Genomic DNA, 57,671 nt, shown 5'->3' on the forward strand with positions numbered 1-57,671 from the left:
GAAGGACCGAGGTCCGCTCCGGACCCTTTGAGGCACCGGGCTCCCGTGGGACCGCCCCGGCCACGCGCGGGGGGGGGGCGGGGGGGGGGGGGGTTGGGCCCGGGGTCGGCCCCCAGCCCCGTCAGCTCTTTCTCTCCGGGTGGAGGAGGGTCGTGATGTGGGTCGCCGCCGTCGACAAGTGGTGGCGGGTTTCCCTGAGTTGGTCCTCCGTCACGCCGTGGTCGCGGGCCGCGTCCCGGATCTCGTCGCGGAAGCGGTCGAGGAGGCGGTCCAGGTCGCGGGCCGGGTCTCCCGAGCCCGTCGTGTCCCGCGCCCATTCCGGCGCCTCGCCGGCCGTGGTCTTCGTGAACCGCGGATCCGGCGCCGCGTCGGCCGTGGTCTTCGTGAACTGCGGATCCGGCGCCGCGTCGGCCGAGGGTGTCGCGGCCTTCGGGTGGGTCGTGCCCGCCACCAGGTCGCCGAGCTGGGCCGTGATGCCCGAGATCCCCTCCCAGACCCCCTTCGGCCAGTCGCCCCGCGCGAACCGGTCCTGGACCTCGTCCTGCACCTGCTGGGCGATCCGCTGGAACTCCTTCGCCTGGCGGCGCGCCGACCGGGCCTCCTCGCGGGCCTCGCGGGCCTGCCGCTTCCACTCCTGCTTGAAGCGGCGCATCTCCTCCTTCGCCTCGGCGAAGGACGGGGGATCCACCGTGCGGTTCTGTCCGGCGGCGGCGCGCATCTCGCTGCGCACCCGGCCGGCGGCGCCCCGCACGTCGTCGCGGATCTCCGCCGCCAGCTCCGAGACCGACTCGCGGATCTCCCGCTCCAGGTCGTCCAGTTCGGTGCCGCGCCCGGCCAGCTCGGCGCGGCCGGCGTCGGTGATCGAGTAGACCTTGCGGCCCCCCTCGCTGGCGTGGGTGACGAGGCCTTCGGCCTCCAGCTTGGCGAGGCGCGGGTACACCGTGCCCGCCGAGGGCGCGTACAGCCCCTGGAAGCGCTCCTCCAGGAGGCGGATCACCTCGTACCCGTGGCGCGGGGCCTCGTCGAGCAGCTTGAGCAGGTAGAGGCGGAGGCGTCCGTGGGCGAAGACGGGCGGCATGTCAGAGCACCTTTCCGGTCGCGGAGGGGTCGGGCGAGGGGGCGGCGTCGCCGCTCTCCTCGGGCTCGGGGCGGCGGAGCAGGGCGATGGAGCCGGAGACGGTGGTCGCCTTGAGCGTGCCCCGGCCCGAACCGAGCGTGCCCGTGATGGACTTGGCGCCCCACTGGCCTCCCACCCGCAGGTCCTCGAAGGCGTTCGACACGGCGCCGCTCGTGGTGCTCGCCTCGACCCGGGCGTCGGCCGGGTGCGGGAGCCGGATCGCGACCTCGCCGGAGACGCTGGTGAGCCGGATGTCGGCGGGCGGTCCGTCGAGCCGGGCCGGATCGAGGTCGATGACCATGTCGCCGCTGACCGTGTCGGCCTTCACGGAGGAGCCCGAGCCCTCGATCACCGTCACGTCGCCGGTCACGGAGTTGACCCGCAGCGCCCCGGTGACCGATTGGGCCTCCAGGCTCCCCGAGACGCTCTCGGCGCGGACCGGGCCCGAGAGTCCGAGGAGGGTGGTGTCGCCCGTGACGCCGCGCACCTCCGTACGCCCTCTGATGCCCGTGACGACCGCCTCGGCGCCGACCACGCCCACCTCGACGTCGACGCCCGCGGGGACGGCGACGGAGACGACCGCCCGGCGGCGGTACTCCCTGCGCTCGAAGAACTTGAGGATGCTCTTCCAGTGCAGGTCCTCGTAGGTCACGGTCAGCGTGGAGCCGTCCTGCGTCACGATCAGCGGCGGGCCCTCGATCTCGGAGATCTCCACGCGGGCGGAACTCTCGTCCGTCCCCACCACGTTCACCGTGCCGTTGACGATGCGGACCTGCAGCAGCGTCACGGGGTCGGCCGGAGCCAGCTTCGTCGGCTCGGTGACGGACCACTCTGTCATGGTGCTGACCTCCCGTATCGGCAACGCAACATATCGCGTTTCTCGATAGACACGATATATCGCGGACTCGTGGAGTCAACCCTGAGTCGACCCCGACTCATCCCTGACAGGGGCGGGGCAATCACGCTCTTATGCGGACGAATTGGCCTAGCGTGGGGCCATGAACGCGACACCCGGACCGCCGCACCCCGCCGGAGCCCTGCTGTTCTGCCGCGCCGAGCTCCCGGAGGTCCGGCCGTCGGCCCAACTCCTCCGGGAACGGCTGCTCCTCGCCCCCGCGGGCGCCGAGTGGACCGTGCTCGTACCGGAGGGGAAGCCCTGGCTGCACGGCGGGGAGCCCGTCGAGCAGGTCGTCACCGGCTGGGCCACCGCCCTCGCCGTCCCGGCCGCCGGCCGGCCGGTCGTCGCGCTCTGGTGGGACCGCGACCGCGCCGGCCTCACGCTCGCCGCCGGCTTCCGCCGCGCGGTCGGCTACACCTGGCTCGCGGACGGCACCCCCGTCGGCGAGGACGAGGCCATGCGCACCTTCGCCGCCCGCCTCGCCCTCGATCCCGTCCTGGACGTGCAGGCCCTCGAACCGCTCACCGAGCCCGACCCGGACGCCGACGCCCACGCCCGGCTCATCGGCGTCGTCGCGGTCCTCGCCCGCGCCGGCCTCGCCCTGCCCGCCAGGCTCGTCCCCGGCGAGAGCGCCGGCCGGCTCCGGACCGCCGCCCTCGCCGAGGGCGCCGAACAGCTCGAACCGGCCGGATGGCTCGACGCCGTGCGCGCCGAGCTGGACGTGGTGGAGGGCGGTCCCCTCGGCCCGTACCTGCGCGGCCCCAAGGCGCGCGTACTGAGCGGGGCGCAGCTCCTCGTGGGGGTGCCGCTGCTGCTCTGGGGCGCGGGTCGCCGCAGCGGCGGCTGGGCGACGGCCGGCGCGCTGCTCGTCGTGCACGGCGCGCTCGGACTCGCCTACGACCGGCTGCGGGAGCGGTGAGCCGCGGCCGGGAGGAATCTCCTACTCGTCCTCGTCCTCGTCGTCGTCCAGACGGGCCAGCCAGGTCGCGAGGCGCTCGACCGGCACCTCGAAGTCGGGGTTGAGGTCGACGAACGTGCGCAGCTGCTCGGCGAGCCACTCGAAGGTGACCTCCTCCTCGCCGCGCCGCTTCTCCAGTTCCTCGATGCCACGGTCGGTGAAGTACATGCGATCAGGATAGGCCGTACCCCTCACGTCCCCTGTCGCCCGTCAGTCCCACCGATTAGCCTTCTGGATCCAACATCGCTTCGGGGAGCGGGGGCCGCTGTGGCACACGGGATCGCTCGGATTCGACTGGACGACGGCACGCCCGTGTGGGCGCGCGTCAGCGACGCGGAGGAGCTCGGCCGGGGCGGCGGGTTCCAGGACACCGGTGTCAGGGACCGGGTGGTCTCGATGGCCGGCGGGCTCACGGACGTCGTGCGCGGGGTCGTCGGCTCCCTGCGCGCCGGTCTCGACCCGCAGGGGTCCGTGGAGGTCGCCGTCAGCTTCGGCATCGAACTGTCGGCGCAGTCCGGCAAGGTGATCGGCGTCCTCGCGGACGGCTCGGGCAAGGCCTCGGTGAACGTGTCCCTCACCTGGACCGAACAGGGCCCGCAGGCCGCGCCGACCTCCGAACAGGGCCCGCAGACCGCGCAGACCGCGCAGACCGCGCAGACCGCGCCGACCGAGTCGGCGGCGGTGTCCGCGCCGACCTCCGCACAGGGCCCGCCGACCGCGCCGACCTCGCCCGCGGCGGAGTCCGCGCCCGCCTCCGCCGAGCCGGAGGCGGTGCAGCAGCCGTCGGGGATAGCCCGGCAGCGGCGTCCGGCGGCCGATGGCACCGTATGAGCGCCTTCGACGCTCTCGTGCGCCCCGCACTCGTACGCATCGGCGCTCCCGACGGCGGGTATGACCCGCACGGCGGCCAGTTCTGGGGGACCGGCTTCTTCATCGCCCCCGGCTGGGTGCTGACCTGCGCCCATGTCGTGGCCGAAGGGGGTGGCGAGGTGTGGAGGAAGAAGCCTGCCGTCGGCATCACCTGGCAGGACGGCAAGAGGACGCGCCAGTCCATCGGCACGGTGGTGCTCGCCCTGCCCCGGCCCGAGGACCCCGGTGTGCGGCCCGAACCCTGGGGCTTCCCCGACGTCGCCCTCGTGCGCGTGCCCGGCACGCTCAAGGCCTCCTGCGTCCAGCTCGCCGACCGTGCGCCGGCCCGCACCACCGAGGTCGGTCTGCACGGCTGGTCCCGGGAGACCGGGGAGCTGGGCATCCGCCAGGTGCACGGCCGGCTGACCGGCGTCGACGCCCGCGCCCTCGTGACCGAGGGGGTGCTGCCCGTCGAGGGCTGCTCCGGCGGCCCCGTCGTCGACGACCTCCAGGGCGCCGTGATCGGCTTCAACAAGGGACGCTGGTCCGACCAGGGCGCCCTCGTCCCCCTCGCCGCCCTGCGCTGCCTGCACGACGCGCCCGGGGGCAGGCTCTGGGCCGAGGCGCTGCGTGACCACGACCGTCATCACCTCGACCACTACCTCCAGTCCCTCGACTACGGATCCGACTGGACGCGCGCGCAGCAGCAACTCGGCGGCCCGCACCAGCTGAGCCCGCAACTCCGCACCCGGCTGCGGGGACAGCTCTCCGCGCTGCCCGCCCCGATCAACGCCGGCGAGATCATGGACCTCGTCGACCGGGTCAGGGCCTGGATCAGGAACAGCGCCACCCCGGACGCCTTCGAGGACGACCCGCGCACCTGGAGCGAGGGCGCCGCCCTGCTGTACGGGCTGCGCGCGCCCGACCGCACCGACCCCGGCGACCCCGGCCTCGACGCCGTGCTCCTGTACGCCGCCCATGTCGTCCGGCGGGTCTCCGGCCGCCCCGGCGGTCTCGGCGACGTGACCGCCTTCCGGGACTGGATCATCGACCTGGCCGCCGACGCGGGCCCGTACCTCCGCCGCGAGATCGACGACCTGATCGGCTCCAGCAGCTCGGCCGCCCGCGCCAACGCCCGCGAGCGCCGCGCACGCGCGGACGTGCTCCTGGAGATCGACACGCCGCGCTGGGACCGGCGTTACCCCTGGCGCGTGAAGCTGCTCCGCGACGGGCACATGGTCACCCCGCTCAAGGGAGACGACCGGGGTGTCGAGCGGGCCCAGCTCAAGGAGACCCTGCGCGGGCCGCTCGCCGAGGCGCTCCGCCTCGGCGACAACGGGCCGCACCTGGCCTCCGTGGAGGCCGTGCTGCCGCGCGAGCTCTTCGACGAGCCGCTCGACACCTGGCGGCTCGAACCCCCGCAGGGATCCGACGAGGAGCAGGGGCCCCTCACCCTCGGGCAGCGCCGCATCGTGGTCATCAGGGACGCCCGGCGCCACGGCAAGGAGGCGTCGGCCGAGTGGCGGGAGCGCTGGGAGGCCGGGGAGCGGGGGCCGCTCCGCGCGGCCCCGCTGCGCGCCGAGGTGCCCGGCGCGGGCCCGGACGCCCACACCGCGCGCGTGCGCCGGGAGACGTGGCAGGAGACGCACGATCGGCTCAGCCGGGCCGAGGGCGGCACCGTTCCCGTCTACTGCGGCCCGGTGGGCAGCGGCGACGGGCTCATGGCGATGAACGCCGCCCTGGCCGCCGGCCACCCCCTGGCCCTCTGGCGGACCGGCGCCCACGACCACACCGACTGCGCGGCGTTCCACGTGGAGGCGGACTGGATGCTCGCGGACGCGCTCACGGCCCAGGGGCTCGGCAAGCCGGTCCGTTCCCTGCGCGCCCTGGCGCCGGAGCGGGCCGACCTCGCCTGGGCCGAGAGCATCGCCGTCCTGTACGACCCACCCGACCGCCCGCCGCCCAGCGGCCGCCTGGAACCCCCGCCGCTGCTCGGCGAGGAGGACCCGTGACGGCGGCGGCGCCCGCCCGGGCCCGCCCCGGGCAGGCCTGCGCGGCGCCCGCCCGGGCCCGCCCCGGGCAGACCTGCGGGGCGCCCGCGCGCGCCCGCCCCGGGCAGGCCTGGGCGGCGCCCGCCCGGGCCCACCTCGGGCAGGCCTCGTGAGGACGTCGGAGCCCGCCGCGGGGCCTGGGCCGTTACGAGAACCCTCCGGCCCGGCGCCAAAGCGCCCCGCGCGTCCCGCAGTTGCCGGACCCGCCCGGAACGACCGGTTTGGGGGTCGGCAAGCACGCACCCGGGGCAGTACGTTCGGAAAGCCCGGCCGGCACACCACAGCCAGGAGGAGTTCATCGTGAACGATTGGCGGATCTACCGTGGGGCCGGGCATCCGCATGACGAGATACGGCGCCTGCCCGCCCCGCCGCCCTGGCGCGACTTCTCCGCCGGCGGCGCCGACGACACCCTCGCCGGCTCCGACCGCCGGCTCGGCGTCAAACGCAGGCTCGTCCAGAACCACCACCCCCGGCCCGCCGAGACCGACGCGGTCAACGCCGCCCTGTACCTGCGGCGTCCGCTCCTCGTCACCGGCAACCCCGGCACCGGCAAGTCCACGCTCGCGCACGCCGTCGCCCACGAGCTGCGCCTCGGCCGTGTGCTCCGCTGGCCCATCGTCAGCCGCTCCACCCTCCAGGACGGCCTCTACCGGTACGACGCCATCGGCCGCCTCCAGGACGTCCAGCTGGAGCGCGCCCAGGCCGGTGCGTCCGGTTCCGCCGCCGCGGCCCCGGCCGGCATCGGCTCGTACATCCGGCTCGGACCGCTCGGCACCGCGCTGCTCCCCTCCGAGCAGCCCCGGGTGCTGCTCATCGACGAGCTAGACAAGAGCGACCTCGACCTGCCCAACGACCTCCTGAACGCCCTGGAGGAGGGCGAGTTCGCCATCCCCGAGCTGGAGCGGCTCGCCGACCGGGAGCCGGTCGTCGAGGTGCTCAGCGACGACGGCCGCAAGGTGCCGGTGTACGGCGGCCGGATCCGCTGCAGCACCTTCCCGTTCATCGTGCTCACCTCCAACGGCGAACGGGACTTCCCCGCCGCCCTGTTGCGCCGCTGCATCCGCCTGGAGCTCGAACCGCCCGGCGAGGAGCAGCTCGGCGCGATGATCGAGGCCCACCTCGGGACCGAAGCCGTCGCGGGCGACGGCGAACAGGGCCTCGTCCAGCGCTTCCTGAACCGCGAGCCCGGCGAGGTGATCGCCACCGACCAGCTCCTCAACGCCCTCTATCTGACCCAGCACGCCTCCCGCGCCGAGCGGGTGACCAGGGAACGCATCGCGGACATGCTCATGCAGCCGCTCGATCAGCCGAGGTGATGACCGGATGCACCGGACGCACCGGATGCCTCTGGAGGAGCTGACCCGCAGACTCCGGGCGGGCGGGGCGGACCCGACCGCCGAGGCGGTCGCGGACGCGCTCTGGCTGTCCCAGTGGCTGCCGGAACCGGAGACTCCCGATCCGGAGCCGCCGTCGCGCCCGGGGAGGGGAAGCGCGGAGACCGCCCGGCCCGTCGACGAGGGGCGAGATCCGGCCAATCGCGAGGAGGCGCCCGCCCGCACGTCCACGCTCCCACCCGAGCGCACCGCGGGCCGCGAGTCCGTCGCCCTCCACACGCGCGCCGGAGCCGCCCCGGCGGACGGAGTGCGCCGCGGCGGGGGCGGGGGTACGGGGCGGGGCGCGGCCCTGTCCGTACGCGCGCCCGGCGCCAACGCCCTGCCCGGACTCCTAGGCCTCCAGAAGGCCCTGCGCCCGCTGCGGGGGTACGCGCCCGCCCCGCCGCGCCCCGACGAGGGCGTCCTCGACGAGGAGGCCACCGCCGAACGCAGCGCCGCCGCGGGCATCCTGACGCCCGTCCTGCGCCCCGCCGCCGGCCGCCGCCCCGACATCCAGCTCCTCATGGACACCGGCCCGGCCATGGTCGTCTGGGACCGCATGGTCGAGGAGCTCCGCCAGGCCTGCCAGCAGTCCGGCGCCTTCCGCGACGTCCAGGTGCACCGCCTGTACGACACGGGCGAAGGGCCCCCGCTCGTCACCACCACCTCCGGCGCCGACGGCCGGCCCCGGCTCCGCCCCGTCGACCAGCTCCACGACCCCACCGGGCGCCGGCTCACCCTCGTGGTCAGCGACTGCGTCGGGCCCCTCTGGCAGCGCGGCGCCGCCCAGCGCTTCCTGCGCCAGTGGCCCCGCCACTCCCCGCTCGCCCTCGTCCAGCCGCTGCCGCCGCGCCTGTGGCCGCGCACCGCGCTCCCCGCCGAACCGGGCACCTTCCAGCGCTCCACGCGCCCCGGGGGCCCCGCCGCCTTCCGCTCCGACGACGAGCCCTGGGCGGTCCCCGACCCGGCCCGGCGGGCGGTTCCCGTGCTCACCCCCACCCCCGAGGCCTTCGCCTCCTGGGCCCGGCTCCACACCGGCCACGGCGGCGACACCATCCGCGGCTGGGCCGCCTGGCTCGTCCCCGGGCCGGTGCGGCCGCCGGAGCCCCGGACACCCCGCGTCCCGCGCGGCGACGAGGAGCTCCTGCGCGCGTTCCGGGCGGGCGCATCGCCGGGGGCGCTCCGGCTCGCGGTCCAGCTCGCCGCGGCCCCGCTGACCCTGCCCGTCATGCAGCTCGTCCAGCGCGCGATGCTGCCCGACACCGGGCCCATGGAGCTGGCCGAGGTGCTGCTCAGCGGACTCCTGCGGAGACTGCCAGGACCCACCCCGTACCCCTGCTTCAGCTATCCGCCCGGCATCCAGCAGCTCCTCCTCGGCTCGCTCGACCCCGGCGCCGCCGCTCTCGTCCTCAAACACTGCTCCGCCTACGTGGAGCGCAATTTCGGCCAGGGCATGCGGAACTTCCCGGCGCTCGCCGCCGCCCGGCTCGCCGGCCACGGCCCCGCCGCCGACGGCGAGGGCGGCCCCGTCCTGGCGCCCGACGACACCGACGAACCCGCCGGGCCCGAGGGCGCCGAGGCGGAACTCTTCGCCCGCATCCCCGCGCGCGTGCTCCGCTTCTACCACCCCGACCTCGTCACCCCCGACCCCCTCACCGAAGCCCGCCGCCTCCTCGAACAGGGGCGCGCCCAGTCCGACCCCGCCCTCCTCTCCGCCGCCCGCGAGCGCGCCGAGGAGGCGCTCCCCACCGCGCCTGCCGAGGCCCGGGTCGTCCTCGGCCGTGTCATGTACGCGGAGGCGGGCACGGGGGCCGTACGGCGCGCCGGACGCCGCCGCGAGCTCCTCGACCGGGCCGCCGACATCCTCGTCCACGCCGCCGAGCTGGCCCGGGCCGGAGACGAGCACTGGGCCGAGGCCCGCCTCGAACGGGCCGTCGTCCACCACGCCCTGTGGCAGGAGACCGGGGATGCCCGGCAGCTCGACGCCGCCCTCGCCGCGCTCGCCGGGGACGCGGACCAGTGGCCGCCGACCGCACGGCCCACCCTGCACCTGCGCCGGGGACGGCTGCTCCTGGCGCGCGGCGACGGCGCCGCGGCGGCCGCGGAGCTCACCGCGGCCCTCGCCCTCGGGGAGAGCGCCGCGGCCCTGCTCGACCTCGCCGACGCCCTGCACCTCGCCGAGGCCGGACCCGACCGCATCGGGCCCGTCCTCGACCGCGCGGAGGCCCTCATCGGCGACGGCCGGGCACTGAGGCTGCGTCACACCGCCGCGCGTGCCCGCCTGTACGAGACCGCGGGCGACGGGCCGGCCGCCGACGCGGCCTACGAGCGGGCCACCCTGCTCACCCCCGCCGAGGGCGAGCAGCGCGGGCGGCTCCTGCTCACCTGGGGCGAGTCCCTGCTGCGCCGCGCCGCCGCCGGCACCGGGACCCGGCCGGTCGACCGCGCGGAGTCCGTGCTGCGCGAGGCCCTCACCTGCCTTCCCGCCGGATCCGCCGCCCGCGAGCGGGCCCGGATCCTCATCGGCAACGTCCTCGCCCTGCGCTACGACCGCGCGGGATTCCTGCCGGACCTGTACGAGAGCCGCCATCTCCTCGACGAGGCCCTCCGTACCACCCGCGACCAGGCGACCCGGGCCGAGGTCGGCCTGCAGCTGGGATGGGTGCAGCTCCAGCTGAGCGAGGCCGCGAGGGACGGGCAGCTCGTCGGCGCCCTCACCGCCTTCCGGCGCGCCGCCGACGACACCCGCGCCGCCCGCGGCGACGCCCCCGGCACGGTCACCCTGGCGCGGGCGCTCCACGCCCAGGGCGCGGTGCTGTACCTGATGGGCCGCGTGGGCCACGCCGCGACGGTTCTGGCGGAGGCCGCCGAGCAGTGGCGGCGGCTCGACGGCGTGCTCGTGGCGGTGGACTGGGCGGACGTGGAGCGGACCCGGAGCCTGCTCGCCGAGGTCAGGGCCGAGCCCCGCCCGCGGCCGGACCGCTTCTCCCGCGAGGAACGGCGCCGGATCGCGCCGCCTTGGTGGGCCTGGCGCGAGGAGGACGCGGAACGGCTGGATAACGGGGGCGCACATGGGCGCAGTTGAGTCGAACGGGTTTCTGCCTTTCGGGCGTCGGGAAGAACCGCTCCGCCGCTACGACCGTGGGGGACAAGGGTCGGTGAGGAGGAGCCGAGGGTGTTGGAGCACACGAAGCGGGTCGCAGGCGTCGACCGGGGCGATGAACGGCCATGGCGCCTTCCCGACCTCACCGGCGTGGACCTGCGGACCCTGCGCTTCATGGACGATCCCGAGCTGGCCGCCGCCGTCGAGCGGGTCCTCTGGCATCCCCAGGAGCTGGCCGATTCCTGGCAGGAGGGCGCCGGGGACAAGGTCCACGGCTGACCTCCCGTGGAGTGGCCGCGCCGACCGGCCGTTTTCGGTCAGATGCGCACCGTCCGCCGGGGGCCCATGGAGGCGGGAGTGAACCTCGCGCCCCTGCCCGCGCCCGTCTTCGCCCGACTGGCCCGGCTCAGCCCCGCCCCGGACGGGCTCACGCTGCTGCGCTCCGCCCTGCACGCCCGGCGGCTGCTGCTGCTCAAGGCACTCCTGGTGCGCGTCCACCGGCACCGGGAGTCCATCGAACCGGGCACGCTCGGCCGGTTCGAGCGCGCCTGGGAACTGCTCGAACGGGTCGAGCGGCGCCATCCCGCCGTGGTCCGGGACGTCCTCGACTACCCGACGACCGGAGCCTGGCTGGCCGGCGCGCTCGCCGAGCCCCCCGGGCCGGCCTTCGACCGGCTGCTCCGCCACCTCGACAACCTCGCGGTCACCGCCGCCCTGCGCGCCGGTGGCCCGCTCGACCTGACCGTGGAGACCCCGGACGGCCTGCTCCCGCTGCCCGGCGTGGGCCGGCTGGCGGTGGCCGCGGACCGCGTCCGGGTCAGCGCCGGCGAGCGGACCGTACGGTTCCACCCGGACGGCACCCGCCGCGCCCTGCCTGCCCTGCTGATCCGGACCGGCCGCCGCGACGGCGTCCTCGCGGGCCACGGGCCCGGCTGGCGCGCCGTCCGCCCGCTGCCCGGCGGCACCGCGCTCCTGGACGATCTCGACCCGTACCGGGTGCCGCCCGGCGCGGGCGGCGGCACGGTGGTCGCCGCGGCCGATCCCGCCGACACCGACCACGCCGCCTGGTCCGCCACCTGGCGCGAAGCCCAGGACCTCCTCGCCCGCACCGACCCCGGCCGGGCCGCCGAGGTGGCGCGCGGCGTCCGCGCGGTCGTCCCGGTCGTGCCGCGCGGACCCCGGCACCTGGGCGCCACCCTGAGCGCCGCCCCCGGAGCCGTACTGACCTCACTGCCCGCCGAGGGACAGGGGATGGCCGAGACGCTCGTGCACGAGCTGCACCACAGCAAGCTCGCGACACTCCATGAACTCATGCCGCTGTACGGCCCCGGGCGGGGCGCCGTGCACCGGGTCGGCTGGCGGTCGGACCCGCGGCCCGTCGCCGGTGTGCTGCACGGCGCCTACGCGCATCTGGCCCTGGCCGATCTGTGGTGGCGCGCGGTCACCGCCTGCGGAGTGCCGGCGGCCTGGCGGTCCGCCGCCGGGCAACAGTTCGACGACATCCACGATCAGGTGGGCGCGGCACTGCCGATCCTGCTTGAATCCGATGAACTGACCGCGAACGGGCGGGAGTTCGTTCGTCAAATGAGACTGCACCACGCGAGCCTCGGCGCGACCCCCCTGGTCGCTGGGTAACACTGTGCTCACGGCACACGACACTGCGTTGCGCGGGAGCGGGACGGGAGACACGACAGATGGCGGAACAGCGACCGGGCGGTGCGGCGGATCACGGAGCGGGGAGCGCGCCGGAGCATGTCCTCGTGGTCTTCCCCGGCTATCACCGCCCGTGGGCCACCTGGATCAACCAACGGCTCGACGCGTACGGGGTGCGCGCGAGCCAGCAGCGCTGGGACCCGCCGCGCGACGTGCCCCTGGAGGACTCGCTCGGCGACCTGCTGCTCGCCCGCGGCCAGGTGCTGCTCGTCCTGGACGACTGGTTCTTCCAGCTCGGACCCCGCGCGGCCGGCGAGTGGAACGACGTGCTGCGCGGCTTCGTCGCCGCCCACGCCGAGCGGTTCGCCGCGGTCAACCTCACCAACCGGACCCTGCTCCCGGCCACCGCCGTCCTCGAACCCGTCAGCCTGTGGGGCGTCGGCGAGGAAGAGGCCGAAGCCCGCCTGCTCAGCCGGCTCGGCGTCGAACCCCGCCGGGCCACCGGCCGCCGGCTGCCGCCCGGATCACTCGTCCGCTTCCCCGACACCCCTCCCGAGATCTGGGGCGAGATCCCGCGCCGCAACCCGCGCTTCACCGGCCGGGACGACCTGCTCAGCGAGCTCCAGGAACGGCTCATGGACGCCGAGCGCGGCAACGCCGCGTGCACCCTGCTCGGCATGTCCGGCATCGGGAAGACCCAGATCGCCGCCGAATACGCCCACCGCTTCAGCTCCGACTACGACGTCGTGTGGTGGGTCAGCTCCGACGACCGCAACGTGCAGCGCGACCGCTTCGGCGAGCTCGCCGCCGAACTCGGCCTCTCCACCGGCAACGAACCGGGCGAACGCATCCGCGCCGTCCGCGAGGCCCTGCGCCGGGGCGACCCGCACACCCGCTGGCTCATCGTCTTCGACGGCTGGGACGACACGGACGGCGCGAACGTCATCCTGCCGCACGGCCCCGGCCACGTCCTCGTCACCTCGCGCAACCGCGGCTGGGGCGACTACACCGACATCCTCGAGATCCCCGGCTTCGACCGCGCCGAGTCCACCGCCTATCTGATGCGTCGCGCCCCGCACATCACGGCGCCCGAGGCCGACGAGGTCGCCGCCGAGTTCGGGGACGTACCGCTGCCCCTGGTCCAGGCCGCGGCCTGGCTCGGCGAGTCCCGCATGGAGGTCCCCGAGTACCTCCACATGGTCCGCGAAGGACGGATCTCCGCCGTAGAGCCGTCCGGCGACGGCTTCCCCCAGGCCTCCCTCACCTCCTGGTCGATACTGATCAACCGGCTCCGACGCGCCCAGCCGCAGGCCATCGACGTGCTCAGCCTGTGCGCGTCCTTCGCCCCCGGCCGCATCCCGCTCGGTCTCATCCGCGCCTATCCGCAGGCGGACCTCCCCGAGGACCTGCGCTGGATGGTCACGGACCTCGCCGCCTGGTCCCGGGCCCTGGACACCCTGGTCAACTACTCGGTGCTCACCCGCGAGACCCGGGGCCCCGTCAACAACGCCGAGGTGGGCCCCCACCAGGAGTCCGTGCACATGCACCGGCTCGTCCACGACATCGTCTCCCGGCTCACCGAGGGCGACCACCGCGCCGCCCATCGCCAGGCCGTCCGCACCCTGCTCGCCGAGGCCGACCCCGGCAACCCCATGGACAGCCGGCACTGGCCCCGCTACGCCGAACTCCTGCCCCACCTGGAACCCTCGGGCGCGCTCCTCAGCCACAACCCGCGCACCCAGACCGCGGTGCTCAACTGCCTGCGCTACTGCTTCCGCAGCGGCGAGTACCGGGCCGGCATCCAGCTCGCCGAGAAGATCCGGAACAACTGGTCCACCTTCATGGACCCGCTGGACCAGCCCATGCTGGACCTCACCACCCAGCAGGGAAACATCCTGCGCTCCTTCGGCCGCTTCCGCGAGGCCTACGAGCTCGACCTCGCCCAGCGGGAACGCCTCGCCGCCGCCCAGCCCCCCAACGAGCTCGGCACCCTGCTCTCCAGCAGCGCCATCTCCAGCGACCTGCGCTTCCTCGGACAGTACAAGGAGTCGGAACGACTCCAGCGCGACGTCCTCGCCGGCGCCGAACGCCTCCTCGGCGACAGCGAGTTCTCCACCCTCGTCGCCCGGCACAACCTCGGCGTCACCCTGCGGCAGCTCGGCCGCTTCCAGGAGGCGTACGAGGCCGACGCCGAGACCCTCGCCCAGAGCGAGCGCGTACTCGGCAAACGCCACTCCCACACGCTCAACTCCAGCAACGCCCTCGCGCACGACCTGCGGCTGCTCGGCCGGTACCGCGAAGCCCTCGCCCGCCAGGAGGCCAACGTCGTGCGGCACGTGCAGGTGCTGGGCCCGCAGCACCTGCAGACCCTGTACGCCCGCACCCAGCTGGCCCTGTGCAGGCGCCGCGAGGGCGGCTTCCAGCAGGACCTCGGCGCCACCATGGCCAGCCTGCTCGAACAGCTGGAGCAGGTGCACGGCCGCGCCCACTACGGGACGCTCTCCTCCCTCAACAACTACGCCAACTTCCTCCGCGAGCACGGCAACCTCGACCAGGCCCGTGAACTCAGCCAGGAGGCCGAGGCCGGCTACCGCGTCCTCCTCGGGCCCGCCCACCCGGTCGCCACCGGCGTCCTCGCCAACACCGCCCTCGTCCTCCAGGCCTCCGGCGAACGCGCGAACGCCCTGGCCATCCTGGAGGCCGCGCTCGCCGGACTGACCTCCTCGCTCGGCTCCGACCACCCCTGGGTCCTCGGCTGCGCCCTCAACACCTGCGCCGCCCGCAACTTCAACGGCCGGGTGCACGACGCCGCCGAGCTCAGCAGGGACACCCTGCGCCGCGCCCGGCACACCCTGGGCAACGAGCACCCGCTCACCCTGTCGTCCCAGGTGGCCCTCGCCACCGACCTGCGCGGGCTCAGGGAGAACGAGGAGGCGAGCAAGCTGGAGGAGGACGCCCTGCTCACCCTCACCCGCACCCTGGGGGCCCAGCACCCGCACACCCTGTCGGCGCGCCAGCGCAACCGGCCCTACTGGGACTTCGAGGCCAACCTGGGCTGACAGCCCGTACGAGCGCGGGAAACGCCGGAGGCCCGGCACCCCACCGGGGGTCCCGGGCCTCCTCACGCGGTACGACGATCAGGCGTCGAAGACCTCGTTGACCAGCTGCTGCTGCTCCGCCTGGTGGCGCTTGGCCGAGCCGACCGCCGGGGAGGAGGAGTGCGGACGCGAGATCCGGCGCAGGCGCTCGCCCGCCGGGATGTCCGCGCCGACCGCCAGGTCCAGGTGGTCGATCAGGTTGAGCGCGATGAACGGCCAGGCACCCTGGTTCGCCGGCTCCTCCTGCGCCCAGATGTACTTCGCGGCGTTCGGGTACTTGGCGATCTCGGCCTGCAGCTCGGCACCCGGCAGCGGGTACAGGCGCTCCAGACGGATGATCGCGGTCTCCGTGTCACCGCGCTTCTGACGCTCGGCCTCCAGGTCGTAGTAGACCTTGCCGGCGCAGAAGACGACCTTGCGGACGTCGGCCGGGTTGACCGTGCTGTCGCCGATCACCGGGCGGAAGCCGCCGGTGGTGAACTCCTCCACCTTGGACGCCGCGGCCTTCAGACGCAGCATCGACTTCGGGGTGAAGACGATGAGCGGCTTGTGGTGCGGGTTGTGCACCTGCCAGCGCAAGAGGTGGAAGTAGTTCGACGGCAGCGTCGGCATGGCGACCGTCATGTTGTCCTGGGCGCACATCTGGAGGAAGCGCTCCGGGCGCGCGGACGAGTGGTCCGGGCCCTGGCCCTCGTAGCCGTGCGGCAGGAGCAGCGTGACGCCGGAGGTCTGGCCCCACTTCTGCTCGGCCGAGGAGATGAACTCGTCGACGACGGTCTGCGCGCCGTTGACGAAGTCACCGAACTGGGCCTCCCAGACGACCAGGGCGTCCGGGCGCTCCAGCGAGTAGCCGTACTCGAAGCCCATCGCCGCGTACTCGCTGAGCAGCGAGTCGTAGACGTTGTAGTGGGCCTGGTCCTCGGTCAGGTAGAGCAGCGGGGTGTAGTCCTCGCCGGTCTCCTGGTCGACCAGGACCGCGTGGCGCTGGCCGAAGGTGCCGCGGCGGGAGTCCTGGCCCGACAGGCGGACCGGGGTGCCCTCCATCAGCAGGGAGCCGATGGCGAGGGTCTCGCCGAAGCCCCAGTCGATGGTGCCGTCGTCGATGGAGGCGGCGCGGCGCTGCATCTGCGGCATCAGACGCGGGTGGACCGTGATCCGCTCCGGGACGTTGACCTGCGACTCGGCGATCCGCTTCACGACCTCCTGGGAGACCGCGGTGGTGACGGCGACCGGGAACTCGGCCTGGGCGTCCGGGACGGTCGTCGCCGCCGGGGCGGCGGTGGCCTCGCGGACCTCCGCGAACACCTTCTCCAGCTGGCCCTGGAAGTCCTGGAGCGCCTGCTCCGCCTCTTCGAGGGTGATGTCGCCGCGACCGATGAGCGACTCGGTGTACAGCTTGCGCACCGAACGCTTCTTGTCGATCAGGTTGTACATCTGCGGGTTGGTGAACTGCGGGTTGTCGCCCTCGTTGTGACCGCGGCGGCGGTAGCAGATGAGGTCGATCACGACGTCCTTGTTGAACGTCTGGCGGAACTCGAAGGCGAGCCGCGCGACGCGGACCACGGCCTCCGGGTCGTCGCCGTTCACGTGGAAGATCGGCGCCTCGATCATGCGGGCCACGTCGGTCGCGTACATCGAGGAACGCGAGGACTCCGGGGCGGCGGTGAAGCCGACCTGGTTGTTGATGACGATGTGGACCGTGCCGCCGGTGCGGTAGCCCCGCAGCTGCGACATGTTCAGCGTCTCGGCGACGACGCCCTGGCCGGCGAAGGCCGCGTCGCCGTGGAGGGCGACGGGCAGGACGGTGAAGTCCGTGCCGCCCTTGTTGATGACGTCCTGCTTGGCGCGGACGATGCCTTCCAGGACCGGGTCGACCGCCTCCAGGTGCGAGGGGTTGGCGGCCAGGGAGACCTTGATCTGCTCGCCGTCGAGGCCCGTGAAGGTGCCCTCGGCGCCCAGGTGGTACTTGACGTCGCCGGAGCCGTGCATCGACTTCGGGTCGAGGTTGCCCTCGAACTCGCGGAAGATCTGCGCGTACGACTTGCCGACGATGTTCGCCAGGACGTTCAGGCGGCCGCGGTGGGCCATGCCGATGACGACCTCGTCGAGGCGCGACTCGGCGGCCGAGTCGATGACCGCGTCGAGCAGCGGGATGACGGACTCGCCGCCCTCCAGGGAGAAGCGCTTCTGGCCGACGTACTTCGTCTGCAGGAAGGTCTCGAAGGCCTCGGCGGCGTTCAGCCGGCGCAGGATCCGCAGCTGCTCCTCGCGCTCCACGCGGGAGTGCTGGCGCTCGACGCGGTCCTGGATCCACTTGCGCTGCTTCGGGTCCTGGATGTGCATGAACTCGACGCCGGTGGTGCGGCAGTACGAGTCGCGGAGCACGCCGAGGATGTCGCGGAGCTTCATCATCGACTTGCCGGCGAAGCCGCCGACCGCGAACTCGCGCTCCAGGTCCCACAGGGTGAGGCCGTGCTCGGTGATGTCCAGGTCGGGGTGCTTGCGCTGCTTGTACTCCAGCGGGTCGGTGTCGGCCATGACGTGGCCGCGGACCCGGTAGGAGTGGATCAGCTCGAAGACGCGCGCGGCCTTGGTGACGTCGTCGTCGTGCGAGGCGTCGATGTCCTTGAGCCAGCGGACCGGCTCGTAGGGGATGCGCAGGGCCTTGAAGATCTCGTCGTAGAAGCCCTCGTCGCCGAGGAGGAGGTTCGCCACGATCCGCAGGAACTCGCCGGAGGCGGCGCCCTGGATGACGCGGTGGTCGTACGTCGAGGTCAGGGTCATGACCTTGGAGATGCCCAGCTTGTTCAGGGTGTCCTGGGAGGTGCCCTGGAACTCGGCCGGGTAGTCCATCGAGCCGACGCCCATGATGACGGACTGTCCGGGCATCAGGCGCGGCACGGAGTGGACGGTGCCGAGGCCGCCGGGGTTGGTCAGGGAGACCGTGACGCCGGAGAAGTCGTCCATCGTCAGCTTGCCCACGCGGGCGCGCTTGACGATGTCCTCGTAGGCCTGCCAGAACTCGAAGAAGTTGAGCGTCTCGGCCTTCTTGATGCCCGCGACGACGAGCTGGCGGTCGCCGTTGGGCTTCACCAGGTCGATCGCGAGGCCGAAGTTCACGTGCTCCGGCTTGACCAGGGTCGGCTTGCCGTCCTTCTCCGCGAAGGAGTAGTTCATCGACGGCATGGCCTTGATCGCCTGCACCATCGCGTAGCCGATGAGGTGCGTGAAGGAGATCTTCCCGCCCCGGGCGCGCTTCAGGTGGTTGTTGATCACGATCCGGTTGTCGAAGAGCAGCTTCACCGGGACGGCGCGGACGGACGTGGCCGTCGGGACGTCGAGGGAGGCGTTCATGTTCTTCGCGACCGCGGCGGCGGGGCCGCGCAGCGTGATCAGCTCCGGGCCGGCGGGGGCCTCGGCGGCGGGCGCGGCCTTCACCGCGGCCGGAGCGGCGGCGGCGGGCTTCGCGGCGACCGGCGCGGGGGCCGCGGCGGGCTTCACGGGGGCCGGGGCGGGCGCGGGGGCCGGAACGACGGCCGGTGCCGAAGGCGCGGCCTGTGCGGGGCTCGCCTGCGGCGCGGCGGGCGCGGCGCTCTGCGTGGTGGTGGCGGCCGGGGCGGCCGGGGTCTCCGACGCTCCGGGCTTGTAGTCGGCGAAGAAGTCCCACCAGGCACGATCGACTGAATTCGGGTCCTGGAGGTACTGCTGGTAGATCTCGTCGACGAGCCACTCATTGGCACCGAAGGCGGCTGCGGGGCTTACGCCCTGCCCGTCTTGGTCGGCCTGGGAGCTAGGGGTACTGGGGGACTGAGACGACACGGCGGCAACCGCCCTCTTCCGCTTCGCAAGGTGATGGACAGCGGAAATAAAGGCTACGCCTGTCCGGCCGAGAGGTGCAGGCCAGGCAGTCCAACGTTGCGCAAGTCACACTTGACAGCGTGTTTCGATGCCATGAATGGCGGGAAACAAGCGTGGTTCCGCATGTGTGAGGGTACGGAGAAGCGCGAGCACGGCCCGATCCGGCCGCACCCCTGATCACGTCCCGCTCACGTAGACGCACGTCCCGCTCACGAAGACGCAGGTCTCGCTCACGGAGACGCGTGTCCTGCTCACGTACACGCAGAACCAGTGCTTCCGGTTCGAACCCTACGTCAATCTCTGAGGGGAAGGCTGCCCGGAAGAGTGACTCTGATGCGGCATCCACGTGACGATTCGGCCACTCCGATTCCGCCGCCGTGCAGATCCACCGCCCAGCGGGCGATCGCGAGCCCGAGCCCCGTCCCGCCGTCGCTGCCCGGCCCCTGCCGGTCCGGGGCCGAACCCCGGTTGAACCGCTCGAAGACCTTGTGCCGCTCCGACTCCGGAATGCCGGGACCCTCGTCCTCGACCTCCAGCTCCAGCGAGTCCGGATACGGGCCCCGCCGGGCCCGGACCGTGACCCGGCCGTGCGGCGGGGAGTGCTTCACCGCGTTGTCGATCAGGTTCGCCATCACCTGGTGCAGCCGCTCCGCGTCCGCGTGCCCGACCAGCTCGGGCGGCGACACGTCCAGATGCAGATGCACATCCGTACGACGGTGCAGGCCCGACGTCGACGAGAGGCCGCGCTGGGACGCCGCCAGGTTCGCCTCCCGCAGCACCCCCGACAGATACGGCCAGACCTCGAAACGGCTCGCCCGGAGCGCCACGACACCGTTGTCGAGACGCGACAGGTCGAGCAGGGTCTCCACGAGCCGCCCCAGCCGCTCGGTCTGCTTCAGGGCCGACCGCATGGTCTCCGGATCGGCCTCCGACACCCCGTCCACGACGTTCTCCAGGACGGCCCGGAGCGCGGCGATCGGCGTGCGCAGCTCGTGCGAGACGTTCGCCACCAGCTCCTTGCGGTGTCGGTCGACGGCCTCCAGATCGTCCGCCATGCGGTTGATCGTCGAGGCGAGGTCGCCCAGCTCGTCCCGCCGGTCCGCGCCCCGCACCCGGCGGCTGAAGTCCCCGCGCGAGATCGACCCGGCCACCGTGTTCATCTCGTCGAGCGGCGCCGTCAGGGACTGCGCCACGAACTGGGTGATCAGCAGGGTCGCGATCATCGCGAAGATCGTGATGTACCGGAACTCGGTGGACGTCCGGATCGCCACCAGGGCCAGGCAGGAGGTCAGCAGAACCGCCCCGACGACCAGGGCGCCCAGCTTCGTCTTGATCGAGATCACGATCCGGCGGGGCCGGCGCGGCCCCCGCACATCCGGCCTCCCGGGCCCCGGCCGGCTCACGGCGCCGGGGTCTCCAGCGCGTAACCGACGCCATGGACCGTACGGATGCGCTCGGCCCCGATCTTCCGGCGCAGCGCCTTGATGTGGCTGTCCACGGTCCGGGTGCCCGAGGCGTCCGCCCAGTCCCACACCTCGGCGAGCAGCTGCTCGCGGGAGAGGACCGCGCGGGGGGTGCTCGCCAGGCAGACGAGCAGGTCGAACTCGGTCGGGGTCAGGTGCACGTCCTCCGCGCGGACCCGGACCCGGCGCTGCGCGTGGTCGATCTCCAGCTCGCCGAGGCGCAGGATCCCGCTGCGCGGGGTGACCGCCGCGAGCGCGGCCCGCTCCACCCGGCGCAGCAGCACGTGCACCCGGGCGGCCAGCTCGCGCATCGAGAACGGCTTCGTCATGTAGTCGTCCGCGCCGACGCCGAGGCCGACCAGCATGTCGGTCTCGTCGTCGCGGGCGGTCAGCATGAGGACCGGGACGGGGCGCTGGGCCTGGACCCTGCGGCACACCTCGAGGCCGTCGAAACCGGGCAGCATCACGTCCAGGACCATCAGGTCCGGCTGCCAGGCCTCGGCCGCGTCGACGGCCGCGGGACCGTCGGTCGCGGTCTGCACGAGGAAGCCCTCCGCGCGCAGCCGGGCCGAGATCGCCTCCACGATCGTGGCGTCGTCCTCGACCACCAGGACGCGCCGCTGGGCCCCCGGAGTGGCCGCCGCACCGTGGTGAGTGGTGTGTGTCTGCTCCATTGCCCCGCCTCGCGTCGCCGATGTCGGTGCAGCAGCCTAGAGGTACCGGCGGCGTCCCGGCTATCCAGGAGCTATCCGGGACGGACGGCGAGGTGGACCACGTCGGGGACGCCCCGGGCAACGGGGATCTCTTCCGTCCGTACCCCGCTGAATCCGGCATTCCGCAACGACTCTTCGAAATCGGCGGACGGCTGAGCGGACCACACGGCGAGGATCCCGCCGGGGTGGAGACGGGCCGCGCAGGCCGCCAATCCCTCGGCCGAGTAAAGGGATTCGTTGTCCTCGCTGACCGTCCAGTCGGGCCCGTTGTCGATGTCCAGACACAGGGCGTCGTAGGTGTCGGCGGAGGTGCGCAGGTACGCCACCAGGTCCGTGTGCAGGATCACGGTCCTCGGATCGGCGAGCGCGTCCCCGGAGATCGCCGAGAGGGGCCCCTGCCGGTGCCAGTCGATGATCGCCTCCTCACGCTCGGCGACGGCGATCCGGCCCCAGCGGGGGTCGGCGGCGGCGTGCGCGAGCGAGAAACCGACCCCGAGCCCACCGACGAGGACGGAGGCACCGGACCGCGACTCCTCGGGCAGGGCGCCCAGGGCCGCGTCGATCAGCAGCCGCTCGGAGCGCCCGTCGGAGGTGTCCATGAGGAAGGTGCCGTTGGCGATGATCTCGTAGTGCTCGGCCCTGCGGCGGAGCACCACTTCTCCGTACGGCCCCTCGCGGCGGTCGAGGGTGACGGGGCTGGTCATGATCACTCCGTTGTCTCGTGAGCGTACGGTCTCTCCCGGCCATCCTTACGGGGCGGCGACGGCCGGGACAAACACTTAACGAGCCGTACGCGCGCGGGGATCCGCGTCACCGACCGCCGTCCGGGCGGCGCGCGCCCCGCAGGGCGTACAGCGCCGTACCGGCCAGGAAGCCGGCCGCCGTCACCGTCCATGCCGCGCCCTCCGGGCCGGGCTGCATCACCCACGCCCACCAGGCCGCCGTGCCGCCCGGCCGGACGGGGGCCGCCAGATAGACCGAGCCCACGTAGGCCACCGGCGGCAGCCAACTGAGCCGGGCGCCGACGAGTGCGGCCGCTCCCGCCGCCGTCCCCACCAGGCCCAGGGTGTTGCGTACGGCGGCGACCGCGCCGAACTCGGCCGCGTGGCCCGGCACCGCGAGAGCCAGCAGGAGCGCGGCGAGCGCGGTCCCGGCCAGCAGATGGACCAGCCGGCGGGGCCACCACGCGCGTACCGCCGTACGGTCCAGCTCGTCACTCGGCGTGTACAGGCTGGTGCCGATCGCGCCGGCGGCGAGCACGGATAGCCGGATCGCGGATCGCGGATCGCGGATCGCGGATTTCGGGCTCGCGGGGCTCGCGGGGCTCGCCGGCTCGCGGGGAGCCCGGCTTCCGTGCACGTGCCTACCGGCTCGTCGGCGGGCCGCCCTCCGGGAGTGCGGTGAAGACGCGATCGAGGGCCGGTGGGCGGGTGTGGTCGTCCGCGACGACCAGGCGGTGGCGGTACGTCACGTAGTACTGGAAGCCGTCCGGGATCGGCTTGCCCGTCGGGCGGTCCGGGACGAGGGCGAACGCGGGGTCCTCCAGGGCCGCCCGCAGTTCGGCGGCCTCGGCGGGGGTCTGGCGGCCCGTCCGGGGCGGCTTGGTGCCGGAGCGGCTGGTCCAGCTGCCGTCGTAGTGGACGACGAGCTGGTTGCGGACGCCGGCGAGGCCGCCGTTGACGGCCACCTCGACGAGGACCTCGCCCGGCTGGGGTTCCGCGGTGGGCGTGCCGGGGTCCGTGGTGGGGCTCGGCACGGCCGGCGCGCTCGCGCTCGACGGCGCTCCGCCGGGCGTGGGCGGCACCCCGGGGCCGCAGCCGCTCAGGCCGCCGGCCAGGGCTCCCGCCAGCAGCAGGGCCCCGCACCACGTCCCCGTACCCCGTACGCCTCGCACCATGGAACGAGCATGCCCGCTCCGGGGCCCCGCGCGCAGCCGGACGGCCGTGATCGCTCAGAGCGAACGTATGCCCGGGAACATCTCCGGGCTCACAAGCATTGAGTGCACATAGCTCAACTTGACTGCCGAAGGGGAGATCATGGCTTCTGAGTCCATGGCGTCCGTGCCGCTCACTCTGCCTGTGCTGCCGCTCGACGACGAGGTCGTGCTGCCCGGAATGGTCGTGCCGCTGGACCTGTCCGACAACGACGTACGGGCCGCCGTCGAGGCCGCCCAGGCCGCCGCCCGCACCGGAGCGGGCAAGCCCCGCGTCCTCCTGGTGCCGCGGGTCGACGGGACCTACGCCGGCACCGGCGTCCTGGGCATCGTCGAGCAGGTCGGGCGCCTGTCCGACGGCGACCCCGGCGCGCTGATCCGCGGCCTCGGCCGCGTCCGCATCGGCGCCGGCACGACCGGCCCCGGCGCAGCCCTGTGGGTCGAGGGCGCCACGGTCGAGGAGACCCTGCCCGACCCGCTGCCCGGCCACGTGACCGAACTGGTCAAGGAGTACAAGGCGCTGGCCACCAGCTGGCTCAAGAAGCGCGGCGCCTGGCAGGTCGTCGACCGCGTCCAGCAGATCGACGGCGTAGGCGCCCTCGCCGACAACTCCGGCTACTCGCCCTTCCTCAGCGTCGAGCAGAAGGTCGAACTCCTGGAGACCGCCGACCCGGTCACCCGTCTCAGGCTCGCCACCGCCCAGCTCCGCGAGCACCTCGCCGAGCAGGACGTCGCCGAGACCATCGCCAAGGACGTCCAGGAGGGCGTCGACAAGCAGCAGCGCGAGTTCCTGCTCCGCCGCCAGCTCGAAGCCGTCCGCAAGGAGCTCCGCGACCTCAACGGCGAGGCCGAGGGCGACGAGTCCGACGACTACCGCGCCCGCGTGGAGGCCGCCGACCTGCCCGAGAAGGTGCGGGAGGCCGCCCTCAAGGAGGTCGAGAAGCTGGAGCGGTCCAGCGACCAGTCCCCCGAGGGCTCCTGGATCCGCACCTGGCTGGACACCGTCCTCGAACTGCCGTGGAACGAGCGGACCGAGGACCGGTACGACATCCGGGGCGCCCGCACGGTCCTGGACGCCGAGCACGCCGGACTCGACGACGTGAAGGAACGGATCACCGAGTACCTCGCGGTGCGCAAGCGGCGCTCCGACCGCGGTCTCGGCGTGGTCGGCGGCCGTCGCGGCGGCGCCGTGCTCGCCCTCGTCGGTCCTCCCGGCGTCGGAAAGACCAGCCTGGGCGAGAGCGTCGCCCACGCCATGGGCCGCCGGTTCGTCCGGGTCGCCCTCGGCGGCGTACGGGACGAGGCGGAGATCCGCGGTCACCGGCGGACGTACGTCGGCGCCCTGCCCGGCCGGATCGTCCGCGCCGTCAAGGAGGCCGGGTCGATGAACCCGGTGGTCCTGCTCGACGAGATCGACAAGGTCGGCTCCGACTACCGCGGCGACCCCGCGGCGGCCCTCCTCGAAGTCCTCGACCCCGCGCAGAACCACACCTTCCGCGACCACTACCTGGAGGTCGAGCTCGACCTCTCCGACGTCGTCTTCCTGGCCACGGCCAACGTCCTCGAAGCCATCCCCGAGGCGCTCCTCGACCGCATGGAGCTGGTGCGCCTCGACGGCTACACGGAGGACGAGAAGGTCGTCATCGCCCGTGACCACCTGCTCCCGCGCCAGCTGGAGCGGGCCGGTCTGGAGCCGGGCGAGGTCGTCCTGGAGGAGTCCGCGCTGCGGAAGCTGGCCGGGGAGTACACCCGCGAGGCCGGCGTCCGCACCCTGGAGCGGTCGATCGCCCGGCTGCTGCGGAAGGTCGCGGCCCAGCACGAACTCGGCGACCGCGAGCTGCCGTTCACGGTCGGAGCGGACGATCTGCGGGAGCTCGTCGGCCGGCCGCACCACGTGCCGGAGTCGGCCCAGGACCCGGCGGAGCGGCGGACGGCCGTGCCGGGTGTCGCCACCGGGCTCGCCGTGACCGGCGCGGGCGGTGACGTCCTCTTCGTGGAGGCGTCCCTCGCCGACCCGGAGACGGGCGCCGCCGGTCTGACCCTCACCGGTCAGCTGGGCGACGTGATGAAGGAGTCGGCGCAGATCGCGCTCTCCTTCCTCCGCTCGCACGGCGCGGAGCTTGAGCTGCCCGTCACCGGCCTCAAGGACCGGGGCGTGCACATCCACTTCCCGGCGGGCGCGGTGCCCAAGGACGGGCCGAGCGCGGGCGTCACCATGACGACCGCCCTCGCCTCCCTGCTGAGCGGCCGGCTCGTCCGTACGGACGTGGCCATGACCGGCGAGGTCTCCCTCACCGGCCGGGTGCTGCCGATCGGCGGCGTGAAGCAGAAGCTGCTCGCCGCGCACCGGGCGGGCATCACGACGGTCGTGATCCCCAAGCGGAACGAGGCCGACCTGGACGACGTCCCGGCCGAGATCCTGGAGAAGCTGGAGGTCCACCCGGTGACGGACGTCCGCCAGGTCCTGGAGATCGCGCTCGCCCCGGCGGTCGTGCCGGTGGACGTGGCGGCGTAACTCCCCACCGCCCGGAGCGGGGTGCCGTGTCGGCGCCCCGCTCCTGCGCGTTCGGATCTCGTTACCCGGATGTCAGTCGGGGCTGGCATGCTCGTACGCATGAACGACGACGCCTTCTGGGCCCTCATCGACGAGTTGAGCCGCCGGCCGGGTGACCGGGACGAGCGGCTCGAATGGCTGCGGGCGGAGCTGATACGGCGTCCGGAGGCCGAGAGCGTGGCGTTCCAGGTGCGCCTGGAGCGGGCGACCGAGCTCGCGGACACGCGCGCGCTGTGGAAGGCGGCCAACCGGATCGAGGGCGGCGCCTGCACGGACGACGGCTTCCACTACTTCACCCTCTGGCTGGTGGGCCAGGGACGGAAGGTGTACGAGACGGTCGTCGCCGACCCGGACGCGCTGGCGGACCTGCCCGGGGTCCGCGCGCTCGTGGGCCGGCACCACGACGAGTGGCACGACGACGAGTGGCCCGAGTGGGAGGAGCTCGACTACGTCGCCCAGGACGCCTGGGACGAGCTGACGGGCCAGGAGGACGACCACGGCGAGGAGTTCCTCGACGCGGTGGAGGAAGCGGAGGACGCCGCGGAGGCGGCGGGGGAGTGGGAAGAGGACGAGTCGCCCCGGGGACCTCGGCCGGAGGGGTTGGCGATACCCCGGCTCACCGCCCTCTTCCCGCCCGCCACCTCCGGCTCCTAGGAACCGGAGGGGTACGGGGGCCCGCTGGGTCTCGGGCCTGAGCTCAGGGACCCGGAGGCTGAGGCGTCCGGGGCCTCAGGGGCCCGGGTCCCTGAGCGGTCAGGAAGCCGACGTGTCGCGGCGGCGGCCCAGGAGCAGGGTGCCGGCCGCGAAGACCGCGAGGGCGCCCGCCCCCGTGAGGGCCAGCGGCAGCGGCGAGGAGGGGGCCTCGGTGGTCTCGGCGGAGAGGGCCGGGGGCTGCTCGTCGCCGCCGTGGCCCGCGTGGCTCACGGTGGACAGCTCGGCGCCCGCCGCGATCTTCGCCTCGGTCGGGGCCTGGGCCTTGGCCGTCGTCGCGGCCGTCGTCGCGGCCGTCGTCGCCGTACCGCCGAAGGTGACGTCCGAGCAGCTGTAGAAGGCCTCGGGGCTGTCGTTGCGCTGCCAGATCTTGTAGACGATGTGGCGGCCGGTGCGCGCCGGGAAGGTGCCCTTGAAGTCGTAGTAGCCGTCGGTCGCGGTGCGGGCCGTGTCGTAGACGGCGACGGGCGCCGGGTCCAGGTCCGACCACTTCAGGGGATGGGTCGGGTCGAAGCCCGCCTTGGTGATGTAGACGGTCATCGTGCCCGAGTGCGGCGCCGTCACGCGGAACCTGAAGTCGAAGGAGCCGGCGGCGACGGCCGTCGCCGGCCAGTCGGTGCGCGCCCAGTCCAGGGCCCGGTACTTCTCGCGGTTGGCCGAGCAGAGCTTGCCGTCCGGGATGAGCGCCTGGTGCTGCCCGGCGGCGTTGGCGATGTTGACCTCGTTCCAGTCGTAGAGCGGCTGGGTGCCGGAGTCGGCGACGAGGTCCTTGCAGACCTGCGACTTGGGCGTCTCGGGGCCCTCGGCGTAGCAGGCCGCGACCCGGCTCACGGGGTTGAAGACGGCTCCGTGGGCGCTCGCGGTGGCGGGGGTGAGGCTGACCAGGGCAGCGGCGGCGGACAGGACTGCGACGCCGGTGGCGGTGCGGCGGGAGGACGGCATGCGGGGGCTCTCTCTCGTGCGTGGGGGAGTACGGGGCGAGCAACGCGCGCCGGGCGCACGGAAGTTGATCCGGGCGACCGGCGGGGGAAGCGTCGCATTGGTCCATACCAATGGGCAAGGGGGTGGACGGAAAAAGGCGGCCCCCGGGGTGCCGCCGCACACCGGGGGGCCGCCGTCGGGGCAGCGGGGGTCAGCCGCTCGCGAGCGCCTGCACGCGCGAGTAGTCCCCGTTGAAGTGGTTGTGGTCGCCGACCGTCGGGCCGGAGGAGGTGTACTGCCAGATCGTGTAGTACGGCCAGCCGCCCGGGAGTTCGCCGACGTCGGTGGCGTACCGCGCGACCCACAGCGGGTTGGTGGAGGAGAAGGCCGCGGAGTTGCCGGTGCACTGCTTCCACCAGCTGGTGGCCGTGTAGATCACCGGGTCGCGGCCCGTCCGGTACCGGTAGCGGTTCACGAAGTCCTGGATCCAGGCGACCATCCCGGACGCCGTCTTGCCGTAGCAGGTCGCGCCGTACGGGTTCCACTCGATGTCGAGGACGCCCGGCAGGGTCCTGCCGTCCGCCGACCAGCCGCCGCCGTTGTTGACGAAGTAGTCGGCCTGGGCGGCTCCGGTCGTCGTGTCCGGGGTGGCGAAGTGGTATGTGCCGCGGATCATGCCGACGTTGTAGGAGCCGTTGTACTGCTGGGTGAAGGAGGTGTTCTTGTAGTACGTGCCCTCCGTCGCCTTGACGTAGGCCCACTTGACCCCGCTGTTCCACAGCGTGGACCAGGCCACGTTGCCGTTGTGGCTGGAGACGTCCACGCCTTCCGTCTGGGTGGCGAGGAGCGAGGCGCCGCCGCCCGGCTTCACGGCCTGCCCGTCGTGCGCGATCACGCCCATGCCCATGTAGGCGGAGCCGCGCGCGGGGGTCGCCTTCCGGGCGCCCGGGTCCTGGGCGGCGGTGGCGGTGCCGGAGAGGCCGAGGGGGAGGAGGAGGGCCAGGGCCGCGAGGGCGGCGCCGGCGAGGGTCGTTCCGGATCTGTGCACACGCATTGCGTGCCTCCGAAAGGCTCGGTGGGGGAGCGGTGGCGGCGGACCGCATGACAAAACTCTGGAATGGACATGTCATACGCCCAGCCGGGGAAGACGCTACGCACGTAGACCCACCCTGCGGAAGGGGGCCTGGTTGCCGCCGTTGGTCTACGCCTGCGAAATACTGAGGGAGCTGCGGCGATGGACGCCGCCGCAAGAAACTTTCAGGGTCCGGAAAGCGCGCGGGAGGTGCTGACGTGCACGGAAGCGGTACGGGAAGTGAAGGCCGGGCCGGCGAAGGAAGTGGTGTGGACCAGGAATTCCTGGCCCTCGAACGGGAGCTGGCGGTCTTTCTGCGCCGCGCCCGCGCCCAGTCCGGCGAGATGGCCCGCGAGGTCCACCCCGAACTGGAACCCGCGGCCTACGGCCTCTTCGTACGCCTCGACGACGCCGGACCCCAGCGGGCCACCGAACTCGCCGGGTACTTCGGCGTCGGCAAGGCCACCATGAGCCGCCAGCTCCGCGCCCTGGAGGACCTCGGGCTCGTCGCCCGCGACCCCGACCCCGCCGACGGCCGCGCCTCGCTCGTCCGCCTCACCGAGGAGGGCCGCAGCCGCTTCCGCAGCGTCCGCGACGCCCGGCGCGAACGCTACGTCCGCAAACTCGCCGACTGGGACCGCGCCGAGGTCGCCGAACTCGCTCGCCTCCTGAACCACTTCAACCTCCGCTCGGAAGGCTGACGGCTCCGGATCAGAGCTCCGCGTACGCCGCCGTCGCGTCGTCGTGCAGCTTCCAGCGCCGCACGCCGCCGGCCGTCGCGTCCGCCGCCTCCAGGGCCCGCACCCGGCGGAGCAGACCGGCCGGACCCTCCTTCCGCAGGACGCCGAAGCAGTCCGCCCAGTCGCCCTCGCCGAACAGCTCCACCCAGCGGCTCGCCCCGTCGGTGAGCGCCGCCAGGGCCCGTACCTCCGCGCGGGGCGTCGTCCCGGTCACCGCCCGCGCGGCCACCGCCGGGTCTGCCGCCGCGGTGAAGAAACCGCCCTCACGGTTCCGCAGCCGGTCCGTCGCCTCCAGGGAGCGCAGCACCTCGGCCGGCACCCGGTCGAGCCGGTCGTCGAGCGCGGCCCGCACCGTTCCGTCCGGGGCTTCGAGGAGCAGTACGGAGTCGGAGAGGACGAGATGCTCGACCGAGGTCTCGTCCCAGCGGGCGAGGACCACGGTCGCCTGAGGCGTTCGCACGTGAGAAAGGTCACAGGTGTCGCGATGGGCGTCCGCGGTGCGCCGGATTGCCAGCGACAGGATCTCGGACAGGGGCATGTCCCGGTGGGAACCGGACAGTTCGGTCAAAGCCCCGCCCAGTCGCGCGGTGAACCAGGGGACCGTGTGCACACAACCGTCATCGCCGGCGGGAGGCGTGACGCCGTCGAGCAGGACGAGGGTCCCCCCGCGGCCCGCGGCGGGCAGAACAGCGGCCACCCAGTCCTCGTTGGGGCGTTCGGGGCTGCCGGGAAGAGAGGCGACTTCGCTGCGCATGCCTTCCAGTGTGGCCCGCCCCCGCGCATTCCCCCCTGAACTCCTTCACCGGACCTGCAAATGGCCGGAAAAGGCCTGTACCAAGCCCGCAGAAGCGGTGCGAGAGGCGGAAGGGTTACCTCCGGGAAACTGCGGGCGCGCATCCTGTCAAAGCCCGCCCGGAAGATCCAACCGGCGCCCCGTACGGGCCCCCGGAACCCTCCTCCGGGAGTTGTCCGCCAACTACGGAGTGTTGTTCACTCGTTCGGGTGGCGGAGCGGCCGATGCCCGTCCCCTTGCCGGAAGCGCTGGAATGGTCGGAAGCCGTACCAGGGGTGGGGGCGCTCCCTAGTGACCGGTCGTCACCTCTGCTTCATCGGCGGACGAATCAAGAATGCGAGCACCGGTGCAGAAGAAGCGGCCTCGGAGCAACAACGGCACGCAGAGCCAGACCCCCGGTGAGCCGCAGGCCCCCGCCGGCCGGCCCAAGCGCGTCCGCAACCGGCTGGTCGCCGGCGTCGCCCTCGTGAGCGTCACCGTCCTCGCCGCCGGAGCCCCCGCGATCCTCGCCGCCTCCACCGAACTCACCGAGTCCCAGCGCCTGGTCACCCTCGCCGAACTCGACCGGCAGGCCGTCACCCTCGCGCACTCCCTCGCCGACGAGCGCGACGAGGTCGTCGCGTACATCGCCGCCGGACGCGAGAAGCAGAGCGGCGACGCCAAGCACAAGCGGCAGATCACCGACGCGCGCTCCACCCGCGTCGACCGTCAGATCGACGAGATCCGGCCCGCCGCCCCCGCCGAACTCCGCCGCGAACTCGCCGGCGTCCCCTCCGTCCGCCGCACCGCCCTCACCGGCGAGGGCACGGCCCTGGAGGCCCACAAGGCGTACTCGGACGTCATCGCCAAGCTCCAGGCCCTCGCCGACGAACTCGCCGACAAGACCCCGGCCCGCGCCTCCGACGCCGCGCTGACCGGGGCCACCCGCGCCCCCGCCGCCCTCGGCCGCGCCGTCGAACAGGCCTCCGCCACCCGCGGCCTGCTCCTCGGCGCTCTCTCCGTGCCGCAGCCCGAGCCCACGGGCGGCGTCCACTACGACGCCCAGACCGGCACCTACGTCGCCGACGAGCCCGAGGGCGCAGCCGAGGCCGCCCGGGCCCGCGACGGCCTCACCGCGGCCGCCCAGCAGGCCCGCGTCCGCGAACTCGCCGCCCTCGGCGACTTCGACCAGGCCGCCGGGGCCACCGCCCGCGACTCCCTCGCCGCCACCGTCACCGGCCCCGACGTCAAGACCGCAGAGCTCGCCCTCGCCAGCCTCACCGACCAGCCCAAGCTGACCGAGGCCGAGCGCGGCACGGACCCGGTCGCCCTGGACGCCGCGCTCTCCGCCCGCATCGAGCAGATGCGCGGCGTCGAGTCCGCCCTCGCCACCGAGCGGGTCGAACGCCTCTCCGCGCTCCGCGACGACGACGTCACCGCCCTCGAACTGCGCCTCTCCTACCTCGGCGGCTGCCTCCTCGTCGCGATCGGCATCTCCACCTACGTCGCCCGCACCCTCACCCGGCCGCTCGCCGTGCTCCGCCTCGGCGCCGCCCGGCTCGCCGCCGCCCCCGAGCCGCACACGGAGGAAGCGGTCCGCTTCACCGGCCGCAACGACGAGTTCGCCCAGGTCGTCCGCTCCCTCAACGCCCTCCACGGCAAGCTCTCCGGCCTCGCCACGCAGACCGAGCGGCTCACCGACGAGCGCGAGGACCTGGCCGCCGCCAAGGACGCCGTCGGCGCCGAACTCGCCGCCCAGCGCGCCGACCTCCAGGGCCGGGTCGCCCTCCTCACCGCCGACCTCGAACGGCTCAGGAACAGCGTCCACCACACCTTCGTCAACCTCTCGCTGCGCAGCCTCGGGCTCGTCGAGCGGCAGCTCGGCGTCATCGAGAAGCTGGAGGAGCGCGAGCAGGACCCGGACCGCCTCGCGACCCTCTTCAAGCTCGACCACATGGCGACCGTCATGCGCCGCCACAGCGAGAACCTCCTCGTCCTCGCCGGCCACGAGCACGTCCACGGCCACGCCGGGCCCGTCCCGCTCGTCGACGTGCTGCGCGCCGCCGTCAGCGAGATCGAGCGGTACGAGCGGGTCACCATCCAGTCGCTGCCGCCGCACGCCCAGATCGCCGGCTTCGCCGCGGACGACCTGAGCCACCTGGTCGCGGAACTCCTGGAGAACGCCACCTCCTTCTCGCCGCCCGACGCCGAGGTCCAGCTCTCCGGCTGGCTCCTGGAGAGCGGCGAGGTGATGCTCTCCGTGCAGGACGCGGGCATCGGCATGACCGCCTCGCGGTCCGCCGAGCTCAACACGCGCCTCGCCGAGGCCGATCCGGACGCCTTCGAGGGCGAGGGGCTCGGCATGCGGGTCATCGCCCTGCTCGCCGCCCGCCACGGCGTCCGCGTCGAGCTGCGCGAGCAGCAGCAGGGCGGCACGGCCGCCGTCGTGGTCCTGCCGCTGCCGCTCCTGCCGACGACGCCGCCGACGGCCGTGTCGGAGCCGGTACGGGTATCAGGGACCGGGCCCGTCATCCAGCTGCCCGGCTCGGTCGCGGAGGCCAACTCCAACACCCTGCCGTCCCGGAACCGCGACCCCCTCGTGGAGGCGGCGGAGGCCGCGTTCCTGGCGGCGGAGACGGACCGGGCGCAGGAGGCCGGGTACGCCCCGGAGCCCGAGGCGCCGTACACCCCGGAGCCCGAGGCGCCGTACGCCCCGGAGCCCGAGCCGGAGACGCCGTACGCCCCGGAGCCCGAAGCGGCGTACGCCCCCGAGCCGGAGGCGGCGTACGCCCCCGAGCCGGAGGCCGCGTACGCGCCCGAGCCCGAAGCGCCGTACGCCCCCCAGCCCGAGGCCGCGTACGAGTCCGTCTCCGAGACCACGCTCCAGGTGCGGCTGCCCGACCCGCCGCCCGAGCCGGACACACACGAGCGCGCCGCCGACGGCGAGGAGACGGCCCGGCCCGAGGCACCCGCCACGGCTCAGTCCGCCGCGCCCGCCACGGCTCAGGCCGATGCGCCCGCCACGGCTCAGTCCGCCGCGCCCGCCACGGCTCAGGCCGATGCGCCCGCCACGGCTCAGTCCGCCGCGCCCGCCTCCGACGCGCCCGCCGCCGACCTGCCCGGTCCGCGCCCCGCGCAGTGGGAGCGGGTCACCGACAAGGGCCTGCCCAAGCGCACTCCGCAGGTGGTCCGTCAGCCGGCCGCCGCCACCACGCCCCGCCGGGGCGGCGTGGACGCGGAGGCCCTGCGGCGCCGGCTCGGCGGCTTCCACCAGGGCGCCAAGGCAGGGCGCCGGGACGTGGAGGCGGAGCTGGACACGGCTCGCGCGGAAGCCGCACAGACTGCACGTACAGGGGAGATGACGGGGGACACAGTCGAGGAGGCACGCAGTTGACCGCGACGGGAACGTTCGGACTGAGCACGGAAGCCCGCAACCTGCAATGGCTGCTGGGGAATCTGGTGGAGGAGGTCCCGGGTGTCCGCTCGGTGGCCGTCGTCTCCTCCGACGGCCTCATGCTGCTCTCGTCGGATCCGGCCACCCAGCAGGCCGCGACGGCCGCCGACGGCGCCGGCCGTCCCGGCGGGCCGCGCGGCTCCGTGGCCGATCTGGCCACCATCGTCTCCGGCATCGGCAGCCTCACCATCGGGGCGGCCCGGCTGATGGACGGCGGCGGGGTCAAGCAGACGATGGTCGCGATGGACGACGGCAGCGTCTTCGTCATGTCGATCAGCGACGGCTCGCTGCTCGGCGTGCACGCCACGCCCGACTGCGACATGAGCGTCGTGGCGTACCACATGGCGCTCTTCGTGGGCCGCGCCGGTCACGTACTCACCCCCGAAGTCCGCAGTGAGCTGCGTAAGTCGTTGGAGAGCACCCAGTGACGGCCATGTCCTCGGCTCACGGGTTCAGGCTGCCGGTACGAGGGGAGAACCGCCGCCCCGCGCGCGTGCGCCCGTACTCGGTGACCGGCGGCCGTACCCGCTTCGGGCACATCCTGCTCGTCGAGACCTTCGTGGCGGCGCTCGAAGCGCCCGCCGCCCGCAAGGTCCTCACGGACGGCGGGCCCGCCGCCCGCGGGCTGATGCCGGAGATGCGCGCCATCGTCGAGATCTGCCGCCGGATGCGGACGGTCGCGGAGATCTCGGCGCTTCTGAAGATGCCGTTGGGGGTCGTCCGGGTGCTGCTCAGCGACCTGGCCGACCAGGGAAAGATCCGTGTGTACGGGACCGGTCACGGCACCGGCCAGCCCGACCGCGCGCTCCTCGAAAGGGTGCTGAGTGGACTCCGTCGTCTCTGACGCCACCGCCGTCTCCGAAAGCCCGGCGCTCGCCGGCATCCCCGCGCAGCCGGGGCCCGAGGATCCGGTCCTGGACACCGAAGAGGGCGCCCAGGACTGGCAGCTCGACCATTCGCGCGCCCCGATCGCGACGAAGATCGTCGTCGCGGGCGGCTTCGGCGTCGGCAAGACCACCTTCGTCCGCGCCGTCTCGGAGATCACCCCGCTCCAGACCGAGGCGCTGATGACCCGGGCGAGCGAGGAGACCGACGACCTCACCGACACCCCGGACAAGCTCACCACCACGGTGGCGATGGACTTCGGCCGCATCACCCTCGACAACGACCTGGTGCTGTACGTCTTCGGAACGCCGGGGCAGCAGCGCTTCTGGTTCATGTGGGACGACCTGGTGCGCGGGTCGATCGGTGCGATCGTGCTCGCCGACACCCGCCGGCTCACCGACTGCTTCCCGGCGCTCGACTACTTCGAGAGCTGCGGGCTGCCGTACATCGTGGCCGTCAACCACTTCGAGGGCACGGAGCTGTTCGAGGCGGACGACGTTCGGGAGGCTCTGACCGTGCCCGCGCACGTGCCCGTGGTGATCATGGACGCGCGCAAGCGGTACAGCGTCGTCGAGACCCTGCTCGCGATGGTCGCGCACGCCCTCGAAGCCACGCCCGAATAGCCCCGCCCCCCGAACAGTTCGACCCGTCACGCCAGGAGCCCCGCCCATGCGGAAGATACTCATAGTCGGCGCAGGCCAGTCCGGCCTGCAGCTCGCCCTCGGACTCCAGTCGCAGGGGTACGAGGTCACCCTCATGTCGAACCGGACGGCGGACGAGATCCGAACCGGCCGGGTCATGTCCACCCAGTGCATGTTCGACACCGCCCTCCAGCACGAGCGGGACCTCGGGCTGAACTTCTGGGAGTCCCAGGCCCCGCGGATCGAGGGCCTCGGCGTCTCCGTCGCGGGACCCGAGTCCGCCCGCGTCATCGACTGGGTCGGCCGGCTCGGCGGATACGCCCAGTCCGTGGACCAGCGCGTGAAGATGGCCGGCTGGATGGACACCTTCGCCCAGCGCGGCGGCCAGCTGGTGATACACGGCGCGGCCGTCGGCGACCTGGACTACTTCTCCCGCAGCTACGACCTGGTGCTCGTCGCGGCCGGCAAGGGCGAGCTGGTCTCCATGTTCGGCCGGGACGCCGCCCGTTCGCCGTACGGCGAGCCGCAGCGCGCGCTGGCCGTCGCGTACGTCCACGGCCTCGGCCCGCGCCCCGAGCACCCCGAGTTCGACGCGGTCCGCTGCAACATCGTGCCCGGCGTCGGCGAGCTCTTCGTCATGCCGACGCTCACCACCGGCGGCCGCGCCGACATCCTCTTCTGGGAGGGCGTCCCCGGCGGCCCCGTCGACGCCTTCCAGGGCGTCAAGGACCCCTCCGAGCACCTGGCGCTGACGCTGGAGCTCATGGAGAAGTTCCTGCCCTGGGAGTACGCGCGGGCCACCAAGGTCGAGCTGACCGACGCGGGCGGCACCCTCGCCGGCCGGTACGCGCCGACCGTCCGCAACCCCATCGGCCGGCTCCCCGGCGGCGGCCTGGTCCTCGGCGTCGCCGACGTCGTGGTGGCGAACGACCCGATCACCGGCCAGGGCTCCAACTCGGCGTCCAAGTGCGCCGCCGCGTACCTCGCCGCCATCGTCGAGCAGGGCGACAAGCCCTTCGACGAGGAGTGGATGCAGGGCGCCTTCGACCGCTACTGGAAGACGGCCCAGCACGTCACCAAGTGGACGAACGCGATGCTGTCTCCCCCGCCGGAGCACGTCCTGAACCTGCTCGGCGCGGCCGGCCGGCTCCAGCCCGTCGCCGACCGCTTCGCCAACGGCTTCAACGACCCGGCGGACTTCGAGAACTTCTTCTTCGACCCGGAGAAGACGTCCGCGTACCTGGCCGAGGTCTCCGCCGGCTAGGGCCTGTCCGGCGGATCAGGGCCGGACAGGCCCTGGCGGCCCGACGGCCGGCGCCCGGGCGCCGGCCGTCGAAATCCGGTCGATCCGGCGCGTACCCGTGTTCGATCATGGGGCATGCCCCCGTCACAGACCCTCGCCCGCGTGGAAGCGGACCTGGCCGCCGGCCGGGCGCTGGATGTACCTCGAAGAGGACCGGCGCCCGGACGAGACGGCCGCCTTCGAGGAGCGGTACGGGTCTCCCGCGTGGCGCATGAAGGCCCTCGCGTGGCGCGGCCCCGAGGCGCCGGCCGCCACCGCGTTCGCCGAACGGCAGCTGGCGGCGGTGCGGACGGCCCGCGCCGGGGAGCTGGGCCGGCCGGTCGACGGGGACGACCCCTCCTCCTACGACGAGGACGCGGACCAGGAGCACCCTCCGGACGCCGACGGGTGGACGGTGGGCGGCGTCGCCGCGGGCGCCGGCTGCCTGGCCGGGACGATCGCCTTCGGATCCGTCTGGGTGCTCGGCGTCATCTCCCTCTTCACCGACTGGCGGCCCTTCCGGGGCGGTCAGGGAGAGACCCCGTCATGACCCTCGTCCGTGCCGTCCCTCGCGCCCGCCGGGAGCGGGGGCGGGGTGTACGCCTCCAGCGCCTTTCCTCCCGGATCGGGACGTACGGCCCCGAGCACCGGGTTCGCCGCGAGTGGCGAGACCTTCACCTTGCCGCCGGGGCGGGGGGCCTGCACCACCAGGCCCCCGCCCAGGTAGAGCGCCACATGGGTCGCGCCCGGGAAGTAGACCACCAGGTCCCCGGGGCGCAGCTCGGCCAGCGGCACCCGGGGCAGGGTCGCCCACTGCTCCTGGCTGGTCCTCGGCAGCTCCTGGCCCGCCGCCGCCCAGGCCTGCTGCGTCAGCCCCGAGCAGTCGTACGCCTCCGGGCCCTCCGCCCCCCACTCGTACGGCTTGCCGATCTGTTTCATGGCGAAGCGCAGGGCCTCCGCCCCCGCCCGGGACGGGGTGCGGACGCCGTCCAGGACCCCGGAGTCGAGCAGCTCGCGCTGCGCGCCGGCGGTCTGGACGCGTTCGAGCGCGGTGAGCCTCGACAGCTGGTCCGGTGACAGGGCGGCGAGCAGCTTCTCGACCTCCTGGAGCTTGGCCCGCACCTCGTCGCGCCGGGTGCGCTGCGCGGCGGCGAGCCCCTGCTGCCGGTCCAGGGCCTTGCGGGAGGCGCTCGCGAGGCTGCCGGCCTGCCGCTCTGCGCGGGTGAGCCGGGAGATGGCACCGGCCCGGTCGCGGGCCGCGCGGGCCATCAGATGCCCCTCGTCCAGGGCCGACTGGGGGTCCGCGGCGAAGAGCAGCCCCAGGTACGCGGGGAACGAGGAGAACGCGGACCTGCCCTGGTACTGGTCCCGGGCGATCCGGCCGGCCGCCGCACGGCCCTGCGCGAGCGCGGTCCGGGCGGCGGTGAGCCGGGCGCCGACCTTCCTGGTGTCGGCGGCCTGGCGCTTGAGGGCCTCCTCGGCGGCGTTGTACTTCTCGGTCGCCGCCTCGGCCTGCTGGTAGAGCGTCCGAAGCCGGGTGAGCAGCCCGCTGACGGAGTCCCCGCCGGGAGGCGGGAGGGCGGCGGCGTCGTCGTCCTCGGCGGTGCCGTTCGTGGGGGGAGCGGCGGTGGCGGAGGGAGGGGCGACGGCCGGGGGGACGGGATCCGCGCCGGGGGCCGTGCTCGTACCCGCAGGCGTGCCGGGATCCGCGCCCGGAGCCGTACTCGTACCCGACGGCGTGCCGGGATCCGCGCCCGGAGCCGTACTCGTACCCGCAGAGGTGACGGGATCCGCGCCCGCCGTGCCCGCTGTGCCCGCGTCCACCGGCCCCACCGGTTCCGCCGCCGGATCCGCCCAGGCGATCGGGGCTTCCGCCGGGGGGTCCGCGGGCGGGGGGTCCGGGGCGGCGCCCGCCGCCGGGAGGACTCCCGTGAGGGCCGTCGCCGCGGCGAGCGCCCCCGTGCAGACCGTACGCAGCAGCCTTCGCGACACGTCACCACCTCCACGGGGATGATGACGGGTCACTTCATGCGATTACCGTACGAATCGGGGCGTGCCCTCTCGCGTCACTCGTTCGGCCCCGGTGAAGGTTTCCGCGCCGGCTTCGACCACGGCCACTTCAGCTCGCGCCGCTCCCGCCCCTCGGGGGCGTACTGGTAGACCCAGCCGCGCTGGAGCCCGAGCCGCTTCGTGTACCCCGAGGGCTCGCGCCGGTAGGTGTACAGGGTCGGCGGGCGCCCGTCGTGCGCCGGGACCGGGACCTCGTACCACTTCGGCGGGTGGCCGGTGGGGCCGAGCAGGATCGGCAGGACCCGGCCGTCGAGGGGGCCGCCGCGGAAGGAGGTGTTCTCGCTCTTCACCCCCACAGTCTCTCCCGGCTCGGGGCCTCACAGCAGGTGGGCCGCCCCGCCCGCCACGGGGATCACCCGGCGGGCGAGCGAAGCCACCGGCCCCTCGGGGGTCTCCTGGGCGAGGAGCCGCTTCACGGCCTCCGCCGTCTCCTGGTCGCTCGCCGCGGTCGCCGCGAGCAGGGCGACGAGATGGTCGACGAGCCACTCCCGCAGCTCCCGGGCCGGCGGCCGCTTGTCCTCGTCGAGCCAGATGAGCGAGGCCGCCTCGACGGCGGCGATCCACGTCCGGACGAGCATGCCGAGCCGGCGGCCCGGCCGCTCCGCCCCGAGGTGGACGAGGATCTGCCCGGCGGCGGCCCGCCGCACCTCGTCCACGATCGCGGAGGTCCGGGAGGTCTCGGCGACGCTGCCGCCGCGCAGCAGGGCGCTGAACCCGGTGTCGTGCTCGTCGACGAAGGCCAGGTAGCGGTCGAGCACCCGGCCGAGCCGCTCGGTCGGCGGCCCCTCCGGCGGTTCGGTGAAGCAGCGGTTCAGGGCGTCGGCGGAGGAGCGCAGGGCCGCCTCGTACAGCTGCTGCTTGCCTCCGGGGAAGTAGCGGTAGACGAGGGGACGCGAGACCCCGGCCGCCTCGGCGACGTCGTCGAGCGAGACGTCCTCGGGTGCCCGGTGGGCGAAGAGCTCCTGGGCGGTGTCGAGGAGCTGCCCGCGCCGCTCCTCGACGCTGAGCCTGCGGTACGCGGGGGTGGCGGCGCTCGTCATGCACCGCAGCGTATCCGCGGAGCGGGCCGCCCGGGCGCCGGGTCGACAACGCCTTGTGCGCGACTTGTTGACGATCCGTCTACCACCGTGTGAGCCTGCTGGAAAAAGACGGAAGGAGTCGTCAGTGTCGACGCACGACCTCTACGTGAACGCCCCGGCCGGACCCGTCTGGGAGGTACCCGCCGCCGGGTCCGCCCGCTTCTCCTGGGACTACGACGACGGCCGCGAGCGCCTCCTCGCCCTCTACCAGAAGGGCAAGGACAAGCAGTGGGACGGCGCCACCCGGATCGACTGGGGCATCGAGGTCGACCCGTACGACCCGCTCGGCACCCCCGACGAGGTCCTGACCCTCCACGGCACCCGCCACTGGGCGAAGATGAGCGAGAAGGACAAGGGCGACCTGCGCCGGCACTACGCCTCCTGGCAGTTCAGCCAGTTCCTCCACGGCGAGCAGGGCGCCATGGTCTGCGCCGCGCGGATCGTCGAGTCCGTCCCCGACCTGGACGCCAAGTTCTACTCGGCCACCCAGACCATGGACGAGGCCCGGCACGCCGAGATCTACGGCCGCTTCCTCCACGAGAAGATCGGGATGCTGTACCCGATCAACGACAACCTCCAGGGCCTCCTCGACGACACCCTGCGCGACTCCCGCTGGGACATGCCGTACCTCGGCATGCAGGTCCTCATCGAGGGCCTCGCCCTCGCCGCGTTCGGCATGATCCGCGACACCACGGACAAGCCGCTGCCGAAGCAGATCCTCGCGTACGTGATGCAGGACGAGGCCCGGCACGTCGCCTTCGGCCGGATGGCCCTGCGCGACTACTACCGGCAGCTCGGCGACGCCGAGCTGAAGGAGCGCGAGGAGTTCGTCATCGAGGGCTGCTACCTGATGCGCGACCGGCTGCGCGGGGTCGAGGTCCTGGAGAACTTCGGCATCCCGAAGAAGGAGGCGGAGGAACTCAGCGAGCAGAGCGAGTTCCTGCACCTCTTCCGCAAGCTCCTCTTCAGCCGGATCGTCCCCTGCGTCAAGGACATCGGCCTCTGGGGCGAACGCCTCCAGAAGGCCTACCTGGACATGGGCGTCTTCGACCTCGGCGACTCCAACCTGGACCTGCTGATGAGCCAGGACGAGGAGATCGCGGAGGCGCTGGACCGCGAACGGTTCGCCACGGAGGAGGCCGAGCGGGTCGCGGAGGTGGAGGCCGCGATCTCGGAGGGCTCGGCGGGAGAGTAGGGGAGCAGGAGGAGGGGCGGGGGTTGTCGTACGGGTGACGTAGCGTGCTCGTCATGACCATGCCGCCATCGCCGACTCCGCCGCCCCACCAGCCGTACGGCGGGCCCGTACCGCCCCCACAGCAGCCGGGCGGGTACGGGGCTCCGCAGCAGCCCGGGGCGTACGGGGCTCCGCAGCAGCCGGGCGCGTACGGGGTTCCGCAGCAGCCCGGTGCCTTCGGGGCCGCCCCGCAGGGCTACCCGCCTCAGGGCGTGCCCCCGCAGTACCCGGGACCCGGCGCCCCGGTCTGGGGGCAGCCGCCCATGGGGCCGCCGAAGAAGAAGCTGTCGGCCGCGGCGATCACCGGCATCGTCGTCGGGTCCCTGGTCCTGGTCGGCGGTCTCGCCTTCGCGGCCAAGGCGGGACTCCACGGCGTCACCGGTTCCTTCCCCGCGGCGACGCACAGGCTCGTCGTCCCCAAGACCCTCCTCGCCGAGCGGTACACCCTGGTCTCCGACCTCTCCGACACGACGGGCAAGGAGATCGAGGACACCCCCGACTTCACCGTGAAGGACGCCCGGGCGGCGGTCGGGCAGTACCGCGGCGAGAACGAGGCCACCCTCGTCGTCTCCGGGATGTACGGCCGCATCAAGAACCCCGGGTCCACCCGCGCGTCCATCCTCCGGGGCGCCGCCACGGACAAGGGCGCCACGCTCGTCGTCCCGCCCAGGGACTTCACGCCCGCCGGATCGGACGTGACCGTCAGCTGCCAGGTCACCACCTCGAAGGAGGCGCTCGGCACCGTCACGCTCCCCATGTGCGCCTGGGGCGACGACAACACCGCGGCCGCGGTCGCCCTCGTCACCGCCGAGTCGGCCACCGCCGACCCGAAACACGTCGACCTGGCCGCGCTCGCCGAGACCACGGTCAAGATCCGCGCGGAGGTCCGCAAGCCGATCGGCTGACGCGCGTGGAGGGGGTTGGGGGGATTGGATCCACGATCCACGATCCCGGCTACGGGATATTGGATCCACGGGATGTTGGATCCACGATCCCGGATCCAGTCTCCTGGCTACAGGAGTTGGATCCACGATCCAGCCTCCCGGCTACGGGATATTGGATCCACGGTCCAGCCGCCCCCGTTCAAGGCTTCCGCGCCTCCGCCTCAAGTCTCAGCGCCTCCTCCATCACCGCCTTCGCGATCGGCGCCGCGCTGCCGCCCCCGCTGATGTCCGTACGGGAGGCCTCCGCGTCCTCGACGACGACCGCCACGGCGACCGCGGGCTGGGCCGCGTCGTCCGCCTGGGCCCAGGCGATGAACCAGGCGTACGGGGTGCCCGTGTTGCCGAAGCCGTGCTGGGCGGTGCCCGTCTTGCCGCCGACCCGGGCCCCGGGGATCATCGCGTTCGTCCCCGTGCCCTCCTCCACGGCCCGCACCATCAGCCGCTGGAGCTGCATCGCCGTCGCGGGGTTCATCGCCTGCCGGTAGCTGCGGCGGGCCGTGCGGTCCACGGTCGTGCCGACGGAGGTCGTGGTGCGGTCGACGAGGTACGGCTGGGCGATCTCCCCGTTGTTGGCGACGGCCGCGGCCACCAGCGCCATCTGGAGCGGGGTCGCCGTCGTGTCGAACTGGCCGATCGACGAGAGCGCCAGCTGATCCGGGCTCATCTCCCGGTCGAAGTTGGACTTCGCCACCCAGGACGGCACCCGGAGCGTCGTGTCGTTGAAGCCGAACCGTTCCGCCGCGTCGACCATCCCCGTAAGACCCACCTTGACCCCGAGTCCGGCCATCACCGTGTTGCAGGACCACTGGATCGCGGAGGCGAGGGAGGCGTCGCCGCAGCCCGTCGCCTCGTTCGGCAGCACCTGGCGGGTGCCGGGCAGCACGAACGGGTCCGGGGTGTCCGTCGCCGCGTCCGGATCGCGCACCACCCCCGCGTCCAGGGCCGCCGCGGCCGTCACGATCTTGAAGGTGGACCCCGGCGGGTAGGTCTGCCGCAGCGCCCGGTTCAGCATCGGCTGGTTCGGCGAGGTGGTGAGGCGCCGCCAGGCGTCCTTGACCGCCCCGCCCGTACCGGAGAGGACCCCCGGGTCGTACGAGGGCGAGCTGACCAGCGCGAGGATCCGGCCGCTGTGCGGTTCGACCGCCACGACCGCGCCCCGCTTCCCGTCGAGTCCCCGGAACGCGGCCTCCTGCATCGGGGCACGGATCGTCGTCACGACGTCGCCGCCGGGCGACCGGCCGCGGGTGAGGTCGTTCCAGAAGGGCAGCGGCGCCAGCATCGGGTCGGTGCCCGCGAGGACGTCGTCCTCGGCGTGCTCGACGAGCGTGGTGCCGTACGTCTGGGAGGAGTAGCCGGTCACCGGCGCGTACAACGGGCCCTGCTTGTACGTCCGTTCCCATCGCAGCTGCTGCCCGCTGTCCCGGGAGCCGGTCACCGGCTTCCCGTCGACGACGATCCCGCCGCGCGGATGCGCGTACCGGTCGATCGCGATCCGCCGGTTGGCCGGGTCGTCGTCGAGGGAGTCGGCCTGGAAGACCATCACGCGGGCGGCGTTGACGAGCAGTGCGACGAGCAGGATCAGACAGAGGGCGGCGGCCCTCCGGATGTACCGGATCACCTCGGACCCACCTTCGCCAGTTCCCCGGTGTCCGCGCCGTCCGGCTGCGGCGCGCGGGCCGAGTCGCTGACCCGGATGAGGAGCGCGACGATCACCCAGTTGGTGACGACCGAGGAGCCGCCCTGCGCCAGGAACGGCATCGCCATGCCGGTCAGCGGGATCAGCCCCATCACCCCGCCGGCGATCACGAAGACCTGGAGCGCCACGATCGAGGCGAGGCCGATCGCGAGCAGCCGCCCGAAGGGGTCGCGCAGCGAGAGGCCGGCGCGGTAGCCGCGGGCGACGAGCAGCGCGTACAGCAGGAAGAGCGCGGTGAGGCCGACGATCCCGAGCTCCTCGCCGGCCGTCGCCAGGATGAAGTCGGACTTGGTGGCGAAGCCGATGAGGACGGAATGGCCGAGTCCGAGCCCGGTGCCGAGGATCCCGCCGGCGGCGAAGGCGAAGAGCGACTGGGCGAGCTGCCCGGGTCCTTCCCCCGCGCGGATCGAGGCGAAGGGGTCCAGCCAGTCCTGGACCCTGCTGTGGACGTGCGGTTCGAGCGAGCCGACGAGGAAGGCGCCGGCGGAGGCCAGGACGAGGCCGACCGCGATCCAGCCGGTCCGGCCGGTCGCCACGTACAGCATGATCACGAAGAGGCCGAAGAAGAGCAGCGAGGTGCCCAGGTCCCGTTCCAGGACGAGGACGCCGACGCTGAGCAGCCAGATCGCCACGATCGGCCCGAGGACCCGGCCCGTCGGGAACTGGAACTTCCAGATACGGCGGCCGGTGTACGCGAGCGCGTTGCGGTTGGCGGCGAGGTACGCGGCGAAGAACACCGCGAGCAGGATCTTGGCGAACTCGCCCGGCTGGAAGGAGAACCCGCCGATCCGGATCCAGATCTTGGCACCGTTCACGGCGGGGAAGAAGATCGGCAGGATCATCAGGGCGAGCGCGGCGGCCACCGACACGTACGCGTACCCCTGGAGCGTCCGGTGGTCGCGCAGCAGCAGGACGACCACGATGAACAGCGCCACCCCGAGCGTCGACCAGACCAGCTGTGCCGTCGCCGCCTGGTCCTTCGGCGTCTCCAGGTCGAGGCGGTAGATCAGCACCAGGCCGAGGCCGTTGAGCAGGACCGCGATCGGCAGCAGCAGGGGATCGGCGTACGGGGCGCGGAAGCGGACCGCGAGGTGGGCGACGAGCGCGAGCAGCCCGAGCCCGGCCCCGTACCGGGCGGCGTCGGGCGGCACGGCGCCGCTGCGGGCGAGGCCGACCTCGGCGTACCCGAGCACGGAGATCAGGACCGCGCCGATCAGGAGCGACAGCTCCACGCCACGCCGCTTCGGGACGCGGATGCCGGGCGGGGGTGCGGTCATGGCCGCAACGTAGCAAGCGGTATGCCCTATGTCCCTTTTGTGTGACGGTGTGCCGTCACTGCTCGGATTCCGTGTCGGCGAGCCGTACGTACTCCGGCAGCCGCAGCCGGGCCTCGGCGCCCCCGTCCGGGGCGCGGGCGAAGACCAGCTCGGCGCCGATCACCTCCGCCTGTCCCGCCGCGATCGTCAGCCCGAGGCCGTGCCCCTTGCCCCCGCTCTCGGTACGGAACCGCTGCGGCCCCGATTCCAGGAGGTACGCCGGATACCCCGGCCCGTGGTCCCGCACCGACACCACCGGGCCGTCCACCGTCACCACCACCGGCGGCGCCCCGTGCCTGTGCGCGTTCGCCACCAGATTGCCGAGCACCCGCTCCACCCGTCGCCGGTCCGTCTCCACCGTGGCGTCCCGGAGCACCCGCACTTCTGTAGCCGTGCCCGAGGCGCGCACCACCCGCTCGGCGAGCGGCCCGAGCTCGTGCACCGCCAGGTCGACTGTCTCGGTACGGGCGTCGAGCCGCGAGATCTCCAGGAGGTCCTCGGTGAGCCCGCGCATCGCCCGCACCCTGTCCCGTACGAGCTCCGAGGGCCGACCCTCCGGCAGCAGCTCGGCCGCCGCCGAGAGCCCCGTCAGCGGGGTCCGCAGCTCGTGCGCCACGTCGGCGGTGAACCGCTGCTCGCTCTGCAGCTTTCGCTGGAGCGAGGAGGCCATGGTGTCGAGGGCCCCGGAGACCGTGGCCACCTCGTCCTGGGGCCGGGTCGGGTCCTTCGTGCGGGGGTCGTCGACGCGCGCGTCGAGATCGCCCGCGCTGATCCGGCGGGCCACCTGCGCGGTGAGGTGCAGCCGGCGGGTGACCCGGGTGACGGCGAAGGCGCCGACGAGCAGGGTCGCCCCGATGGCCAGGACGGAGGAGCCGAGGATCGAGCGGTCGAGCGCCTCGATCGTCTCGGCGCCCTGGGTGTAGTCGAGGCGTACGGCGAGGGCGCGGCCGTCCGCCGGGCCCGCCGCCCACATCGTCGGTCGGCCCGCGTACTCGGAGACCATCGTGCCGCGCTCCCCGCGCACGGCGAGCGCCCGCAGCGAGGCCGGAAGGCCGGGCGGGTCCACACCGGCGAACCGGGGGAGCGGCTCGCCCGCCCCGTACAGCTCGCTGACCTCGGTGAGCCGCGTCAGGGCCTTCTCCCGGGAGTCGCTCACGGTCTGGCCGGCCACCGAGACGTGCACGAGGACACCGAGCAGGGCGGCCAGGGCGCAGCACATCACGGTGATGAAGACCGCGGCCTTCCAGGTGAGGGTCGCGGTCCAGGCGGGTCGCCGGGGCGCCCTCACGGCGTCGCCTCCGGCGGCAGGGGTACGGGCGCGGGCCCGCCCGTCGGAGTCGGCGTCGGGCTCACCAGATGGGGCGCGGGCACCATGGAGGGCCCGGTGCCGGAGGGCTTCACCCGTACGATCTCGTCGCGGGTCGGCAGCATGCTGCCCTGCTGCTCGTCCCAGGACCAGGCGGTCCGGTACTCGTACCCGGGGATGCCGGCCGAGCCGACCCGCAGGATCAGGTCCCGGCCCGCCAGCTCCACGCTGATGACCTGGTCGACGGTCGACATGATCCGGGTCAGGCCGCCGTTCTCGGCGAGGTAGACCCGCACCCCGACCTGCTGGTCCGGCATCCGGATCCCGACGATCAGCTCGTCCCGGCCGTTGCCGGTGAGATCGCGGTAGTACGGCCGCAGCACCGGACAGGCGGCCGGCGCCGTGCCGCACGCCTCGATCGCCCGGGCGGTCTGCGCGTAGAGACCGTCCGGGCCGGTGTACGTGTCGGGGTGGGCGCGCACCTCGGCCTGGACGACCGCGATCGGGTCGACGGTGTGGACGTCGTTGTCGGCGGCCTGGATGCCGGGGACGCGCTGGATGTCGGACTCGCCGTAGTCGAGCGGCGGGTTCGTGGCGGGCGGCAGATCGGGCCAGAGCCGGACGGGCCCCACGGCGGTGGGGGTGGGCCCGGCGCTCCTGAGCCCGCCCACCTTGCCGCCGCAGCCGGAGAGCGCGAGGGCGAGCACGCACGGGACACCGACGGCCCACTGCACTCCGCGCGGTCTCACGCTGCTCCTCGGTCGGTCGATGGAGGTCGGGCTCCCCGTAGACCTTATGCGGAGTGAAGTCCTTTTTGTCTCATCATCGGACCGCTGCCACACGGGCGGTCCTAGAACGTACCCCGCTCCATCCGCGCCAGGGCCGCCCGGCACAGGGTCAGGAGCTTCTCGTCCAGGTGGATGTCATGGCTGCCGGAGCCGTCCTCGCGGGCGTTGTGACGGCGCCTGCGGGTCAGCTCGGTGAGGACGACCAGCTGCGCCCCCGAGGCCGCCGGGCCCATCTCCGCCAGACACTCCGCGATGTCCACGCGCGCGTGCCGGTTCTCCTCCCAGGCCGCGAGCAGCACCGGGAGCGAGACCGAGGCGTCACCGGACACCCGCCACAGCGCCGCCGCGCTGCGGACCCGCACCCACAGGTCCCGCGAGGCCAGGCCCGGCCGCAGGGCCCCGGCCGCCCCGGCCGCCGCCGGACCGATCTCGCCGAGGGCGTGCGCGGCCGCGCACCACTCGGCATCCGTCGCGCCCGGCCGGAGCCACTGATGCAGGGCCGGCAGCACGTCCCCGCGGTCGCCCTCGGCCGCCCAGAGCGCCCGCGCCGCCGTCGTGGCCACCGCGGCCGACTCGGCGGCCAGGAGTCTTCGCATGTCCGGTACGGCCTCGGCGGCGGCGGGCCCGAAGGCCGCGAGGGTCCGCAGGGCGGCCTCCCGCACCCAGTCGCGCCGGTTCGCCGGCGCCCCGCGCAGCACCCGCAGCACCTCCGGCACGGCCTGGGCGCCCCGCACGGCCGCCAGGGCGTACAGCAGCGGCGCCGCCCGGTCGTACAGCCGCTCGTCGAGCTCGACCTCGGCGAGCCGGCGCGTGAGCAGCGGGGCGAGCATCGCCGCGGAGGGCCCGAGCCCGTCCATGGCGTACAGCAGCTCGCGCCGCACCTCGGGCTCCTCCAGGGCACGGGCGAGCAGCGGAACCGCCCGGCCGTCCCCGGCCCGCGCGAGCGCGAGCAGCGCCCCGTCCCGCCCGGACCGCCCGAGGAGGCGGTTGCGGGCGGGGTCGGGACCTGCGGGGTCGGGGCCTGCGGCGCCGGTGACCGAGGCTCCCGGGCCCGATCCGCCCGGGCCCGTCGTGAGGCGGGCGGCGCCCGTGACCGCGGCTCCCGGGCCCGATCCGCCCGTGGCCGAGGCGCCCGGGCCCGTCGTGAGGCGGGAGGCGAGGGCGTCGGTGGCCGGGGAGCCCAGTTCGAAGAGCCGCTCCAGGAAGGACGTGGCCGCCTCCCGGAGCCGGGGCTCGGGGTCCTGGAGCTGCGCGCCGACGAGCCGGACGACCTCCTCGTACCGCCCGCGCCAGACCCGTATCAAACCGCCGCACATCCAGATCGCGTCCGAGCGCTGCCCCCAGTCGGGACTGCGCAGCTGCGCGGCGATCAGCGCGATCCGCTCGTCGACCCGGTCGTCGAGCGCCGCGTGCAGGGTCCGCAGCAGCTCCTCCGTCCACGGCGCGGGCCGCCCGGCGGCGTGCTCCTCCAGGAGCTCGCGGACCTGCCCGATGAGGGTCGGCGTCGCCGCCCGCTCCGCGCCGGGGGCGGCCGGCCGGTTCGCCGAGGTCCTGATCTCCTCCAGGAGGCCCGTCACCCACGGCACCACATCGTCCGGAATGTCACCCGGCGCGCAGCGCGCCCGCTGCGCGAGGGCCGCGAGCCGGAGCCCGGGGTCCTGCGCGGCGCGGGCGAGCCAGCCGAGCCAGTCGACGGTCTCGGCGCGCAGCGACGCGTGCCGCAGGGCGAGCCGCCCGACGGCGGCCACCAGGGCGAGCCGCACCTCGGTGTCCCGCTCGACGGTGAGCCGCTCCCGCAGCAGGTTCAGCACCCGGGCGGGCTCGGGGTGCAGCGAGGCGAGCGCGCACGGCGCGGCGAGCCGCACCTCGGGGTCGGCGTCCGACACGAGGTCGAGGAAGACGTCCGCCCCGGCGGCGATGGCGGCGGCCGCCATCGCGTAGTTGGCGGCGGGGATGAACTCCTCGTCGTCCGCGCCGAGTTCGTCCAGTTCCTCGTCGTCGTCGAGCTCGATCCCGCCGATGCTGGTGAGCAGTTCGACGATGCAGCCCCGGTCCTGGACCGCGGGGTCGGCGACGAGTTCGAGGAGGAAGGGGATGCAGGCGAGCGTCGAGTCGTACACGTCGCCCTGGTGGTGCACCGTCCCGTACATGCCGTCGAGGGCGGTCTCCCGCTCCGCGGGGTCGGCGGAGGCGAGTCCGCGGAGCAGCTCCGGCACATCGTCCGCGGGGCCGTACGCGTGCCCCAGCGAGGCCCAGTCGACCTCCTCGATCCCCGTCAGCATTGCCAGGCCGCCTTCCCCGTGAGCGCTGTGCCAGGCAGCAAGTGTGCACCACACGACGGACAACAAAGCCGAACCGGCGACACCTGCCGCGCCCGGGGCGCCTGTTGCGGTCTCTTTGCGCCATGTACGGTGCGGAGCAAGGCAGTTGCGGTCGGTGTCCGAACGGGCGACACGCCGGAGCCGGGCGAGGCGCGCGGAGAGCCCCGGCGGACGACCCCGTCCGTACCCCCTCGCCACCCCCTCCGCATCCCGTGGTCACCCCCTCCCCGTGCCTCCGACGGGACCTGTCCCACGCCTCCGATGGGACCCGTCCCGACGCCTCCGACGGGACCTGTCCCGACGCCTCCGACGGGACCTGTCCCTACCCCTCCGACCGGACCCGGACGAACGACGCCGTCTCGTGCCGCCCCGCGACCTGGCGCAGCTCGACCGGGAGCGGCGGGTCCACCCAGCGCACCGGCCCGTGCTCCGGGTCCTCCGCGAGGGGCCCCGCGCGGTCACCCGCCAGCTCCCCGACCTGGCGCGACTGCGCCGGGGTCAGCCGGGGCGAGGTGGTCAGGGTGCGGCCGTCGGGGAGCCGTACGACCAGGGCCTGGGGCCGTTCGGGCGGGCCGACGAGGCCGAGCAGCAGGGCGTCGCTCGTGTCGGCGTGCCGGATCTTGCGCCAGGCCCAGGTGGAGCCCGCGCGGTAGGGGGAGTCGAGCCGCTTCGCGACGACCCCCTCGACGCCCGTGTCCCGCAGGTCCCGGAACCAGCCCCGCGCGGTCTCCTCGTCCGTGGTGGCCAGGACCTGCTGGAGCGGCGGCTCGGCCTCCCGCAGGGCCGCCCCGAGCAGCTCCCACCGGTCGCGCAGCGGCAGCGCGCGCACGTCGCGGCCGGGGACGGCGAGCAGGTCGAAGGCGATGTACGAGACGGGCACCCCGGCCCGTACCCGGTCGGCGTGCGACCGGAGCAGGTCGGTGAAGCTGAGCCGCCCGTCCCGGTAGGCGCACAGCTCGCCGTCCAGGACGATCCCGGGCGGCAGCTGCTCGCGCAGGTGCGCGGCGATGTCGGGGAACTCCGGCGCGAGGTCCCGGCGGGAGCGGGACTGCAGGACGACCTTCCCGGCGTCGAGCACGAAGGCCAGGGCGCGGAAACCGTCCAGCTTGAGGGAGTACTGGAGCTCCCGGGGCGGCTCCGCCTGTGCGGGGATCTCGTCGGCGGCCCGGGGCCGCATGACGTCGACGGGCGGCGGCAGCACGACGACGCCGCCGCCTCCAGGGACCCGGCTAGAGGCAGGGCCTCCGCCCGTCTCCGGGCCTTCGTTCACGGAACGGCTCCGGCCTTCCCCGGGACCGCTCAGGGCAGGGCCCCCGCCCGCCTCCGGGCCCTCGCTCACGGAACGGCTCCGACCCTCCCCGGGACCGCTCAGGGCAGGGCCTTCGCCCGCCCCGGGACCGCCGTTCACGGGACGGCCCCCGCCCGTCCGGGCTCGAAGAGCGGCTCCATGAGGTCCCCGTACAGCTCCAGACGTGGCGCGATGTCGCCCATCAGGAGGACGAGATCCTCAGGCGAGGCGCAGCCCTCGACCTCCTCCCAGGTGACGGGCGCCGAGACGGAGGGAAGGGCTCGCGCCCGCAGGGTGTAGGGGGCGGCGGTGGTCTTGGCGGCCGCGTTCTGGCTGTGGTCGACGAAGACCTTCCCGGACCGCAGGGCCTTGGTCATCCGGTGCGTGACGAGGCCCGGAAGCTCCGCCTCCGCCTCCACGGCGAGCTGCTTCGCGTACGCCGAGACCCGCGCGGACGGCGTCGGCACCACCGGGACGAGCAGATGCAGCCCCTTGGAGCCGGACGTCTTGGCGAAGGCGTCGAGACCGTCCTGCGCGAGCCGCTCGCGCAGGTGCAGGGCGACCCGGCAGCAGTCGACGACGGTGGCGGGCGGCCCGGGGTCGAGGTCGAACACGAGCCGGTCGGCGACGCCGGGGGAGGAGGCCCGCCACTGGTGCGTGTGGAACTCCACGACGAGGTTCGCGGCCCACATCAGCGAGGCGAGGTCCTCGATCACCACCTGCCGCGCCCGGGGGTCCTCGGAACGGGGCACGGGGGTCGTCCTCACCCAGGAGGGCGTGCCGGGCGGGGGATTCTTGGTGAAGAAGAGCTGCCCGTCGGGACCGTCCGGATAGCGCAGGAAGGACACCGCGCGATCCCGCAGATGGGGCAGGATCGCGGGCCCGACGGTCGCGTAGTAATGGAGGACCTCGCCCTTGGTGGTGCCGGTGACCGGGTGGAGCACCTTGTCCAGGTTGCTGAGCGCCAGGCGTCGCCCCTCCACCTCTGTGATGGGCGTCATACGATGAGAATCCCACGGTTACCGGGATGAAGGGGATGAAGCGTGCGATCCATCTGGAACGGGGCCATTTCCTTCGGGCTGGTCAGCATCCCGATCAAGCTGGTGAACGCCACCGAGAGCCGGTCCGTCTCCTTCCGCCAGATCCACACCGAGGACGGCGGCCGGGTCCGCTACAAGAAGGTGTGCGAGCTCGACGGGGAGGAGGTCCCGCAGGCGGAGATCGGCAAGGCGTACGAGGACGCCGACGGGACCATGATCCCGATCACCGACGAGGACCTGGCCGCGCTGCCGCTCCCCACCGCGAAGACCATCGAGATCGTCGCGTTCGTACCGGCCGGCGAGATCGACCCGCTCCAGATGGACGCCGCGTACTACCTCTCGGCGAACGGCGTGCCCGCGGCCAAGCCGTACACCCTGCTCCGCGAGGCGCTCAAGCGCAGCGACAAGGTGGCCGTGGCCAAGTACGCCCTGCGGGGGCGGGAGCGGCTCGGCATGCTCCGGGTCGTCGACGACGTGATCGCCATGCACGGCCTGCTCTGGCCGGACGAGATCCGCGCCCCCGAGGGCGTCGCCCCCGAGACCCCCGTCACGGTCCGCGAGGCCGAACTCGACCTGGCGGACGCCCTGATGGCCACGCTCGGCGAGGTCGACATCGAGACCCTCCACGACGACTACCGCACGGCCGTCGAGGAGATGATCGCCGCAAAGGCGGCGGGCGGCGAGGGCGTCGCACCCCCGGCCCCCGGGGAGGAGGCCGGCGGAGGCCGGGTCATCGACCTGATGGCGGCCCTGGAGAACAGCGTCCGGGCGGCGCGCGAGGCACGCGGGGAGCCGGCGGAGGTCACGGAGCTGCGCCCGCAGAAGACGGCGGCGAAGAAGACGGCGGCCGCGAAGAAGACGACCGCGGCGAAGAAGGCGACGACGGCCAAGAAGGCCGCGGCGAAGAAGACCCCGGCGAAGAAGACGACGACGCGCAAACGCACGGCGTGAGAGCGGGCTCGCGAGGCTAGTCGCCGTTGCCGTCGCCGGCGTCGTCGTACACGCGCCGGGACCGCCCGATGTACGAACGGTGCTCCTCCGCCCACCGGATGAGCCCGCCCACCTCGGCCGACAGGGTCCGCCCGACGGGCGTGAGCGCGTAGTCGACGCGGGGCGGTGAGCTGGGCGTGACGGTGCGCAGGACGAGGCCGTCGCGCTCAAGGCTGCGCAGGGTGAGGGTCAGCATGCGCGGGGAGATGCCCTCGATGGAGCGGCGGAGCTCGGAGTAGCGGCGGGGGCCGTCGCCGAGGAGCGCCAAGACGAGGACGCTCCACTTGTCACCGACGCGGTCGAGGACTTCGCGCAGCTCGCAGACCTGGTCGGTAACACCGGTGTGCGTAGGTCCTGTTGAAGTGCCGTCTTCTGTCACGCGGGGAGCATCGCGCAGACTGCGGTTCGGGCACAAGAAGTACCCAGGGCACGCCCGGGTACCGCAACGCACCGCCCCACCCGCTTCCCCACCCCCTTCCCCCGCTCCCGAGGAGACCCATGTCCATGCCTGCCGACCGGCCCCTCGACCTCGACCTCGACCTCGACGTCACGTCCCTGCCCGCGCGCCGGGGCCCGCGGCCGCGGACGACCGGCGCCGAGATCCCGCACGACCAGCTGTCGGACTTCTCCCCGCCGGCGGTACGGGCGGAGCTGGTGGCCCGGGCCCGGCTGCTGCCCGGGGTGGTGACGGGCCCGAGTCTGGTCTCGGAGCCGGGCTCGCTGGCGCTGCGACTGCCGGGCGTCCCCGACCGGGACCGCCCCTTCGCGGCGTTCCTGCACCCCTCGGTGGACGAGTTCGGACATATCCACCGCTCCGGCTTCCTCCACCTCGCCGTGGAGCCGGCCGCGCTGCCGGCTCTGGTCGACCTCGGCTGGGCGGAGCGGCATCCGATCACGCGGCGTCCGGAGTTCCCGGACACGATCGTGATGCTGTACGCGCCGCGCGACGAGGAGGAGTTGGAAGTGGCGACGGCGGTGCTGCGCTCCTCGTACGCCCAGGCGGTCGCTTCAACCCGGGTGTCCGATAAATGAACAGTGGTTGAAGTCGAATCAACTCGCCGTATAGCGGACGCTCTTGGCCGCCCTTCGGACAACAGATGGTCAAATCCTTGTTGCATACCTGTCAAACGGGGACTTTCGCTGGCACGCTCACCCCGCAACACACCCCCACCAAAACCCCCACGCTTAACCAGCGAAGGAGCCCGCGTGACCCGCCAGCAGTCTTCGTCCCGCCGCACCACCGCCCGTGCCGCCGCGCTGATCGCCTCCGCCGCCATGGTCGTCGTCGGCGTCCAGACCGGATCCGCCAACGCCGACGCCCAGCGCGAGGCCGGTGCCACCGCCGTCCAGCTGACCGGCAGCCAGCGCGCCGCCGCCATCCACGAGGCGCAGGGCGAGGCCGCCGCCACCGCCCAGGCCATCGGCCTGCCCGCCCAGGAGCAGCTGGTCGTCCGAGACGTCGTCAAGGACGCGGACGGCACCGTGCACACGCGCTACGAGCGCACCTACGAGGGCCTCCCGGTCCTCGGCGGCGACCTGGTCGTCCACCAGAAGAAGTCGGGCGCCCGCTCCACCACCAAGGCGACCTCGGCCCGTATATCCGTGGCGACCACGACGGCCGCCGTCCCGTCCGCCGCCGCGGGCAAGTCCGCCCTCGCCTCCGCCGCCAACGCGGACGAGAAGGTCGCTTCCGCCCGCAAGGTGATCTGGGTGGCCACCGGCAAGCCGGTCCTCGCCTGGGAGACGTACGTCACCGGCGTCCAGAAGGACGGCACCCCGAGCCGCCGCCAGGTCGTCACCGACGCCACCACGGGCAAGGAGCTCTCCTCCGTCGAGACGATCGAGACGGGCGTCGGCAACACGATGTACGCCGGCCAGGTCACCCTGGGCACCTCGGGCTCGTACACCCTGACCGACGCCACGCGCGGCGGCCACAAGACGTACGACCTGAACGGCGGCACGTCCGGCCAGGGCACGCTCTTCACCAACTCCACGGACACGTGGGGCAACGGTCTCGCCTCCAACCGCGAGACCGCGGCGGCGGACGCCCACTACGGTGCGGCCGTCACCTGGGACTTCTACAAGAACGAGCTCGGCCGCCTGGGCATCCGCGGCGACGGCGTCGCCGCCTACTCCCGCGTCCACTACGGCAGCGCGTACGTGAACGCGTTCTGGGACGACTCCTGCTTCTGCATGACCTACGGCGACGGCATCAGCAACACCCACCCGCTCACGTCCCTCGACGTGGCCGGCCACGAGATGTCCCACGGCCTGACCTCCTCCACCGCGAACCTCCGCTACAGCGGCGAGTCCGGCGGCCTGAACGAGGCGACCTCCGACATCCTCGGCACCTCGGTCGAGTGGTACGCGAACAACGCGGCCGACGCCGGCGACTACCTCATCGGCGAGAAGATCGACATCAACGGCGACGGCTCGCCGCTCCGTTACATGGACCAGCCCAGCAAGGACGGCAAGTCCGCCGACTACTGGTCGAAGTCGGTCGGCCGCCTGAACGTCCACTACTCCTCGGGCCCGGCGAACCACTTCTTCTACCTGCTCTCCGAGGGCAGCGGCACGAAGACGATCAACGGCGTCACCTACAACTCGCCGACCGCCAACGGCTCCACGCTCACGGGCATCGGCCGCCAGGCCGCGTACAAGATCTGGTACAAGGCCCTCTCCACCTACATGACCTCCACCACCGGCTACTCGGGTGCCCGCACGGCCACCCTCTCGGCCGCCGCCGACCTCTACGGCACCGGCAGCACCCAGTACAACGCGGTCGCGGCCGCGTGGACCGCGATCAACGTGAAGTAACCCCCAAGCCCCACCCGAAGGCCCCGCCCCCGGCACCTGCCGAGGGCGGGGCCTTCCGCTTGAGGGCGCTATTTCCGGCCGGGGGTCCACTTCATGCCGAGCCGGTACGCGCGGGAGATCACGTCCTGGACACCGGGGCCGTCCTGCGGGGTGAACCAGCGCACCTCGCGTCCGACGACGAGTTCGCCCTTCTGCCGCTTGATGAGGGCGATGGCGCAGGCGTGCGCCTGCGGCGGGCAGTCGTCCAGGGCCACCCGGAAGCGGTCGCCGCGATCGGAGGTCAGGGTCACCACGGCGTCGAGGCCGCGGAAGTCGCCGGACCCTTCGTAGATGTAGACGAAGAGCAGGAGCTTCTGGAACCCGGCCTGGTGGTCCAGGTTGATGACGAGGTTCTCCCCCGTCTCCCGGGTCCCGGTCCGGTCGTCCGCGTCGAGGGCGACATACGGGAAGCGGTCCACCGCGCCGAACGCGTCACCCAGGGCCTGGACCACGGTCTTGGAGCCGTCGGTGCAACGGATCATGCAGCCGAGGTCGAGATCCACCTTCCTGGCCGCGGCCGACCGCAGCGACGCCCGCATCCGCCCGAACAGACCACGGGCCTCACCGGCCGCCCGCTGCGCGGCGGCCTGTGGCGAGGTCCAGTTGAGGTTGACCTTGATCAGTCCCGACGTCACGCCGTGCTTGTCCAGGGAGACCGTGGGCGAAACCTTTGTCGGCGAGTGGCACCCGACGTACGGCTTGGACGACCTTCCTTCTCACGGCTTCGGCCTTCGCCGTGCTCCCATGGTTGGACGTCCTCTGTTGGCCGGGTGAAGTGGAGGGGCCCCACCAGGGGTCGTGACGGCGCGAGGGGCGGGCAGTATGCGACGTGAAGGGACCGTGGCCGGCGCTCAACCCTCAGCGCCAAGGCCCTGATGTCAGCCAGTGGGGCTACTCTCCTGGCTGTACCGATTCTGTAGTTGCCTTGCGCCGCTGCGTCGCCAGGTCGTGATGACGCCGTAGCGGTGGCAACGAAGGACGCGGCGCGGCAGTGGAGCCGGTTCGCTGCGCGATCGGCCTTCACCCTGGTCGCCCACCCGATAGGTTCATCCCATGCCCAGCCGCCTCCTCGAACTGCACGTCGAGAACTTCCGAAGTCTGCGCGACGTGACCGTCCCCCTCGGTCCGCTGACCGTGCTGGTGGGACCGAACGGTGTGGGCAAGTCAAACGTGCTGAAGGTCTTCGACTTCTTGGCCGACATCATTCGTACGGATCTCCAGCCCGCGCTCGACACCAGAGGAGGCTTCGACGAGGTTGCCTTCTGGGGCGGTGCGAAACCTCCGACGTTCATGCGTGTCCAGTTGAAGGCCACCTGGACCAGCAATTCCACCCTCAACGCACCAGACGAGTACAGCCTCACGATCCGGCGCCGGTCCCTTCCGTCGAACCGGGACACCAACCGGGCCGCCTACACCCTGTCCCGCGAAGAGAGCTTTCAGTTCAAGCGCAAGCAGGGGCGAGGGCGGCGTATCACCATCTCAGGTGAAGAGGCGCGTGTGCTCGACAGGCGCGCTGGCAAGGAGCAGGACAGTGGCAGTTTCGGCATTCGCAGGCTGAGCAGCGGCTTGTCCACATTGCCCAGACTCGGTCCCGCGGACGGCGGTGACGAAGTGACGCGTGTCGCGGATCGCCTTTCCTCGTTCCGGGTCTTCGATGTCGATGTGGCGGCGGCCCGTATGCCCACCAGGTTGCGCGTCGCCGACCTCGCCACATTGTCGCCGCATGCCGAGAACCTTGCCGCGTTCCTCATTCACCTCAGCGGTCGGGACGAGATCTGGGAGAACCTCGTCGAGGACGCGCGGCAGGTTCTTCCGCAGTTGGAGAACATCGAGTTCGAGGAAGTCGGCGGTTCGATCGATCAGCTGACCGTCGTCCTACGTGAACGGGGCCTGCGCCGCCTGACCCCTCTGGCCGACGCCTCCTATGGAACGGTCCGGCTGCTCGGTTTGCTTGCCCTCCTGTACGACCCTCATCCACCGGCCTTCACCTGCATCGAGGAGATCGATCACGGGCTGCATCCACAGGCCTTGGAGCTCGTAGTGCAACGGCTGCGCGAAGCTTCCGAGCGTACGCAGTTCATCGTCGCCACTCACTCGCCCGCTCTTGTGAACCGACTTCGCCCCGACGAGTTCGTCGTTTGTGACCGCGATGAGGAAGGCGCGTCGATTATCCCCGCACTGACCGTGGAGGAGGTGGAGGAGATTGTCGAGCAATCGGGAGACCAGCCGCTGGGCGAGCTGTGGTTCTCGGGCGTGCTCGGCGGCGACCTCACCGGGGGTGAACTGTGAGCGCCAGAGGCCGGAGCGTGGGACGACGCACGAGCGCTCATGACCGGGTGATCGTTCTCGCGGGCGAGGATCAGAACGACTGCGAGATCATGGCGGCTCTGATACGTGCGCGCCGACCCGATCTTGGCGCCGCTGCCAAGCTGGTCCGCATCAACGACCCCGTCCGGCTGCGCAGAAAATCCGGCTCCGATCTGTCTGCGGCGGTGAAAGCGCTCGTCGGCAAGGCGCGTGCGAAGGCGGTTCAGCAGAGGGCGCAACTGATTGGGTTCGTGGTCCACGAGGATCTGGACGGCTTCACCGACTCGGACTACGGCAATGTGCGAACTGCTGTCGCGGAGGAACTCGACCGCCAGA

At 73.1% G+C, this 57,671-nt stretch carries 49 protein-coding genes (1 of these 49 running past the window's edge); 25 read left to right on the plus strand and 24 right to left on the minus strand.

The window, feature by feature from the left end:
• Positions 1-121: 121 nt before the first annotated feature.
• Positions 122-1,078, minus strand: a complete 957-nt coding sequence (locus ACZ7HT_RS22420) for a helix-turn-helix transcriptional regulator (protein WP_471168525.1) — start codon at positions 1,076-1,078, stop codon at positions 122-124.
• A 1-nt stretch (position 1,079) separates the two neighbouring features.
• Positions 1,080-1,955, minus strand: a complete 876-nt coding sequence (locus ACZ7HT_RS22425; RefSeq protein ID WP_471168528.1) for a DUF4097 family beta strand repeat-containing protein — start codon at positions 1,953-1,955, stop codon at positions 1,080-1,082.
• Between the two features lie 160 nt (positions 1,956-2,115).
• Here ACZ7HT_RS22425 and ACZ7HT_RS22430 point away from each other — a divergent pair, with 160 nt between their 5' ends.
• Entirely contained in the window at positions 2,116-2,934 is an 819-nt protein-coding gene (locus ACZ7HT_RS22430; RefSeq protein WP_471168531.1) for a hypothetical protein, read from the plus strand.
• 21 nt (positions 2,935-2,955) lie between these two features.
• Here ACZ7HT_RS22430 and ACZ7HT_RS22435 read toward each other — a convergent pair whose 3' ends face one another.
• Entirely contained in the window at positions 2,956-3,141 is a 186-nt protein-coding gene (locus ACZ7HT_RS22435) for a DUF6104 family protein (RefSeq protein ID WP_018102711.1), read from the minus strand.
• Between the two features lie 99 nt (positions 3,142-3,240).
• On the opposite strand from ACZ7HT_RS22435, the gene ACZ7HT_RS22440 reads away from it, so the two are divergent.
• The 8 genes from ACZ7HT_RS22440 (at position 3,241) to fxsT (ending at position 15,062) form a co-directional block, all read left to right on the plus strand.
• Positions 3,241-3,804: a CU044_2847 family protein gene (locus tag ACZ7HT_RS22440; protein WP_471168534.1), complete on the plus strand. Its 564-nt coding sequence runs from the start codon at positions 3,241-3,243 to the stop codon at positions 3,802-3,804.
• The gene (locus tag ACZ7HT_RS22445; RefSeq protein WP_471168537.1) at positions 3,801-5,834 is read left to right on the plus strand and encodes a VMAP-C domain-containing protein; all 2,034 of its coding nucleotides are present in this window, start codon (positions 3,801-3,803) and stop codon (positions 5,832-5,834) included. The genes ACZ7HT_RS22440 and ACZ7HT_RS22445 overlap by 4 nt, the downstream gene beginning before the upstream one ends.
• The gene (locus ACZ7HT_RS22450) at positions 5,831-5,986 is read left to right on the plus strand and encodes a hypothetical protein (protein WP_471168540.1); all 156 of its coding nucleotides are present in this window, start codon (positions 5,831-5,833) and stop codon (positions 5,984-5,986) included. Before ACZ7HT_RS22445 ends, ACZ7HT_RS22450 begins: the two co-directional genes overlap by 4 nt.
• Before the next feature lie 187 nt (positions 5,987-6,173).
• Positions 6,174-7,190 (plus strand): AAA family ATPase, encoded by a 1,017-nt coding sequence (locus ACZ7HT_RS22455; RefSeq protein WP_116158865.1) that lies wholly within the window; start codon positions 6,174-6,176, stop codon positions 7,188-7,190.
• A 7-nt stretch (positions 7,191-7,197) separates the two neighbouring features.
• Positions 7,198-10,332: an SAV_2336 N-terminal domain-related protein gene (locus ACZ7HT_RS22460; RefSeq protein WP_471168544.1), complete on the plus strand. Its 3,135-nt coding sequence runs from the start codon at positions 7,198-7,200 to the stop codon at positions 10,330-10,332.
• Between the two features lie 90 nt (positions 10,333-10,422).
• Entirely contained in the window at positions 10,423-10,629 is a 207-nt protein-coding gene (locus tag ACZ7HT_RS22465) for a hypothetical protein (protein WP_471168547.1), read from the plus strand.
• 78 nt (positions 10,630-10,707) lie between these two features.
• On the plus strand, positions 10,708-11,985 hold the full coding sequence (locus tag ACZ7HT_RS22470; protein WP_471168549.1) for an aKG-HExxH-type peptide beta-hydroxylase: 1,278 nt from the start codon (positions 10,708-10,710) through the stop codon (positions 11,983-11,985).
• 59 nt (positions 11,986-12,044) lie between these two features.
• Complete coding sequence (gene fxsT, locus ACZ7HT_RS22475; protein WP_471168552.1) at positions 12,045-15,062, plus strand: FxSxx-COOH system tetratricopeptide repeat protein; 3,018 nt, start codon at positions 12,045-12,047, stop codon at positions 15,060-15,062.
• A gap of 78 nt (positions 15,063-15,140) precedes the next feature.
• Here fxsT and ACZ7HT_RS22480 read toward each other — a convergent pair whose 3' ends face one another.
• From ACZ7HT_RS22480 to ACZ7HT_RS22505, 6 genes are all read right to left on the minus strand, one after another.
• On the minus strand, positions 15,141-18,920 hold the full coding sequence (locus tag ACZ7HT_RS22480; RefSeq protein WP_471168555.1) for a multifunctional oxoglutarate decarboxylase/oxoglutarate dehydrogenase thiamine pyrophosphate-binding subunit/dihydrolipoyllysine-residue succinyltransferase subunit: 3,780 nt from the start codon (positions 18,918-18,920) through the stop codon (positions 15,141-15,143).
• A gap of 332 nt (positions 18,921-19,252) precedes the next feature.
• Positions 19,253-20,362 carry a HAMP domain-containing sensor histidine kinase gene (locus ACZ7HT_RS22485; protein WP_471168558.1) on the minus strand — a complete coding sequence of 370 codons (1,110 nt, stop codon included), beginning with the start codon at positions 20,360-20,362 and terminating at the stop codon, positions 19,253-19,255.
• The gene (locus ACZ7HT_RS22490) at positions 20,359-21,096 is read right to left on the minus strand and encodes a response regulator transcription factor (RefSeq protein ID WP_030688813.1); all 738 of its coding nucleotides are present in this window, start codon (positions 21,094-21,096) and stop codon (positions 20,359-20,361) included. Before ACZ7HT_RS22490 ends, ACZ7HT_RS22485 begins: the two co-directional genes overlap by 4 nt.
• Before the next feature lie 71 nt (positions 21,097-21,167).
• A complete protein-coding gene (locus ACZ7HT_RS22495) occupies positions 21,168-21,839 on the minus strand; it encodes a spermidine synthase family protein (RefSeq protein ID WP_471168562.1) in 672 nt (223 codons plus the stop codon).
• 106 nt (positions 21,840-21,945) lie between these two features.
• On the minus strand, positions 21,946-22,395 hold the full coding sequence (locus ACZ7HT_RS22500) for a hypothetical protein (RefSeq protein WP_471168565.1): 450 nt from the start codon (positions 22,393-22,395) through the stop codon (positions 21,946-21,948).
• A gap of 103 nt (positions 22,396-22,498) precedes the next feature.
• Positions 22,499-23,032, minus strand: coding sequence for a hypothetical protein (locus tag ACZ7HT_RS22505; RefSeq protein WP_471168568.1), 534 nt, complete (start codon positions 23,030-23,032; stop codon positions 22,499-22,501).
• Between the two features lie 139 nt (positions 23,033-23,171).
• Between ACZ7HT_RS22505 and lon the strand changes: the two genes are divergently transcribed.
• Positions 23,172-25,583, plus strand: a complete 2,412-nt coding sequence (lon, locus tag ACZ7HT_RS22510; protein ID WP_471168570.1) for an endopeptidase La — start codon at positions 23,172-23,174, stop codon at positions 25,581-25,583.
• 99 nt (positions 25,584-25,682) lie between these two features.
• On the plus strand, positions 25,683-26,276 hold the full coding sequence (locus ACZ7HT_RS22515; RefSeq protein ID WP_471168571.1) for a DUF4240 domain-containing protein: 594 nt from the start codon (positions 25,683-25,685) through the stop codon (positions 26,274-26,276).
• Positions 26,277-26,375: 99 nt separating this feature from the next.
• Here the strand turns inward: ACZ7HT_RS22515 and ACZ7HT_RS22520 are convergent, their stop codons facing one another.
• Both ACZ7HT_RS22520 and ACZ7HT_RS22525 read right to left on the minus strand, forming a co-directional pair.
• Positions 26,376-27,275 carry a lytic polysaccharide monooxygenase auxiliary activity family 9 protein gene (locus ACZ7HT_RS22520; RefSeq protein WP_471168573.1) on the minus strand — a complete coding sequence of 300 codons (900 nt, stop codon included), beginning with the start codon at positions 27,273-27,275 and terminating at the stop codon, positions 26,376-26,378.
• Positions 27,276-27,465: 190 nt separating this feature from the next.
• Positions 27,466-28,308, minus strand: a complete 843-nt coding sequence (locus tag ACZ7HT_RS22525) for a lysozyme (protein WP_471168576.1) — start codon at positions 28,306-28,308, stop codon at positions 27,466-27,468.
• A gap of 236 nt (positions 28,309-28,544) precedes the next feature.
• Here ACZ7HT_RS22525 and ACZ7HT_RS22530 point away from each other — a divergent pair, with 236 nt between their 5' ends.
• The gene (locus tag ACZ7HT_RS22530) at positions 28,545-29,027 is read left to right on the plus strand and encodes a MarR family winged helix-turn-helix transcriptional regulator (RefSeq protein ID WP_471168579.1); all 483 of its coding nucleotides are present in this window, start codon (positions 28,545-28,547) and stop codon (positions 29,025-29,027) included.
• Between the two features lie 10 nt (positions 29,028-29,037).
• Here the strand turns inward: ACZ7HT_RS22530 and ACZ7HT_RS22535 are convergent, their stop codons facing one another.
• The gene (locus ACZ7HT_RS22535) at positions 29,038-29,820 is read right to left on the minus strand and encodes a hypothetical protein (RefSeq protein ID WP_471168581.1); all 783 of its coding nucleotides are present in this window, start codon (positions 29,818-29,820) and stop codon (positions 29,038-29,040) included.
• A 373-nt stretch (positions 29,821-30,193) separates the two neighbouring features.
• Here ACZ7HT_RS22535 and ACZ7HT_RS22540 point away from each other — a divergent pair, with 373 nt between their 5' ends.
• The 6 genes from ACZ7HT_RS22540 (at position 30,194) to ACZ7HT_RS22565 (ending at position 36,650) form a co-directional block, all read left to right on the plus strand.
• Entirely contained in the window at positions 30,194-33,232 is a 3,039-nt protein-coding gene (locus tag ACZ7HT_RS22540; RefSeq protein WP_471168583.1) for a sensor histidine kinase, read from the plus strand.
• Positions 33,229-33,720, plus strand: a complete 492-nt coding sequence (locus tag ACZ7HT_RS22545) for a roadblock/LC7 domain-containing protein (RefSeq protein WP_471168585.1) — start codon at positions 33,229-33,231, stop codon at positions 33,718-33,720. Before ACZ7HT_RS22540 ends, ACZ7HT_RS22545 begins: the two co-directional genes overlap by 4 nt.
• Positions 33,721-33,725: 5 nt before the next feature.
• On the plus strand, positions 33,726-34,136 hold the full coding sequence (locus ACZ7HT_RS22550; RefSeq protein ID WP_471168588.1) for a DUF742 domain-containing protein: 411 nt from the start codon (positions 33,726-33,728) through the stop codon (positions 34,134-34,136).
• Positions 34,117-34,800, plus strand: a complete 684-nt coding sequence (locus ACZ7HT_RS22555) for a GTP-binding protein (protein ID WP_471168591.1) — start codon at positions 34,117-34,119, stop codon at positions 34,798-34,800. Before ACZ7HT_RS22550 ends, ACZ7HT_RS22555 begins: the two co-directional genes overlap by 20 nt.
• Positions 34,801-34,846: 46 nt before the next feature.
• Positions 34,847-36,082 (plus strand): styrene monooxygenase/indole monooxygenase family protein, encoded by a 1,236-nt coding sequence (locus ACZ7HT_RS22560; RefSeq protein ID WP_471168594.1) that lies wholly within the window; start codon positions 34,847-34,849, stop codon positions 36,080-36,082.
• Between the two features lie 175 nt (positions 36,083-36,257).
• Complete coding sequence (locus ACZ7HT_RS22565; protein WP_471168597.1) at positions 36,258-36,650, plus strand: DUF6584 family protein; 393 nt, start codon at positions 36,258-36,260, stop codon at positions 36,648-36,650.
• Here the strand turns inward: ACZ7HT_RS22565 and ACZ7HT_RS22570 are convergent.
• From ACZ7HT_RS22570 to ACZ7HT_RS22580, 3 genes are all read right to left on the minus strand, one after another.
• A complete protein-coding gene (locus tag ACZ7HT_RS22570; protein ID WP_471168600.1) occupies positions 36,629-38,092 on the minus strand; it encodes a C40 family peptidase in 1,464 nt (487 codons plus the stop codon). The genes ACZ7HT_RS22565 and ACZ7HT_RS22570 overlap by 22 nt on opposite strands.
• 74 nt (positions 38,093-38,166) lie before the next feature.
• Complete coding sequence (locus ACZ7HT_RS22575; protein WP_471168603.1) at positions 38,167-38,460, minus strand: hypothetical protein; 294 nt, start codon at positions 38,458-38,460, stop codon at positions 38,167-38,169.
• Between the two features lie 27 nt (positions 38,461-38,487).
• Entirely contained in the window at positions 38,488-39,210 is a 723-nt protein-coding gene (locus ACZ7HT_RS22580; RefSeq protein WP_471168606.1) for a TetR/AcrR family transcriptional regulator, read from the minus strand.
• A 124-nt stretch (positions 39,211-39,334) separates the two neighbouring features.
• Here ACZ7HT_RS22580 and ACZ7HT_RS22585 point away from each other — a divergent pair, with 124 nt between their 5' ends.
• Both ACZ7HT_RS22585 and ACZ7HT_RS22590 read left to right on the plus strand, forming a co-directional pair.
• The gene (locus tag ACZ7HT_RS22585; RefSeq protein WP_471168609.1) at positions 39,335-40,444 is read left to right on the plus strand and encodes a ferritin-like domain-containing protein; all 1,110 of its coding nucleotides are present in this window, start codon (positions 39,335-39,337) and stop codon (positions 40,442-40,444) included.
• A 53-nt stretch (positions 40,445-40,497) separates the two neighbouring features.
• Entirely contained in the window at positions 40,498-41,388 is an 891-nt protein-coding gene (locus ACZ7HT_RS22590; protein WP_471168612.1) for a hypothetical protein, read from the plus strand.
• A gap of 178 nt (positions 41,389-41,566) precedes the next feature.
• On the opposite strand, the gene ACZ7HT_RS22595 is transcribed toward ACZ7HT_RS22590, so the two are convergent.
• The 7 genes from ACZ7HT_RS22595 to ligD form a co-directional block, all read right to left on the minus strand.
• A complete protein-coding gene (locus ACZ7HT_RS22595) occupies positions 41,567-43,045 on the minus strand; it encodes a penicillin-binding transpeptidase domain-containing protein (protein WP_471168615.1) in 1,479 nt (492 codons plus the stop codon).
• On the minus strand, positions 43,042-44,400 hold the full coding sequence (locus ACZ7HT_RS22600) for an FtsW/RodA/SpoVE family cell cycle protein (RefSeq protein WP_471168618.1): 1,359 nt from the start codon (positions 44,398-44,400) through the stop codon (positions 43,042-43,044). Before ACZ7HT_RS22600 ends, ACZ7HT_RS22595 begins: the two co-directional genes overlap by 4 nt.
• Before the next feature lie 55 nt (positions 44,401-44,455).
• Positions 44,456-45,727, minus strand: coding sequence for an ATP-binding protein (locus ACZ7HT_RS22605; RefSeq protein ID WP_471168621.1), 1,272 nt, complete (start codon positions 45,725-45,727; stop codon positions 44,456-44,458).
• Positions 45,724-46,494: a hypothetical protein gene (locus tag ACZ7HT_RS22610; protein ID WP_471168624.1), complete on the minus strand. Its 771-nt coding sequence runs from the start codon at positions 46,492-46,494 to the stop codon at positions 45,724-45,726. The genes ACZ7HT_RS22605 and ACZ7HT_RS22610 overlap by 4 nt, the downstream gene beginning before the upstream one ends.
• Positions 46,495-46,595: 101 nt before the next feature.
• Complete coding sequence (locus ACZ7HT_RS22615; RefSeq protein WP_471168627.1) at positions 46,596-48,815, minus strand: PBS lyase; 2,220 nt, start codon at positions 48,813-48,815, stop codon at positions 46,596-46,598.
• A gap of 361 nt (positions 48,816-49,176) precedes the next feature.
• On the minus strand, positions 49,177-50,124 hold the full coding sequence (locus ACZ7HT_RS22620; RefSeq protein WP_471168630.1) for an ATP-dependent DNA ligase: 948 nt from the start codon (positions 50,122-50,124) through the stop codon (positions 49,177-49,179).
• A 134-nt stretch (positions 50,125-50,258) separates the two neighbouring features.
• A complete protein-coding gene (gene ligD, locus ACZ7HT_RS22625; RefSeq protein WP_471168632.1) occupies positions 50,259-51,143 on the minus strand; it encodes a non-homologous end-joining DNA ligase in 885 nt (294 codons plus the stop codon).
• A 42-nt stretch (positions 51,144-51,185) separates the two neighbouring features.
• Between ligD and ku the strand changes: the two genes are divergently transcribed.
• On the plus strand, positions 51,186-52,133 hold the full coding sequence (gene ku / locus ACZ7HT_RS22630; protein WP_471168635.1) for a non-homologous end joining protein Ku: 948 nt from the start codon (positions 51,186-51,188) through the stop codon (positions 52,131-52,133).
• Between the two features lie 16 nt (positions 52,134-52,149).
• Here ku and ACZ7HT_RS22635 read toward each other — a convergent pair whose 3' ends face one another.
• Positions 52,150-52,551, minus strand: a complete 402-nt coding sequence (locus ACZ7HT_RS22635) for a winged helix-turn-helix transcriptional regulator (protein ID WP_471168638.1) — start codon at positions 52,549-52,551, stop codon at positions 52,150-52,152.
• Positions 52,552-52,670: 119 nt separating this feature from the next.
• On the opposite strand from ACZ7HT_RS22635, the gene ACZ7HT_RS22640 reads away from it, so the two are divergent.
• Both ACZ7HT_RS22640 and ACZ7HT_RS22645 read left to right on the plus strand, forming a co-directional pair.
• A complete protein-coding gene (locus ACZ7HT_RS22640; protein WP_471168641.1) occupies positions 52,671-53,204 on the plus strand; it encodes a luciferase domain-containing protein in 534 nt (177 codons plus the stop codon).
• 243 nt (positions 53,205-53,447) lie between these two features.
• Positions 53,448-54,989, plus strand: coding sequence for a M4 family metallopeptidase (locus ACZ7HT_RS22645; RefSeq protein ID WP_471168828.1), 1,542 nt, complete (start codon positions 53,448-53,450; stop codon positions 54,987-54,989).
• Between the two features lie 68 nt (positions 54,990-55,057).
• On the opposite strand, the gene ACZ7HT_RS22650 is transcribed toward ACZ7HT_RS22645, so the two are convergent.
• Entirely contained in the window at positions 55,058-55,663 is a 606-nt protein-coding gene (locus tag ACZ7HT_RS22650) for a hypothetical protein (protein WP_471168644.1), read from the minus strand.
• 418 nt (positions 55,664-56,081) lie between these two features.
• Between ACZ7HT_RS22650 and ACZ7HT_RS22655 the strand changes: the two genes are divergently transcribed.
• Complete coding sequence (locus tag ACZ7HT_RS22655; protein WP_471168646.1) at positions 56,082-57,317, plus strand: AAA family ATPase; 1,236 nt, start codon at positions 56,082-56,084, stop codon at positions 57,315-57,317.
• A gap of 47 nt (positions 57,318-57,364) precedes the next feature.
• Positions 57,365-57,671, plus strand: the 5' portion of a protein-coding gene (locus ACZ7HT_RS22660) for a hypothetical protein (protein WP_471168648.1). It continues 308 nt past the right edge of the window; only the first 307 of its 615 coding nucleotides appear in the window; its start codon is at positions 57,365-57,367; its stop codon lies beyond the right edge, outside the window.

It is taken from the genome of Streptomyces sp. NPDC037410, from assembly GCF_055602235.1.

What these genes read in the sequence shown, in the direction of transcription:
- ACZ7HT_RS22640 (WP_471168641.1), top strand. Translation starts at nt 52,671, where the DNA reads ATGTCCATGCCTGCCGACCGGCCCCTCGACCTCGACCTCGACCTCGAC.
- ACZ7HT_RS22490 (WP_030688813.1), bottom strand. Translation starts at nt 21,096, where the DNA reads ATGGAGCAGACACACACCACTCACCACGGTGCGGCGGCCACTCCGGGG.
- ACZ7HT_RS22540 (WP_471168583.1), top strand. Translation starts at nt 30,194, where the DNA reads ATGCGAGCACCGGTGCAGAAGAAGCGGCCTCGGAGCAACAACGGCACG.
- lon (WP_471168570.1), top strand. Translation starts at nt 23,172, where the DNA reads ATGGCTTCTGAGTCCATGGCGTCCGTGCCGCTCACTCTGCCTGTGCTG.
- ACZ7HT_RS22560 (WP_471168594.1), top strand. Translation starts at nt 34,847, where the DNA reads ATGCGGAAGATACTCATAGTCGGCGCAGGCCAGTCCGGCCTGCAGCTC.
- ACZ7HT_RS22515 (WP_471168571.1), top strand. Translation starts at nt 25,683, where the DNA reads ATGAACGACGACGCCTTCTGGGCCCTCATCGACGAGTTGAGCCGCCGG.
- ACZ7HT_RS22590 (WP_471168612.1), top strand. Translation starts at nt 40,498, where the DNA reads ATGACCATGCCGCCATCGCCGACTCCGCCGCCCCACCAGCCGTACGGC.
- ACZ7HT_RS22525 (WP_471168576.1), bottom strand. Translation starts at nt 28,308, where the DNA reads ATGCGTGTGCACAGATCCGGAACGACCCTCGCCGGCGCCGCCCTCGCG.
- ACZ7HT_RS22495 (WP_471168562.1), bottom strand. Translation starts at nt 21,839, where the DNA reads ATGACCAGCCCCGTCACCCTCGACCGCCGCGAGGGGCCGTACGGAGAA.
- ACZ7HT_RS22430 (WP_471168531.1), top strand. Translation starts at nt 2,116, where the DNA reads ATGAACGCGACACCCGGACCGCCGCACCCCGCCGGAGCCCTGCTGTTC.
- ACZ7HT_RS22425 (WP_471168528.1), bottom strand. Translation starts at nt 1,955, where the DNA reads ATGACAGAGTGGTCCGTCACCGAGCCGACGAAGCTGGCTCCGGCCGAC.
- ACZ7HT_RS22580 (WP_471168606.1), bottom strand. Translation starts at nt 39,210, where the DNA reads ATGACGAGCGCCGCCACCCCCGCGTACCGCAGGCTCAGCGTCGAGGAG.
- ACZ7HT_RS22420 (WP_471168525.1), bottom strand. Translation starts at nt 1,078, where the DNA reads ATGCCGCCCGTCTTCGCCCACGGACGCCTCCGCCTCTACCTGCTCAAG.
- ACZ7HT_RS22655 (WP_471168646.1), top strand. Translation starts at nt 56,082, where the DNA reads ATGCCCAGCCGCCTCCTCGAACTGCACGTCGAGAACTTCCGAAGTCTG.
- ACZ7HT_RS22615 (WP_471168627.1), bottom strand. Translation starts at nt 48,815, where the DNA reads ATGCTGACGGGGATCGAGGAGGTCGACTGGGCCTCGCTGGGGCACGCG.
- ACZ7HT_RS22535 (WP_471168581.1), bottom strand. Translation starts at nt 29,820, where the DNA reads ATGCGCAGCGAAGTCGCCTCTCTTCCCGGCAGCCCCGAACGCCCCAAC.
- fxsT (WP_471168552.1), top strand. Translation starts at nt 12,045, where the DNA reads ATGGCGGAACAGCGACCGGGCGGTGCGGCGGATCACGGAGCGGGGAGC.
- ligD (WP_471168632.1), bottom strand. Translation starts at nt 51,143, where the DNA reads ATGACGCCCATCACAGAGGTGGAGGGGCGACGCCTGGCGCTCAGCAAC.
- ACZ7HT_RS22505 (WP_471168568.1), bottom strand. Translation starts at nt 23,032, where the DNA reads ATGGTGCGAGGCGTACGGGGTACGGGGACGTGGTGCGGGGCCCTGCTG.
- ACZ7HT_RS22460 (WP_471168544.1), top strand. Translation starts at nt 7,198, where the DNA reads ATGCACCGGACGCACCGGATGCCTCTGGAGGAGCTGACCCGCAGACTC.
- ACZ7HT_RS22550 (WP_471168588.1), top strand. Translation starts at nt 33,726, where the DNA reads ATGTCCTCGGCTCACGGGTTCAGGCTGCCGGTACGAGGGGAGAACCGC.
- ACZ7HT_RS22520 (WP_471168573.1), bottom strand. Translation starts at nt 27,275, where the DNA reads ATGCCGTCCTCCCGCCGCACCGCCACCGGCGTCGCAGTCCTGTCCGCC.
- ACZ7HT_RS22565 (WP_471168597.1), top strand. Translation starts at nt 36,258, where the DNA reads ATGTACCTCGAAGAGGACCGGCGCCCGGACGAGACGGCCGCCTTCGAG.
- ACZ7HT_RS22435 (WP_018102711.1), bottom strand. Translation starts at nt 3,141, where the DNA reads ATGTACTTCACCGACCGTGGCATCGAGGAACTGGAGAAGCGGCGCGGC.
- ACZ7HT_RS22645 (WP_471168828.1), top strand. Translation starts at nt 53,448, where the DNA reads ATGGTCGTCGTCGGCGTCCAGACCGGATCCGCCAACGCCGACGCCCAG.
- ACZ7HT_RS22600 (WP_471168618.1), bottom strand. Translation starts at nt 44,400, where the DNA reads ATGACCGCACCCCCGCCCGGCATCCGCGTCCCGAAGCGGCGTGGCGTG.
- ACZ7HT_RS22445 (WP_471168537.1), top strand. Translation starts at nt 3,801, where the DNA reads ATGAGCGCCTTCGACGCTCTCGTGCGCCCCGCACTCGTACGCATCGGC.